Source organism: Streptomyces sp. NPDC021622 (assembly GCF_040640795.1).
Lineage (GTDB): Bacteria > Actinomycetota > Actinomycetes > Streptomycetales > Streptomycetaceae > Streptomyces.
Window position 1 is genome coordinate 56,366 of record NZ_JBFACK010000004.1, and the last position, 53,123, is coordinate 109,488.

Genomic DNA, 53,123 nt, shown 5'->3' on the forward strand with positions numbered 1-53,123 from the left:
CCGATGGAGATGACATCGGGCCTGCCGACCCGCATCACGTCCTCCAGTATCGGCTGCGCGATCTGCCTGACGCCCCTGTCGGACAGGACCGTGCGGGACGCCTCCAGGATGTTGTTCTCCACGCTGGCGATCGTGTTCGCACCGGTCCAGCGGTCCACGTACGCGAGCAGCCCGATCAGGCTGAGCAGCAGCGGCGGCACGGAGAGGAGGGTGAAGAACGCCGCCTCGGCCGCCAGGCCCAGGATCCGGTATTCCACGCACGAGTTGACCGTGTCTTTGAGCAGCAGCCAGGCGGTCCTGCGCTTGGAGACGTTGCTGTAGAGAGCGCGGGCCCGGGTCCAGCGGCCCGACGACCGCCCGGGTGTTTCTTTTGCCTGGTGCACCTCCTTACCGTAGCGGCATGGCAGCCACCACCCACACCGTGACCAACCAGGCTCCGCCCCTGGTGGGATATGACGTCTTTACGGCGGACCGGGCACTTGTAGAGGGAATCGAACGGCATCTCGACCCCGCGCTGCTCAGTACCGCGCAGGAGCAACTCTCCGAACTCGGGCGCACGGCGGGCTCCGCGCAGGCGCGGGAATGGGGGTTCCTCGCCAATGAGAATCCGCCCGTTCTGCACACCCATGACCGATACGGCCATCGCGTCGACGAAGTCTCATTCCATCCCTCGTGGCACCGGCTCCTCGGAAAGGCCGTCTCGTCCGGCCTCACCACCGCCTGGGTGCGACCCGGCGGGCATCTGCGCCGCGCGGCCGGATTCCTGGTGTGGTCGCAGGTGGAGGCGGGTCACGGCTGCCCCGTGTCGATGACGCACGCGGCGGTTCCCGCGCTGCGCACCGACCCGGCGCTCGCCGCCGAGTGGGAGCCGAAGCTGACTTCTCTGGTGTACGACAAAGGTCTTCGGCCCGCATCCCAGAAGGCCGGTGTGCTCTTCGGCATGGGGATGACGGAGAAACAGGGCGGCAGCGACGTACGGACGAATACGACGCGTGCGCGGGCCCTTGCCGAGGAAGGCACCTATGAGCTGACGGGGCACAAGTGGTTCTGTTCCGCCCCTATGTCCGACGGATTTCTCGTGCTGGCGCAGACCGACGCGGGACTCACGTGTTTTCTCGTACCGCGTGTGCTCGCGGACGGAACGCGTAACGCCTTTGCCATTCAGCGGCTCAAGGACAAGCTGGGGAATAGGTCGAACGCGTCGAGCGAGGTCGAGTTCGACGGGACCTGGGCGCGCCGGGTCGGTGAGGAGGGGCGCGGGGTGCGCACCATCATCGAGATGGTGGCGGCGACGCGGCTCGACTGTGTCGTCGGCTCGGCGGCGATCATGCGGCAGTCCGTCGCGCAGGCCGTGCACCACGCCACGTACCGCGAGGCGTTCGGCGGCAAGCTCGTCGACAAGCCGCTGATGCGCAACGTCCTCGCGGATCTGGCCCTGGAGTCGGAGGCGGCCACGACGCTCGCGCTGCGGCTCGCGGCCGCGTACGACGACGGGAGCGAGCAGGAGCGGGCGTTCCTGCGGATCGCGGTGCCGGCCGCGAAGTACTGGGTGACGAAGCGGTGCACGCCGCACGCGGTGGAGGCGCTCGAAGTCCTCGGCGGCAACGGCTACGTCGAGGAGTCGGGGATGCCGCGGCTCCTTCGCGAGTCGCCGCTCAACTCGATCTGGGAGGGCTCGGGGAACGTACAGGCACTGGATGTGCTGCGGGCGCTGCAACGGGAGCCGCTCGCACTGAACGCCTTTCTCCAGGAGGTCGGTTCGGCCCGCGGCGCCGACTACCGCCTGGACGGCGCGATCAAGGGCCTGCTGACCGAACTGGCCGATCTGGAGGGCGTCGAGGCGCGGGCGCGGCGGCTCGTGGAGCGGATGGCGACGGTGCTGCAGGGCTCGCTGCTCGTGCGGTACGCGCCCCCGGAGGTGGCCGACGCGTTCTGCGCTTCGCGGCTCGGCGGGGACTGGGGCGCGGCGTTCGGGACGCTGCCGCACACGCTCGATCTGGCCGCCGTGGTGGAGCGTGCCGCCCCGCGCGAGGACTGACCGAGGGCACGGGGGTGGTGCTGCGCCGACACGGCACCACCCCCGCTTTCAGGCCCCGTTGAGGAGCGTGAACGCCGCGCGAACGGCGTTGGGCCAAGCTTCGACTCCCGCACGGCCGTTCGCGAGGGTTGCATGAGGTTGCAACTCAATTGTTTATTACCGAACTAATACCCTTGCGGGCGTCGAAGGGGCACGATTGAGTACGGCCCCGACGCACTGGTCTGTTCGGGAAGGACTCAGTGATGACCGCGACGTCGACGATCAATCTCGCGAGGATCTCCACCATGGACTGCACGCAGGCCGCGCGGCTGCTCGCGAATGTCCGCCACGCGGCGCTCTCCGGGCAGCGGCCGCGCGTGATGCCACGTCCGGTGATCGGTGAGTCCTGGGGCCGCATGCTGAACGACGGGGTCGATCCGGACCGGGACTTCAGGTCCCGGCTGCTCAGCGTCGAGGAGCTGGAGGAGCGACGCCGCACATCGCCCCTGGTGGAGGTCCTTCCGCTGCTGCGGAACGCGCTCGTCTCGGTGGCGGACGCGGCGCACCACATCATGGTGGTCTGTGACGCCGACGGCCGGGTCCTGTGGCGCGAGGGAAACTCCACGGTGCTGCGCCAGGCCGACTCGCTCGGCTTCGAACCGGGCGCCGACTGGGGCGAGAGCATCGTCGGCACGAACGGCATAGGCACACCGCTCGTGGTGCGCAGGCCCGTGCAGGTGTTCTCCGCCGAGCACTTCGTGGAGACCCACCACGCGTGGACGTGCACGGGCGCGCCCATCACCGATCCCCGCTCCGGCCGGCTCATCGGCGTCGTGGATGTCAGCGGCCCGCTCAACACGATGCATCCGGCGACGCTCGCCCTGGTCGACTCGGTGGCCAAGCTCGCCGAGGCACGGCTGCGGGAGAACCATCTGACGACGCTCGACCGGCTGCGGACGGTGGCCGCGCCGGTCCTCGCCCGGCTCGACGGGCGTGCCGTCGCGGTGGACGGCGACGGCTGGACGGCCGCGGTCACGGGGATGCCGCCGATGGACCGGATCTCCCTGCCCAAGTCCCTTGCCGCGGGCCACACTTGGCTGCCCTCGCTCGGCACCTGCGCGGTGGAGCCGCTGCCCGGCGGCTGGCTGCTGCGCGTCGAGGAGGAACCACGGCCGCTCGCCGCGACCCGCGTGGTCCTCGACGTGACCGGTCCGCGCCGCTGGTCGGTCACCGTCGAGGGCGGCGGCGTCGGCAGTTGGACCCACGAACTGAGCCCGCGCCACGCCGAGTTGCTCTACCTCCTCAGCACCCACCCGAAGGGGCGCAGCGCGTCGGACCTGGCCGAGGACATGTTCGGCGACCCGGCACGCACGGTGACGGTCCGCGCCGAACTGTCCCGCGTACGCCGCTACTTGGGCGGCCTGCTCGCCCACCGCCCGTACCGCTTCCCGGAGGACGTGGATGTCGAGGTGCTGCTGCCCGACCGCCCGGCGAACCTGCTCCCGCACTCGACGGCCCCCGCGGTGCGCAGGGCGCGCCGGAAGCCTTGAAGGCGGCGCCCCGAGGCGCCGGCCACGGTCCGCCACCGGGCAGAAGCCCGGCAACGAACCGCCCCGACGCACTCACTCACTCACACGCCGGGTATCTCCCGAGCCTGGAACGCCTTGCGCACCGCGTCCGCCGCGCCGTTGCCGTACATCTTCTGTGCGGTCGCGATCGTCGTCACGGCCGCGTCCTCGAAGCTGGTGTCGGGCGCGAAGCCGAACTGGGCGTTGACGATGATCCGGTCCGCGGTGCGGGCACCGAGCTCGCCGCGGATGTCGAAGAGCGCGCGGGACCAGATCTCACCGTCCGCGTGCACCTCGCCCTCGCGGTCGGCGTACGTCTTGTCGCTGTCGATGCGACGCAGGCAGTGCGGGGCGTCCGAGTACGAGACAGCGTCCCAGTCGGCGACACAGGCGAGGTCCGCCTTCGCGGGCCAGCCGTACTTGGCGTCCGCGTACGCGCCGACCGACACCGCCAGATAGTCGCCCCAGGCCTCGCCGATCGACCCCGCCTCCACGGAGGTGCCGAAGCCGGGCACCTGGGCGTGATGCACGGCGTGCCCGTACTCGTGGATGACGACCTCCGCGTCCTCGGCGTCGTCGACACCGCCCTTGCCGAAGCGGATCTCGGCCTTCTTGTCGGTGAAGTAGGAGTTGTCCGCACCCCACTGATTGATACGGACGGGCTGGGCGCGGTCGTTGGCACCCGGCAGCTCGGTCCCGAAGCCGAGACTCTGCAGATACTCCTGTGACTCATTGACCCAGAAGTAGGCCATGACCTGCTCGAACTGGTCGTCGTGGCGGCCGTACGTCCCGGCGTCGGCGACCTTGGCGGAGGCGCCGGTGTCGGATCTGACGTACGCCCACTTCCCGTTGAGCCCGCCGCTCGCGTCGAGATGGCGCAGGGCGGCGGTGGCGTAGGCGCTCTCGGGAACGGCGCTCGCGGAGTCCTTGGCGTCGGCGAGGGTCTGGTCCCCGGACGACTGGACGGGGTTGACCATGAAAACGCGGGCCTGCGGGTCGGCCGAGGCCGAAGCGGGTGCGGCGAGCGTCGCGAGGGCCACGGTGACGGTGGCCGCGGCGAGCAGGCCGCGGGGTGTGCGGCGGACCATGGAACATCCTCCAGGTAGAAGAATGCGGGGGGTGGCAGAGCGCTGCGGGATCTTCCCGCATCCCGGACCCCTTTGGCCAGGGTGCGCGGCTCATGATTCGCTGACCCGCATGAGCATCACTGTCACCACGTGGTCCCTGGAGCAGACCGCTCCCACCGATCTGCTGCCCGCAGCGGCGCCCGAGGGCGACGACGTACGGATCGTCCGGGCCGAGATCCCCTCCCCCGAGTTCAGCCGCTTCCTCTACGCCTCGGTCGGCGGCGACATCCGCTGGACGGACCGGCTCTCCCTCTCCTACGCCCAGTGGCAGGAGCACCTCGCGAAGCCGGGCGTCGAGACCTGGGTCGCGTACGAGAAGGGGACACCCGCGGGGTACGTGGAGCTGGAGGCGCAGGAGGACGGGGCCGTCGAGATCGTGTACTTCGGCCTGATCCCCGCCTTCCGGGGCCGCCGGATCGGCGGGTACCTCCTCTCGCAGGGCGTCCGCCGCGCCTGGGACCTGGCCGAGCGCTGGCCGGAGCTCACGCCGACGAAGCGGGTGTGGCTGCACACGTGCTCCAAGGACGGGGAGCACGCGATGGACAACTATCTGCGGCGCGGGTTCAAGCTTTTCGACACGAAGGTGGAGCAGGAGCCGGATGTGGCTGCGCCGGGGCCTTGGCCGGGGGCCTGAATCCGGTGCCGGGGACGCGGGGCGTGTTCAGGCGGGCGAGGGTTCGCCGCTCCGCAGTCCGGTGACGATCAGGCGGGCCACCTGACCGGCCATGTCCTTGGCCCGCCTGGCCCTGGCGTCTTTGACCATGCCGTGCAGCCATGCCGCGGCTCCGGCCGTCACGATCGCCCCGCACACCGCGACCGCGGCGGGCGCCAGCACGAGACCGCTGACCAGCAGCACCAGTTCCTCGAAGTCCGTGGGTCTCCCCCAGTCGAAGCTGAGGGCGAAGGGGACCGTCGCATAAGCGAAGTTCTCCGGATCCAAGAGCCCGTCGTTGAACCACAGGACGAACCAGCCGAAGACGAGTGCGCCCAGAGCGGCCCAGCCCAGACACGGAGGCCCCCACGGATCCATGCCCAGGGCCGCGAGCACCGCGCAGACTCCCGCCACTGCCGAGACGGCGAAGAGCAGGCCGACGACGAACCGGTAGTGCCAGCTCACGTCGAAGTCGTAGTCGGCGCCCCGCGGCGGTTCGGCGGAGGTCTCCCACACCTTGGGGGGGCACCCACTTGTCCTGGCACCTCAGCCCGAGTGCCAGGAGGCTGTCCCTCACCGGGAGCCGATCGAGCAGGTTCATCAGGTCCGCCGACATCGCTCCCTCCACGACGAACGCCCGGCGGATCAGAGGGGCGGCGTCGACCGACCCCCTGGAAGAGGAATGCCGCGGACAAGCAGCAGAGCCGCCACAAGCCGCACGTCCAGCCGCACCCAGGCCGTCAGCTCACCCTCCACGGCGGCTCGGCCGATCAGCGCGGCGACCGGCCTCGTGATGCCGGAGGTGCAGCTCGGCGGAGTACCGCCGCAGGGAGCGCCGCTCGCCGCCGCAGGTGAAGAGGAGCCTGCCGGGCAGTGCCTTCAGGCCGCCCGAGAAGGCATCCTTGAGTACGCCCGTGATCGCGGCCCCGAGTACCGCGAGGACGGTCACCGCCCCGGCGGGCACCTTAGTGACCCACGTCACTGTGTCTCATCAGGCGGGACGAGAGTGTCCAGATTACGGACACTGGTGGACTGGGTCTAAAGTCCCGTGACACGCTTCCGCCATGGATCGCACTGGAATTGCCTTGGTGAGTCGACGTCACGTCGATCTCTGCCGCATGTCCAGCGCCATGTGTCCGGCGAGCTGACAGCACCAGCGCCGACGACTCCCCCTGCTTGACCGATTTCTTGCGCACCGCCGCGCCCCTAGCGCGAAGTGTGCAGGTCAGAGCCGCCCTCAGCCCGCCTTGAAGGACGTATAGCCATGGCTGCCACCCCTGAAAACCCCACGACTGCCGCGCCCAAGCGCAAGGTGAGCCGTCACCGTGGTGAGGGCCAGTGGGCCGTTGGCCACTTCACTCCGCTCAACGGCAACGAGCAGTTCAAGAAGGACGACGACGGTCTCAATGTGCGGACACGCATTGAGACGATCTACTCGAAGCGTGGGTTCGATTCGATCGACCCCAACGATCTTCGTGGCCGTATGCGCTGGTGGGGGCTCTACACCCAGCGCCGGCAGGGGATCGACGGCGGCAAGACCGCGATCCTGGAGCCGGAGGAGCTGGACGACGAGTACTTCATGCTGCGGGTGCGGATCGACGGCGGGCGGCTGACCACCGAGCAGCTGCGTGTCATCGGCGAGATCTCGCAGGAGTTCGCGCGCGGCACCGCCGACCTCACCGACCGGCAGAACGTCCAGTACCACTGGATCCGCATCGAGGACGTTCCCGAGATCTGGGAGCGGCTTGAGGCTGTGGGGCTCTCCACCACCGAGGCCTGCGGTGACACGCCCCGCGTCATCCTCGGCTCGCCCGTCGCCGGTATCGCCGAGAACGAGATCATCGACGGCTCCCCCGCCATTGATGAGATCCAGCGCCGCTTCATCGGGAATCCCGACTTCTCGAACCTGCCGCGCAAGTTCAAGTCCGCCGTGTCCGGATCGCCGCAGCTCGACGTCGCGCACGAGATCAACGACATTGCCTTTGTCGGTGTCGATCACCCCGAGCACGGGCCCGGCTTCGACCTCTGGGTCGGCGGTGGGCTGTCCACCAACCCCAAGCTGGGCGTGCGGCTCGGCGCCTGGGTGCCGCTCGACGAGGTGCCGGACGTGTACGGCGGTGTCATCGGCATCTTCCGTGACTACGGCTACCGGCGCCTGCGCAACCGCGCCCGGTTGAAGTTCCTGGTCGCCGACTGGGGCCCGGAGAAGTTCCGGCAGATCCTGGAGGACGAGTACCTCAAGCGGCAGCTCGTCGACGGGCCGGCGCCCGAGCAGCCGACCGGCACCTGGCGCGACCACCTCGGCGTGCACAAGCAGAAGGACGGCCGCTTCTACGTCGGGTTCGCACCGCGCGTCGGGCGCGTGGACGGCACCACCCTCACGAAGATCGCCGAGGTCGCCGAAGCCCACGGCTCGGGACGGCTCCGCACCACCGCCGAGCAGAAGATGATCGTGCTCGACGTGGAAGAGGCTCAGGTCGAGTCGCTCGTCGCCGGGCTCGAAGCCCTCGATCTGCGGGTCACTCCCTCCCCCTTCCGGCGCGGCACCATGGCCTGCACCGGCATCGAGTTCTGCAAGCTGGCGATCGTCGAGACCAAGGCGCGCGGCGCCTCGCTCATCGATGAACTGGAGCGCCGCATCCCGGAGTTCGACCACCCGATCACCATCAACATCAACGGCTGCCCGAACGCCTGCGCCCGTATCCAGGTCGCCGACATCGGTCTCAAGGGCCAGCTGGTCCTGGACGCCGACGGCAACCAGGTCGAGGGCTTCCAGGTGCACCTGGGCGGAGCGCTCGGGCTCGAAGCCGGGTTCGGCCGCAAGGTCCGTGGCCTGAAGGTCACTTCGGCCGAGCTGCCCGACTACGTGGAGCGGGTCCTCAAGCGCTTCGAGAAGGAGCGCGCGGACGACGAGCGGTTCGCCACCTGGGTGGCGCGTGCTTCCGAGGAGGCCCTCTCATGAGCGAGCGTGCCGCCCCCTTCCACTGCCCCTACTGCGGCGACGAGGACCTGCGTCCGAACGAGACCGGTCACGGCGCCTGGGAATGCGCCGCGTGCAACCGGGCCTTCCAGTTGAAGTTCCTCGGGCTGCTCGCCCGCGGAGTTCAGCGCAACAGCGGTGGAGGGGAAGAGATATGACGACCGTTCAGAGCCAGAGCGATCAAGTCCGGCGTACGAACGACGAGTTGAAGGCTCTCGCCGAGCAGGCGGGGCGCGATCTGGAAGACGCCTCCGCGCTCGAGATCCTCCAGTGGGCCGTCGACACCTTCGGCACCCGCTTCTGCGTGACCTCCTCCATGGAGGACGCCGTCGTCGCCCACCTCGCCTCGCGCGCCCGCCCCGGCGTGGACGTGGTGTTCCTCGACACCGGCTACCACTTCCCCGAGACCATCGGCACCCGCGACGCCGTCGCCGCCGTGATGGACGTCAACGTCATCACGCTGACGCCGCGGCAGAGCGTCGCCGAGCAGGACGCCGAGTTCGGCGCGAAGCTGCACGACCGGAACCCCGACCTGTGCTGCGCCATGCGGAAGGTCAAGCCCCTTGAGGAGGGCCTGACTTCGTACGCCGCTTGGGCGACGGGTCTGCGCCGCGACGAGTCCCCGACCCGGGCCAACACCCCGGTCGTCGGCTGGGACGAGAAGCGGCAGAAGGTCAAGGTCTCGCCGATCGCCCGCTGGACGCAGGACGACGTCGACGCCTACGTCACCGAGCACGGCGTCCTCACCAACCCCCTCCTCATGGACGGCTACGGCTCCGTGGGCTGCGCGCCCTGCACCCGCCGCCTCCTGGAGGGCGAGGACGCGCGCGCCGGACGCTGGGCCGGGAACGCCAAGACCGAGTGCGGGATCCACTGATGACGGCCACTCGGACAAGCGCTCAGGACCAGGCACACGCCCAGGACCAGACACACGCCCAGGATCAGACACACCCTCAGGAGAAGCACGTGACCACCGGAGCCACCATCTGGCTCACCGGTCTGCCCAGCGCGGGCAAGACCACCATCGCGTACGAGCTCGCCGGCAAGCTGGGCGAGGACGGCCACCGGGTCGAGGTGCTCGACGGCGACGAGATCCGCGAGTTCCTCTCGGCGGGCCTCGGCTTCAGCCGCGAGGACCGGCACACCAACGTGCAGCGCATCGGCTTCGTCGCCGAACTGCTCGCCCGTAACGGCGTGAAGGTCCTGGTGCCGGTGATCGCGCCGTTCGCCGACAGCCGCGAGGCGGTGCGAAAGCGCCACCAGACGGGCGGCACGCCGTACATCGAGGTCCATGTGGCCACGCCCGTCGAGGTCTGCTCCGTACGCGATGTGAAGGGTCTGTACGCCAAGCAGGCGGCGGGCGAGATCTCCGGGCTCACCGGGGTCGACGACCCGTACGAGGCGCCCGAGTCGCCCGATCTGCGCATCGAGTCCCAGGACCAGACCGTGCAGGAGTCCGCGGCGGCCTTGCGCGCGCTGCTCATCGAAAGGGGTCTGGCATGACCACCACCGTGGCCACCGTGACCGAGGGGACGGACAGCCCGTACGCGCTGTCTCACCTGGACGCCCTCGAATCCGAGGCGGTGCACATCTTCCGTGAGGTGGCGGGCGAGTTCGAGCGGCCGGTGATTCTGTTCTCCGGCGGCAAGGACTCGATCGTCATGCTGCACCTGGCGCTGAAGGCGTTCGCCCCCGCGGCGGTGCCCTTCTCGCTCCTGCACGTCGACACCGGGCACAACTTCCCCGAGGTCATCGAGTACCGCGACCGCGTGGTCGCCGAGCACGGGCTTCGCCTGCACGTCGCCTCCGTGCAGGAGTACATCGACGCCGGGAAGCTGCGGGAGCGCCCGGACGGGACCCGCAACCCGCTGCAGACCGTGCCGCTCACGGAGAAGATCCAGAGCGAGAAGTTCGACGCGGTCTTCGGCGGCGGGCGCCGCGACGAGGAGAAGGCGCGCGCCAAGGAGCGGGTGTTCAGCCTCCGGGACGAGTTCTCGCAGTGGGACCCGCGCCGTCAGCGCCCCGAGCTGTGGCAGCTCTACAACGGCCGGCACGCCCCTGGTGAGCACGTCCGCGTGTTCCCGCTGTCCAACTGGACCGAGCTGGACGTCTGGCAGTACATCGCCCGTGAGGGGATCGAGCTGCCCGAGATCTACTTCGCGCACGAGCGTGACGTGTTCAAGCGCTCGGGCATGTGGCTGACCGCCGGCGAGTGGGGCGGTCCCAAGGACGACGAGACGGTCGAGAAGCGGCTCATCCGCTACCGCACCGTCGGCGACATGTCCTGCACCGGAGCCGTCGACTCGGACGCGACGACGCTGGACGCCGTCATCGCCGAGATCGCCGCGTCCCGCCTCACCGAGCGCGGCGCGACGAGGGCCGACGACAAGCTCTCCGAGGCCGCGATGGAAGACCGCAAGCGCGAGGGGTACTTCTAAACATGACCAGCACCACCGAACCCGACAAGGCGCAGCCGCTCTCCACGGAGCAGCTGTCGGCCACCACCCTGCTGCGCTTCGCCACCGCCGGGTCCGTCGACGACGGCAAGTCCACCCTGGTGGGCCGGCTCCTGCACGACTCCAAGTCGGTCCTCACCGACCAGCTCGAGGCCGTCGAGCGGGTCTCGCTCGGCCGCGGCCAGGAGGCGCCCGACCTCGCGCTGCTCACCGACGGTCTGCGGGCCGAGCGCGAGCAGGGCATCACCATCGACGTCGCGTACCGCTACTTCGCCACCGCGCAGCGCCGGTTCATCCTGGCCGACACGCCGGGCCATGTGCAGTACACCCGCAACATGGTCACCGGTGCGTCGACGGCCGACCTGGCCGTGGTCCTCGTCGACGCCCGCAACGGCGTCATCGAGCAGACCCGCAGGCACGCCGCCGTCGCCGCGCTGCTTCGCGTCCCGCACGTCGTGCTCGCCGTGAACAAGATGGACCTCGTCGCGTACGAGGAGACGGTCTTCGCGAAGATCGCCGAGGAATTCACCGCGTACGCCGTCGGGTTGGGCGTCCCGGAGATCACCGCGATCCCGATCTCGGCGCTCGCCGGCGACAACGTCGTGGAGCCGTCCTCCAACATGGACTGGTACGGCGGCCCGACCGTCCTCGAGCACCTGGAGACGGTCCCGGTCAGCCACGACCTGACCTCCTGCCACGCGCGCCTGCCCGTCCAGTACGTGATCCGCCCGCAGACCGCCGAGCACCCCGACTACCGGGGTTACGCGGGGCAGATCGCGGCCGGCACCTTCCGGGTCGGCGAGTCCGTGACGGTGCTGCCATCGGGGCGTACGTCGAAGATCGCGGGCATCGATCTGCTCGGTGAGCCGGTGGACGTGGCCTGGACGCCGCAGTCCGTGACGCTGCTCCTGGAGAGCGACATCGACATCTCGCGCGGCGACCTGATCGTGCCGAGCGGCGACCAGCCGCCGACCACGCAGGACATCGAGGCGACGGTCTGCCATGTGGCGGACCAGCCGCTCGCCGTCGGCCAGCGGGTGCTGCTCAAGCACACCACCCGTACGGTCAAGGCGATCGTCAAGGAGATCCCCTCGCGGCTCACCCTCGACGACCTCTCCCAGCACCCCGCCCCCGGACAGCTCGTCGCCAACGACATCGGCCGGGTCCTGGTGCGCACCGCCGAGCCGATCGCGCTCGACTCGTACGCCGCTTCGCGCCGCACCGGTTCCTTCCTGCTGATCGACCCGGCGGACGGGACCACGCTCGCGGCGGGCATGGCGGGCGACGCGTTCGCCACCGGAGACGAGACGGCCGACGAGGCCAAGTCGGCCGCCGACGACGAGGGTTGGGACTTCTGACCATGATCTCGATCGACTACTTCTCGACCTTCGCGAAGGAGGGCGGCCGCATCGGCAGCGGCGCCCTCGGCAGCGGTCAGGGCGGGGTCGGGCGATGTGCGGCATGACGTACGCGCACCGCTTGCGCGCCCTCACCCCCCGCGAGATCGATCTGCGAAGACGAAAACCTGCCGACCTTCCCGGCCACGACCTGAGGGCGTAGACACGACCCGACGGCGTGCGAGCCGGGCCGACGAGAGGATCCCCTCCCGTGCCTGCCAGCTTCCGCACACCACGCACCACCGGCGGCCGCCGTGCCCTGGCCGCCGCGGCCGCCCTGCCGCTGCTCGCCGTGGTGCTCACGTCCTGCGGTTACGGCTCCGAGTCCTCGGACAAGAGCGACAAGGCCAACATCGCCGCCGGGGCGAAGAAGATCGAGGGCCTCGACGAGGTGAAGATCGGGTACTTCCCGAACCTCACGCACGCCACCGCGCTCGTCGGCGACCAGGAGGGCCTGTTCCAGAAGGAACTGGGCGCCACCCAGGCCAAGTACACGCAGTTCAACGCCGGTCCCTCGGAGATCGAGGCGCTGAACTCGAAGTCCATCGACATCGGCTGGATCGGCCCGTCGCCCGCCATCAACGGCTACGCCAAGTCCGACGGCAAGAGCCTGCGCATCATCGGCGGCTCGGCGTCCGGCGGCGTGAAGCTCGTGGTGAACCCGAAGAAGATCAAGTCCCTCGACGACGTCAAGGGCAAGAAGATCGCGACGCCGCAGCTCGGCAACACCCAGGACGTGGCCTTCCTCAACTGGATCGCGGAGAAGGGCTGGAAGGTCGACGCGGAGAGCGGCAAGGGCGATGTGTCGGTGGTCCGCACCGACAACAAGATCACCCCGGACGCCTACAAGTCCGGTTCCGTCGACGGCGCCTGGGTCCCCGAGCCGACCGCGTCGAAGCTGGTCGCCGAGGGCGGCAAGGTGATCCTCGACGAGGCCGACCTGTGGCCGGACAAGAAGTTCGTGATCACGAACATCATCGTGTCGCAGGAGTTCCTCACCAAGCACCCGAAGGTCGTCGAGGCCGTCCTTCGCGGCTCGGTGAAGACCAACCAGTGGATCAAGGACAACCCGGAGAAGGCGAAGGCCTCCGCCAACGCCGCCCTCAAGGAGGCGTCCGGCAAGGCGCTGCCCGCCGAGATCCTCGACCCGGCGTGGAAGTCGATCCAGACCACCGACGACCCGCTGGCCGCGACGCTGGGCACCGAGGCCGAGCACGCCGTCAAGGCGGGCCTCCTGGAGAAGCCCGACCTCAAGGGCATCTACGACCTGAAGCCGCTGAACAAGGTCCTGAAGGCGGCGGGCAGGCCCGCAGTCGACGACGCCGGTCTCGGCGTCAAGTAAGCCCGGAATCCGACCAGTTCCCAGGAGGTGACGACCATGGCAACAGCAACCACCACCCTCGCCAAGGCGGCGGACAGCACGGAGACCGGCGGGTACGCGGCCCGGATCGAGCACGTCTCGAAGTCCTTCGCCACACCCGCAGGGCCCCAGCTCGTCCTGGACGACATCACGCTCGATGTCGCTCCCGGCGAGTTCGTCACCCTCCTGGGAGCCTCGGGCTGCGGCAAGTCGACGCTGCTCAACCTGGTGGCCGGGCTCGACAAGCCGTCGGCGGGCGCCATCGCGACGGACGGCCGCCCGGCCCTGATGTTCCAGGAGCACGCGCTCTTCCCGTGGCTGACCGCGGGCAAGAACATCGAGCTCGCCCTGAAGCTGCGCGGCGTCACGAAGGTGGAGCGGCGCGAGCGGGCCGAGGAGCTCCTCGAACTCGTACGGCTCAAGGACGCGCACGGCAAGCGGGTGCACGAGCTGTCCGGCGGCATGCGCCAGCGCGTTGCGCTTGCCCGCGCGCTCGCGCAGGACAGCAAGATCCTGCTGATGGACGAGCCGTTCGCGGCGCTCGACGCGATCACCCGTGACGTGCTGCACGACGAGCTGACCCGCATCTGGCGCGAGACGGACGTCTCCGTCCTCTTCGTCACGCACAACGTGCGCGAGGCGGTCCGCCTCGCCCAGCGCGTCGTGCTCCTCTCGTCGCGCCCGGGCCGGGTGGCGCACGAGTGGCGGGTGGACATCCCCCACCCGCGCCGCATCGAGGACACCGCCGTGGCGGAACTGTCCGTCGAGATCACCGAACAACTGCGTGGGGAGATCCGCCGTCATGGCCAGCACTGAGAGCACCACCTCAGTCGTCAAGGACAGCAGCCAGGACCTGGCAGGCCTTGAGGCGGGCCTCGACGCCCTGGAGACCGTCCAGACGAGCCGCACGCCCTTCCGCAAGACCCTCGTCCAGAAGGTCCTGCCGCCGCTGACCGCCGTCGTGCTTGTCCTGGTCGTGTGGCAGGTCCTGGTGTGGGCGAAGGTCACCGACACCTACAAGCTGCCGCCGCCGGCCGACGTGTGGCACGAGGTGGAGGACGCCTGGCTGCAGGGCACGCTCCTCGACTACATCTGGACGTCCGTCTCACGCGGTCTGCTCGGCTTCCTGATGGCCCTGGTGATCGGTACGCCGCTCGGCCTGATCGTCGCCCGGGTCCGCTTCGTGCGGGCGGCCATCGGCCCGATCCTGTCGGGCCTGCAGTCGCTGCCGTCGGTGGCCTGGGTGCCGCCGGCCGTGATCTGGCTGGGTCTCAACGACCAGATGATGTACGCGGTGATCCTGCTCGGCGCGGTCCCCTCGATCGCCAACGGCCTGGTCGCGGGAGTCGATCAGGTGCCGCCGCTGTTCCTGCGGGCGGGCCGCACCCTGGGCGCCACGGGCCTGCGGCACACCTGGCACATCGTGATGCCGGCCGCGCTGCCCGGGTATCTGGCGGGTCTGAAGCAGGGCTGGGCGTTCTCGTGGCGCTCGCTGATGGCCGCCGAGATCATCGCGCAGTCGCCGGATCTGGGCATGGGCCTCGGCCAGCTCCTGGAGGCGGGCCGCACCAACAGCAGCATGTCGCAGGTGTTCCTGGCGATCCTGCTGATCCTGGTCGTCGGCATCGCCATCGATCTGCTCATCTTCAGCCCGCTGGAGCGGCGCGTGCTGCGCAGCCGCGGTCTGCTCGTGAAGAGCTGATGGCCATGTCCGCACCGGTGCTTCTCGTCGTCGCCCACGGCAGCCGCGATCCGCGGCATGCCGCGACGGTGCGTGCCCTGGTGCGGCGGGTGCGGATGCAGCGTCCTGGTCTCCGGGTGGAGACGGGCTTCCTGGACTTCAACTCACCTTCGGTTCCCGAGGTGTTGGAGTCCCTGGACGCAGAGGGCGTACGCGACGTGATCGCACTGCCTCTGCTCCTCACGCGGGCGTTCCACGCCAAGTCGGACATCCCCGCGGTCCTTGCCCAGGCACCGCCCCGGCTGCACATCCGGCAGGCGGCGGTGCTCGGGCCTTCGCCGCTGCTCCGGGCCGCCCTGGAACGGCGGTTGTACGAGGCGGGCCTCACGCCCGCCGACAAGTCCTCGACCGGGGTCGTGCTGGCCTCGGCGGGGTCATCCGACCCGGAGGCGATCGCAGTGATCGCTGAAATCGCGCGGGAGTGGCGGCACACCGGTTGGTGCGCCGTGCGGCCTGCGTTCGCCTCCGCATCTCTGCCCCGCACGGAGGACGCCGTGCGGGAACTGCGCGAGCTCGGGGTGCGCCGCGTCGCGGTCGCGCCCTATGTGATCGCGCCAGGTTTTCTGCCGGACCGCATCGACCGCGGCGCCGCCGAAGCGGACGTACTGGCCCGAGTTCTGGGCCCCGCGCCGGAGGTGGCCCGGCTTCTGCTGCGGCGCTATGACGAGTCATGTGCGGTCGGGCGGGTGGCGCGGGTACTCGCGCTGGCCTAGCTTGTGGGTCCATGACCCTCACCAGATCCCGCACGCTCTGGCTGCGGACCGAGCCCCTGCACGCCGTGATCTACTTCGAGGACGGCTGCCGGGCCATGGGCCGGGCACTCGGCCTCAAGGGCTTCTGGATGGGCTACTTCGCGGCCCGCACCGCCCCGATGGGCCCCGTCGAACCGGGTGCCGCCACGGCCGCGCTCGGCGTCTTCGCCCCCGGCATGGTGGCGCGCGCCCTGCCCTCCGCCTGGCAGTACGCGCACCCCGGCCGGATCGTGGAGGAACGCGCGGCGTGCTCGGCGCGGGCCCTGCGCTCCCTCGTCCCGGACATCGAGAAACGGGCGGCCGAACTCGTGCCGCCCCTCGCGGCGATGGTCGAGGACGCCCCGTCGCCGGCCCGGCCGCTGTTCGCGGCGAACCGCGAGGTGAGCGAGCGCACCGACCCGGTGCAGCGCCTGTGGCAACTGGTCACCTGCGTACGGGAGTTCCGGGGCGACGCGCATGTCGCGGCGCTCGCCGACCACGGCATCGACTCCTGCGAGGCGCTGGTGCTCGCGGCGGCGACGGACCGGGTGGACCCGGGGACCATCCGCCAGGACAGGGGCTGGAGCGAGCAGGAGTGGGCGGAGGCGGTGGACCGGCTGCGCGGGCGCGGCCTGCTCGACGGCGAGGGGCACATCACCGAACACGGGCGCACCGAACGGGAGTTGATCGAGGACGCCACGGACCGCCTGTCGGCACGGCTGCTCCGCCCGCTCGGCGCACGCGACGCCGACACCCTGCTTGCCGCCCTCGAACAGCCCGTGCGGCAGATCATCGCCGCCGACGTGCTCCCGTTCCCCAACCCCATTGGGCTGCCAATGCCGACGGGGTGATCCCGAATCCCCTTGCCCCGGCACCACTCCTGCCCCTAGCGTCACGCCGATGACCCCCGTACTGCGTTCAGCACGCCTACGTCTTTCGCCCTATGTCGCCGCCGACGAAGGCCAGTTCGTGGCCCTTCTGCAGGACGAGGCCGTGGGCCGCTGGTTCGGGGACGGGATGCAGAGCGCGGATCAGACGCACGCTCTGTTCCGGCGGATCTTCTCTCTCGTGTACGCGGAGAACCACTTCCCGATCTGGGCGGTGCGGCACGAGGGGCGCTATGTCGGCCATGCGGAGATCAAGCCGTCGCCCGAGACCTGGCTGGACGGCCACGAGATCGTGTACGGCCTGTCGCGGGACAGCTGGGGGCTCGGCCTCGGCACGGAGCTTGCCGGTCTGCTCACTTCGTACGGCCATGAGACCTTGGCCCTTGCCGAGGTGCACGCGACCGTCGACGCGCAGAACACCGCGTCGCTCGCCGTCCTCAAGCGCCTGGGCTACGAGCAGGGCCGCGCGGTCCCCGAGGACAACGGCCGCACCACGCTCCTGATGACCTCCCGCGTCCCGGCCCCGCGGCCGAAGGACGTCAGCTGAAGTCGAGGCCTCCGGTACGGGTCCGCTTCAGCTCGAAGAGGTCCGGGTAACCCGCCAGGACGCGGAAGCTGTCGAAGAGCCGCACCGCGTCGTCGCCGCGCGGAATCGCCCGCAGGACCGGGCCGAACCAGACGGTGCCGTCGACGTGGAGGGTGGGCGTGCCGACGTAGGCGCCGGCCTCCGGGTCCCTGCCCTCGTCGTGGCTGCGCCGCAGCACGTCGTCGTACGCGGGGTCGTGCGCGGCGGCCGCGAGCCCGGCGGGCAGCCCCGTCTCGGCCAGGGACTCGGCGACGACCTGGTCGAAGTCCTCGTACTTCTCCTGGTGTATGCGGGTGCCGTAGGCCGTGTAGAGGTCCCGCAGAACACCCTCGCCGTGCTCCTTGGCCGCGGCGGCCGCGACACGGACGGGGCCGATCGACTTGTCGACCAACTCGCGGTACCAGTCCGGGAGTTCGTTGCCGACGTTGTGGAAGTAGAGGCTCATCACATGGAAGCGGAGGTCGAGCTCGCGGGCGCGCTCGACCTCCAGGATCCAGCGGGAGGTGATCCAGGCGAAGGGGCAGGCCGGGTCGAAGTAGAAGTCGATGCGGGTGTCGGTCGTCGTCATGGCCTCGACCCTAGTGACAAGTGGCGCACGCCCCTGGGCCATTCCCCCTCTGCCCATCTGGGCCAATTCCGCGCTGTCCGGTTCTGCGCTATTCGGCGGATGCCACCAGCGCCACGAGGTCGGCGACCGGCATCGAGCCCGCGGTACGCCGCTCGCGCGCGAAGGTGTTCGCGATGTTCTGCAGGGCGTCGTTCACCGGCGTCGGCACGCCGTGCAGCCGCCCCAGGAGGGCGATCTCGCCGTTGAGGTAGTCCGCCTCGATGGTGCCCGTGCCCCGGCTCAGGCTCTGCCAGGACGATCCGCCGCCGCGCTCCGAGCGGTCGAAGGGCTCGAAGCGGATGCGGTCGCCGCGGGCCTCCTTCTGCTCCTGCTCGCCGACCGCCTCGATTCCGGCCGCGGCGAGCACCGCCTCGCCCTCGGCACGGGCCCGCCGGAAGAGCTCGACGGCCTCGTCGCTGGTGATCAACCCTGTGACGGCTTCGATGGAGTTGGCCAGGTTCGAGAGGAGTTTCCCGTACTTCCAGCGCATCACGTCCGGCACGACGGGCGCGATGATCTTCGACTTCTCCAGATCGGCGGCGATCAGGCGGGCCGTCTCGTCCGTGCCCGTCGGGTAGCGGCCGATGTGCAGCATGCCGGTGTAAGGAACACCCGCCGCGGAGACCGCCCCCGGCTCGACATGGGTCGCGGGCAGCCAGACGCATACGCCGTAGACCCGCCGGAAGCGGCGCAGCGCGATGCGTTCGCTCTCCACGCCGTTCTGCGCGCAGACCAGCGGAAGGACCTCCGCCGCCGTCCCGCCGCCCGCCACCGGGCAGCCGCCCCAGGCGTCGACGGCGGCCTGGCAGTCCTGTGTCTTCACCGCGAGGCACAGGACGTCGTCCGCCCTCAACTCCCCGAGGTCGGCGGGCTGCCGGATGACGGGCAGCCGGTGCGTACGCGTCCCGTCCGGCGTGCTGACCCGCAGTCCGCTCGCCACGAGCGCGTCATGGTGCGCGCCCCGCGCGACGAGAACCACGTCGTGCCCTGCCTCGGCGAGCCGCCCGCCCACGGTGCCGCCGATCGCCCCTGCTCCGATGATGATGTAGCGCATGCTGTCGAGCCTCGCACACCGGATCCGGCGGCTCCATGGCCACGGTGGTAAAGATCAGACTTCCGCCCCGGCGTCCGCACTGAACGGGGTCCCCTGGTGGAACCAGAGCAGCCACTCGCCCTCGCATCGCCGCCACAGCGAACTGCGGTGCGCCAGACGGCCGTTGCTGTCCGTGTCGAAGGTCAGGTGCACCACGTCGTCCGCCAGCTGAACGCCCCGCATGCGGGATGCGATGAGCGGGCGGGTTCCCGCCTCGGTGCTCTCGGTCAGGGACTTGATGATCGACGCCCGGTCCCAGCGGGCCCCGGAGACGCCGAACTCGGTGAACTCGGGGTGCAGCAGCTGCCCGAGGAGCTCGGGCGACGAGCGGACCTCGGGGGCGAGCAGGCGCAGTTCGGCCTCGATGGCCGCGTCCACGGCGGCCGTGCGGTCAGCGGTCATGGTGCGGCTCCCCGGCGCTCCCGGTCATCTCCGTCATCTCCGTCATCTCGACCAGCTTGGCGACGGTGTTCCAGTTGCGGCTCGTGGCGATGACGCCCTTGAACAGGGCCGGGCGCGAAAGGACCTCGCCCAGCTTGGAGCGGCCGAGGCCGTCGGGAGCGTAGAGATAGAGCGCGCGGTCGCCGAGCCGGAACTCCTCCGGCAGGAAGGCCGCCGGGTCGATCCCGTCGAGGCGTGCGGCGTCGACCGGCTCGGAGAAGTACGTGACGTGCAGCTGTCTGCCTTCGAGCGATTCCGCGGGAAAGGGGCAGGCGTCCGCGACCGCCTTCAGATACGGGCCGCCGCGCACCAGGACGTCCACGGGGAAGCCGAAGTGCTGCTCGATGGCCTCACCGACCCGCGCCGCCAGAGCGTCCTCGTCGCCGGTGTCACTCGTGAAGACCGCGTTGCCGCTCTGCAGATAGGTGCGTACGTCGCCGAGACCGAGCCCGGCGAGCAGCGTACGCAACTCCCCCATCGGCACCTTCTTCTTGCCGCCCACGTTGATGCCGCGGAGGAGCGCCGCGTACGCCTTGACCGTCATCCGCACACCATAGGACGGCCGCCGCGCCCCGTGGGGGTGGGCACGACGGCCGCCGGTTCACTGGGTGTTACTCAAGGGAGCAACACAAGGGCGTGCGCCCTGTGCCCTACTCGACCACCTTGAGCAGCTTGTTGGGCGTGCCCTCGCTCGGGTTCGAGATCTTGTCCGGGGTCGCACCGTCGGTCAGCGCCTTGGCGACGGCGTCCGGCTTGGCGTCCGGGTGGGCGGCCACGTAGACGGCGGCGGCGCCGACGACGTGCGGGGTGGCCATCGACGTACCGGAGATGGTGTTGGTGGCGTCGTCACCGGTGTTCCAGGCGGACGTGATGTCCGAACCCGGGGCGTAGATGTCCACGACCTCGCCGTAGTTGGAGAAGTCGGACTGCTCGTCGTCCTTGGTGGAGGAGGCAACCGTGATGGCCTCCTTCACGCGGGCCGGCGAGCCCTGCGAGGCGTCGGTCGACTCGTTGCCGGCCGCGACACCGAAGGTCACACCGGCCGCGATGGCCTTCTGGACCGCGGCGTCGAGGGCCTCGTCGGCGCCGCCGCCGAGGCTCATGTTGGCGACCGACGGGCCCTCGTGGTTCTTGGTGACCCAGTCGATGCCCGCGACGACCTGCTCGGTGGTGCCGGAGCCCTGGTCGTCCAGGACGCGGACCGCGACGATCTTCGCCTTCTTGGCGACACCGTGCGCCTCACCGGCGATGGTGCCGGCGACGTGGGTGCCGTGGCCGTTGCCGTCGTCGGCGTTGTCGTCGTTGTCCACGGCGTCGAAGCCGGAGACGGCGCGGCCGCCGAAGTCCTTGTGCGAGACGCGGACACCGGTGTCGATGACGTACGCCGTGGCGCCCTCACCGGCCGCGTCGGGGTACGTGTACTTCTTGTCGCCCTCGGTGTCCGCCTGGTCGACGCGGTCCAGGCCCCACGACGGCGGGTTGTCCTGGGTGGCGTCGATGGTGAACTTCTTCGACTGGACGACCTTGCCGACGGCCGGGTCGGCGGCCAGCTGCTTGGCCTCGGTCTCGCTCAGGCCCTTGGCCGAGAAGCCGTTGATCGCGGAGGAGTAGTTCCGCTTGAGCTCGCCGCCGTACTCCTCGGCGAGGTCGGACTTGGCACCCTTGTCGGCCTTCTCGTCGAGCATGACGATGTAGCTGCCTGCGACGGCGCCCTTGGCGTCCGCGCCGTAGACCTTGCCCTCGGCGGGGGTGGCCGCACCGGCGAAGGAGGTGGCGAAGACGGTCACACCGATCGCGGTTGCGGTCGTGGCTATCGCAGCGGTGAGCTTCATCGTGCGAGCGCGCTTGTGAGTTGCCATGAAGAGGGGTCTCCTCGTGGTGAGTGTGGGGGGATGTGGGGGTTTTCAAAACTTCACTGCAACACCTGCTGAGATCCGGAAGATCTCCGGGTGTTGGGACGAAACCCTGTCTGATTGACGCGCGCAGATCAATACCTACATACACCTGTGACTTGTTCAACAAGGTTCTGTAATAACAAAACGGGCCCCTGTCCGCAGATCGGACATGGCGCTGCCGAAGCGCCCCAAGTGCCCTTAGATGTAAGGGGCTTGTTACAGCCACCTCACACTCGACGTGGTCGGTCGGTAACAGAGATGAACTCAAACGCCGGACGGGCTGGATTTCCAGCCCGTCCGGCGACATTCCCGCAAGGTCCCCTATGCCGCGGCCATGACCTTCCGCTCCTCGAAGGAGTCGATCGTCCGCGTGAAGTCACGCGTGGACAGCAGCAGCTTGTAAATGATGGCCAGCTCGAAGACCAGCAGCAACGCCCCGGAGACAATCGTCGCCGGCAGCACCACGTCGAAGAGCGGCCCGATCATGAAGACGCCCATCTGGAACTCGATCCCGCTCACCAGATGCGTACGGATCCGGTGCCGCAGCAGGAAGGACCGCGCCCGCAGATACGCGGGGAACTTGTGCCGGAACTCCTGATGCAGGTCGATAACCTGAGGCTTGACCACGGGGGCGACCTCCGGCGCCTCCGGAATCCCCGCCTCGGACCGCGCCTTCTGTAGATCCTGCTCCACGTCGGCCTCGGGATTGTCCCGCAGCAGATCCTCCATGAAGGCGAGCTCGGCCTGGTTCTCCGCGCGCCGCGCGGCCTTCAGGCGCACCTTGATCTGCTTGCGCATGGAATGGCGGATCTTGAAGATCTCGAGGGAGTTGATGTAGCGCAACGTGTCGAGTCCGACCACGGCGACCGCGGCCCAGATGTACAAGGACTCGCCGGTGCGGTCGTACTGGCCCCACATCAGCGCCACCGCGCACGCCATCACGCGGATCCGGTCGAAGACGAAGTCGAGCCAGGCGCCGAACACCGAACCGGTGCCGGTGAGTCTGGCGACCTTGCCGTCCATGCAGTCGAGGATGAAGCTGAGGTGGTAGATGACGGCGCCGGCGATGAGCCACCGCCAGTCACCGAGTGCGAAACACGCCGCGGAGCCGAGTCCGAGAAGGAACGCGCCCCAGGTGATCTGGTTCGGTGTGATCCGCGTACGCATGGCCGTCAGTCGCACGAGAGGCGTGGCGACCGGGTCGACAAGCAGCACGGTCCACCACGCGTCGCGCTTCTTCTGAGTGATGCGGCGCACCTCGTCGAGGGGCGGTATGTCTCGTCGCATGGGGTCAACTTCCTGGCGTTCGTGGAAAGTTCACCTCACGCTAAGAAGCTCTTGGTTCAAGGAACAAGATCCTGCCCGTGCAACCTTTCACCGGGGGTAACGGTCAACCTTTCAGGGCGAGTCAATGGCCCCACCAGAACAACCCTGCGTTACCTGAGCGTTATCGAATGACCTGGGCGTTACCGAAACGCTTCACAGAGCGTTACGCTCCAGCGCCTTCGTCAGCTCCTCCTCGATGAGGTCGGCCGCCATCTCCGTGCCTCCCTCCCCGGCCATCCCGGCCTGCACCTCGCCGAGCCTGCGCGCCACTTCGGGGTCCCCGACAAGGGTGAGCACGGCCTCGCGCAGGGCGGCCGCGGTGGCCTCCTCCATCGGCAGATGCCTGGCCACGCCGAGCGCCTGCAACATGTCGGCGTTGCCGAACTGGTCGGCGGCCTGCGGCACCGCGACCATCGGCGTCGCCGTGGCGAGGCCCTCCTGGCTGCCGCCCGCGCCGGCGTGGGTGATGAAGGCGTCGGCCTGCTTGAGGACCGCGAGCTGCGGAACCCAGGAGCGCACCTCCACGTTCGCGGGTACGTCGCCCAGCTCGGCCGGGTCGACATGCGCGCCGATCTGCAGGACCACATGCCAGCCCGGCAGGTCCCCGAACGCCTCGATGCACGCGCGGTAGAAGTCCGGCTGCTTGGTAAAGGACGAGCCGAGCGAGACCAGGAGCACCTTCTCCGCGCCGGAGGGCCGCTGCCAGTCGCCCTGCGCCGCGCGGTCGCCCTGGCAGGCGCCGACGAAGGTGTGCACGCTCTCGTCGACCCGGTCGGCGTTCGGCTGGAGCGCCTTGGGGATGAGCACGAGCGAGCGGGGCGGGCGGCCGACGAAGGGGTCGGGGTGCTGGGTGATCCCGTTCGCCTCCAGCCAGGCGTGGAAGCGCTCGTAGTAGGCCTGGCCCCGCTCGGACGCCTTCAGCTCGGCGTACATGGGCTCGGCGACCTCCTCCTCGTAGCCGTCCCAGGCCACCAGGTTCGGTGAGAGCGAGATCTCGGGCACACCCCAGCGGCGGGCCAGGACACGCGCCGGGTAGGAGGTGATGTCGTGCAGGACGAGGTCGGGCTCGTCGCCTTCGTACGCCGCCGCCAGCTGGGGCAGCGTCTCGACCGCCTCGGTGAGGAACGGCTCGATGTTGTCGATGAGTTCGGTCCCCCAGGCCTCGGGATCGGCGTCCGGGCCCGGCAGCGTCGTCGTATACAGGACGGGCTCGGCGCCGGTCTCGGCGACCTTCTCGGCGAAGAGGTGCGGGATCGCGTAGGTGACGCGGTGACCGCGGGCGACGAGCTCTCGGATCACTTCCAGGCTCGGGTTGACGTGCCCGTGGGCGGCGATGGAGAACATGGCGATGTGGGCACGCTGGCGTGAGGTCATGCGCTGACCTTAAACGAGACGAGACGTCTCGTGCAATACCGCGCCCCGTAAGGGGCGCGGGGCTGTGTCAATATGCGGCTCCGCCGCGTGGGCGCGACCAGCCACGACGAACCCGCAGCCGAAGCCGGTTCCGCGAGGTGCTTACCTCTGATACCGCGCAAGGACCAAGTTGCCGTCCTTCACCAGGCGTTTGCGCAGCTCGTCCAGGCCGATCGCCCCGCTGTAGTACTCCTGGAGCGCCGGGGTGGCCACCTTGTCCTTCCACTCCGGATAGCCCCGCACGGACTGCGCCGGCGCCGGACGCAGATGCTCGGCGAGGGCCGTCCCCGCGGCCCAGTCGTCCTTCTCCGTCCGCAGGGCGGGATCCCTCAGGGCCTCCGCGCCAGTAGGCAGCATCCAGTCACCGCGCGCGAGTTTCACCATGTTGTCCGGCTGGAGGAAGAAGTCGATGAACTCGGCCGCCTCCTTCTTGTGCGGGCTGTCCTCGGAGACGGACAGGGTCTGCGGGCTGACGCCCTGCGCGAGCCCCTCCGCACCGGCCGGGGCGGGAAGCACCTGCCAGTCGAAGCCCTTGGGTGCCTGCTGGACGATCTGCTGACGGTAGGAGAAGCCGAGCGGGACCATCGCGTACTTGCCGCCGAAGAAGCCGGGCAGGGTGTCGGAGCCGCCCATGCCGAGGGTCGTGCCCGACGCGCTCTTGTCGTTGTTGACCTGGTCGTGGACCGTGCGCGGCATGATCTCGTCGGCGGCGTCGAAGTGGATGTCGACCTTGCCGTCCGCGCCCCGGTGGAACATCTTCCCGCCGGTCGAGAGCGAGAGGTTGAGCGTCGCGGAGACCGGCTCCTTGAGCGGCCAGGCGACGCCGTACTTCCCGTCCGTGCCGTCGCCGAGCTCCTTGGTGACCACCCGGAACTCCTCCCAGCTCCACGGCTTCTCGGGCGTGGGGATCCGTACGCCCGACTTCTTGAGCCACTGCGCGTTGGCGATCAGGACGCGCGGCTCCTGTAGGAACGGCACTCCGTAGACCTTGCCGCCGAAGGTCGTCGTCTCCCAACTGCGCTTCGGGATGTCGGACTTGAGGCGCGCCGGAAGGAGATCGCCGATGTCGGCGAGATATCCGCCGTACGCGAAGTCGGCGAGGTCGTCCGACGCGTCATGGATGATGTCCGGCGCCTCGCCACCCTCGAAGGAGGTGAGCAGCTGGTCGTGGACGCTGTCCCAACTGCCCTGGACGTACTCGACCTTGACGTCCGGGTGGGTGGCGTTCCACTCCTTGACCAGCGCCTTGTTGGCGTCGACGGACTCCTTCTGCCAGGCCAGGGACTGGAACTGCAGGGTGATCTTCCCGTCGTCGTCCCCGGAGTCACCGCTGCAGCCGGTGAGCAGCAGCGCGAGGGCGGTGGCGGCCGCGGTCACCAGGCGTGGGCCGAGGCGTGCTGCTGTGCGCATCAAGCCTTCACCGCCCCTGCCAGCATGCCGCCCGTGATCCGCTTCTGGATGATCGCGAAGATGACGAGGGAGGGGATGGTCGCGAGGAACGCCGCCGCGGCGAGCGGCCCGAGGTCGGCGACGCCCTCCGTGCCGATGAAGCGGTTGAGGATGACCGGCAAGGTCTGCTTCTCCGGGGTCTTGAGCAGGACGAGCGCGAAGAAGAACTCGTTCCATGCGGTGATGAAGGCGAACATCGCCGTGGCCACGATGCCGGGCGCGAGCAGCGGCGCGACGACCGAGACGAACGTACGCACCTTGCTCGCGCCGTCGACGGCGGCCGCCTCCTCCAACTCGGCGGGTACGGCGCGGACATACCCGACGAGCATCCACAGCGCGAAGGGCAGCGACCACACCACGTACACCATGATCAGGCCGACCAGCGAGTTGATGAGGTGCAGGTTCTTCAGGATCAGGAACAGCGGAATGATGATGAGGACGAACGGGAACGCCTGGCTGATCACCACCCAGCCCGTCGCCGCCTTGGAGACGCGATTGCGGTGCCGCGCCATGACGTATGCCATGGGGGTCGCGATGACGACCGCGATCAGGGACGCGCTGAGCGCTGCGATCAGGGAGTTGCCCGCGGCCTGGAGGAGCGGCTGCTCGTCGAAGGCCTGCCGGAAGTTCTCCAGGGTCGGGTCCTTCGGGATCCAGGTGGGGTGCAGACTGCCCAGTTCCCGCGCGGGCTTGAAGGCCGTGGAGATCAGCCAGAGGAACGGGAAGGCGAGGAAGACCAGATAGGCGGCAAGCGCCGCGTACTGTGCGGCGCGCGTCGTCTTCTTCGTACGCATCATGCCTCGTCGCCTCCCTTCAGACGGCCCACGAGGTAGAAGGCGAGGATCACGGAGATCACGGCGACCATCACACAGCCCATGGCCGCGGCATAGCCGAACTGGCCGTAGCGGAAGGCCTCTTCGTAGGCGAAGAGCATGGGCAGGCGGGTGCGGCCGCCGGGGCCGCCCTGGGTCAGGACATAGACCAGGGCGAAGGAGTTGAAGTTCCAGATGAAGTTGAGCGCCGTGATGGCGAGGGCGATCGGCTTGATCGCCGGCCAGGTGACGGTGCGGAAGCGCCGCCAGGCTCCGGCGCCGTCCATCGCGGCGGCCTCGTGCAGTTCGCGCGGGGTGTTCTGGAGTCCGGCGAGGAGCGCGACGGTGGTCTGCGGCATGCCCGCCCAGACCCCGACGACGATCACGGCGAAGAGCGCGGTGGCCGTTCCCGTCAGCCAGTCCTTCCCCTCCCCCAGGCCGAAGTTGGAGAGCGTCTCGTTGAGCACGCCCGCGTCCGGGTGGTAGACGAGCCGCCACATGATGCCGACGACCACCTCGGGCATCGCCCACGGGATGATCGCGAGCGCCCGCGCGAGCCAGCGCATCCGCAGTGGCTGGTTGAGCAGGAGCGCAAGGCCGAGCGCGAGGAAGAACTGCGGCACGGTGACGCCGAACGCCCAGAGCAGGCCGATCCGGAACGAGTCCCAGAACAGCGTGTCGTGCAGCAGGTCCTGGAAGTTGAGGGCGCCGACCCACTGGGTGGGTTCGGTGCGGCCCGACTGGGAGTCGGTGAAGGCGAGCGCGATGCCGTAGAGCAGCGGGCCCACGCTCAGGATCAGGATCGGGATCAGCGCGGGCAGCACCAGGAACCAGGCGCCGTGGTCCGTCCGTCCGGGGCCGGGCGCGCGCTTCTTCGCTGACCGCTTCCTTGCGGTCGCCAATGTCACGGAATCGGCTCCTTTGGGCGGCTCATCGGGGTATGGCCGCCCAGGCGGCCCCCGTCATCGTGCTGAGGGGATCTTGATACGTCAAGCAGGTACGCAGGGCTCACGGGCCGCCCTCGCACGGCACTTGGCCAGTGCGAATGCGAGACTGTCGGCGAACGAGGCATGTGGTGCGGGAGGCAGTGGATGGACGAGGCGCGGGCACGGGACGTACTGGGCGCGGCGGGTCTGGAACGGGACGCCGAGCTGCTCGCCCTCGGCGAGAACGCGGTGTTCGGCAGCGGCGAGCTGGTCGTCAAGGTCGGCCGCGACGCCCCCGGGCTGCTCGACCGCGCGCGGCGTGAACTGCGCGTCGCCCAGTGGCTGGAGGAGTCCGGTGTGCCGGCGGTGCGGGCGGCGGAGGGCCAACCCCGCCTGGTGGACGGTCATCCGGTGACGCTCTGGCACCGGCTTCCGCAGGCCGCCCGGCCCGCCGAGCCGCGCGACCTCGCCGCACTGCTGCGCCTTGTGCACGCACTGCCCTCCCCCTCCTTCGAACTGCCGCGCCGCGAGCTGCTCGGCGGTGTCGAGCGCTGGCTGCGGCTCGCCGGCTCCGCGATCGACCGCGAGGACGCGGACTATCTGCGGGAGCGGCGGGACGGCTTCGCCGCGGCCGCCGCCGCGCTCACCCCGCAGCTGCCGCCCGGACCCATCCACGGGGACGCGCTGCCCCGCAACGTCCTCGTGGGCCCCGAAGGGCCGGTCCTCGCGGACCTGGAGACCTTCTCCTCCGATCTGCGCGAGCACGACCTGGTGGTGATGGCGCTCTCCCGCGACCGGTACGGACTGCCCGCCGATGCCTACGACGGGTTCGTCGCCGAGTACGGGTGGGACGTACGGGAGTGGGAAGGGTGCGCGGTGCTCCGGGGAGCCCGGGAGACCGCGAGCTGTGCGTGGGTCGCCCAGCACGCGCCGGCCAATCCGAAGGCCCTGGCCGAGTTCCGCCGCCGTGTCGCCTCGCTGCGTGACGGGGACTCAGCCGTGCGGTGGTATCCCTTCTGAGCTTCCGCTCGCCCCCGGACGCCGCTCTCACACGCCGGAGGTGCTGAACTCCTCGCGCAGCGGCCAGGTGCCGTCCACCACCGCGTCCGCATTGCCCTTGCGGCGCAGGAAGTTCTGGAAGTCCGCCGCCCACTCCGCGTACCACTCGATCTGGCGGCGGTGCAGCTCCGCCGGGCCGAAGGCCGCCAGCTTGGGGTGGCGGTCGGCTATCGCGATGGCGAGCCGCGCGGCGGCCAGGGCGTCCGATGTGGCGTCGTGCGCCGACTCCAGGAGCACGCCGTACTCCGTACAGACCGCTTCGAGGTTGCGCTTGCCCTTGCGGTAGCGCTCGACCGAGCGGTCGATCGTGTACGGGTCGATGACCGGCGCGGGCTCCGGTCCGCCGAGCCGCTCACGCAGCGAGGGCAGACCGTGCCGCCGCAGCTCCGCGGAGAGCAGGCTCAGATCGAACGTCGCGTTGTAGGCGACCACCGGCACGCCCGTCTGCCAGTACGACGTGAGGACGCCCGCGATCGCGTCGGCGACCTCCGCGGCCGGTCTGCCGTCCGCCGCCGCCCGTTCGTTCGAGATGCCGTGGACCGCCACCGCGTCCTCGGGGATCTCCACCCCCGGATCCGCGAGCCACTCCCTGCGTCCGAGCACCTCGCCGGCCCTGACCTCGATCACCGCCCCCGTGACGATGCGTGCCTCGCTCGGATCCGTCCCTGTCGTCTCCAGGTCGAAACCGATCAGCAGCTCCCGGTGCCAGCCCATGGCCGCCCCCTTCTCTGTGGTGCGTTCCCCCAATGACCACCACGATCCCACGCGCCACTGACAATCAGAGGGGCGCGTTCCGCTTGACCGTACGGGGCGGCCCGGCAGCGGCTCAGGAGACCGGCCGCGAGTCCGCCCACGCCAGTTCGAACTCCTCCCGGTACGTCTCGAAGAGTCCGCTTTCACCCGGCTCGCCCGCTTTCACCACCCGGCGCCCGCCGCGCAGCACGAGCACCGGCGCCTCCATCCCCCGCGTCCTGCGCAGATACGACTGGACGACCGCGACACCGTCCGCGCCGTCCCCGTCGACCAGATACGCGGTGAAGCGCGGCGTCTCGTCGAAGACCTGGATCTCGAAGGCGCCCGGGTCGCGAAGGCGGGCCCGCACCCGGCGCATGTGCAGGATGTTCATCTCGACGGAGCGGCTCAGCTCGCCCTTCTTCAAACCGAGCTCGCGCTCCCTGCGCCGGACCGCGCTGCTCGCCGGGTTGAGGAAGAGCAGCCGCACCCGGCAGCCGGACTCCGCGAGCCGCACCAGACGGCGGCCCGAGAAGTTCTGCACCAGGAGGTTCAGACCTATCCCGATCGCGTCGAGGCGCCTGGCCCCGCCGAAGATGTCCTCGGCCGGGAACTGCGTGAGGAGCCGCACCCGGTCCGAGTGCACGCCCACCACATCGGCGTACCGGTCGCCGACCAGGGACTCCACGGCGTCCACGGGCAGTCGGCGCGCGGACGGCGCGTCGGTGCCCGCGCCGAGTATGTCCAGGAGCCTGGACGACGCACGCTCCGCCTGGGCGAGCACCGTCTCGGAGAGGGCGCGGTTGCGGGAGACGACGTTCCGGGTGACTTCCAGTTCGTCCAGGGCCAGTTCGACGTCGCGGCGGTCGTCGAAGTAGGGCTCGAAGCACGGCCAGTGCTGCACCATCAGCTCGCGCAGCTGGGGCAACGTGAGGAAACTGAGCACGTTGTCGTCGGCCGGGTCGAGCAAGTAGCCCTTGCGGCGGCTCACTTCGCGTACGGCGACGGCCCGCTGCACCCACTCCTGCCCGGCGGGACCGGCCGCCGCGACCACCCAGTCGTCGGCGTGGACGGGTTCGTAGATGGGACGGAGCACAGCGGCCACGACGGCGCGCAGCCGCTGCTCCACGAGGTTCAGCCAGATGTAGGCCCGCCCGGCGCGCTGGGCGCGCGTACGCACCTCGCGCCAGGCGTCGGCGCCCCAGTCCAGTTCGGGTCCGATCTGAGATCCCATCTCCATCGGCCGCGCCAAGGACACCGCTCCGGGCGGGCCGTCCGCGGAACCCCCCTCGTGACCCTCGTCACCAGGGGGCAGTTCCCGCCCTCCCGAGCTCACCCAGCGCACCCCTTCCGCTCCCCCGAGCACTCCCCCGTTCAACGATCAAGGAAGGGTACTCCGGGAGCGGTGACCGGTGCAGCAGGATGGGGAGGGTGCTTTCTCAACTACCGCCTTCTGTATTGCCGTTCTGGTCGGCGAGGTCGGCGGGAGTGAGCGGATTCATAGCGGTCACGTCGCGCGGGGCCAGCGAGAAGCCCTGCCAGTGGACCGGCATGGGCTGCTGGTCCTCGTCCCGTGCGATGTGGTGGAAGCCGATGTTGACCCAGGTGACGGGGTGCTTCAGGGTCTCGCCGTTCACCCACTTGTCGACGCTCTTGGGGCCGCAGTTCTCGGACAGATTGTCGCTGGTGTACTTCTCGCACTTCTTGTACTCGGTGAAGTACACGTCGTGGTTGCTGTAGTTGCGGCCGGGGTGCTTCACGCTGTGGCCGGGCACGATCTCGTACGAACGGGGATGTCCGTCCTCGTTCTTGCCCGCCGTGCTCACCATGCGCCACCAGCGCATGCCCTTGACGTCGCCGATGAGTTCCTTGGTGACCGGGGTGCGGGTCGTCTTCGTCTTCGGCTTCCCGTTACCGGTGGGCGGCGTCACCTTGGAGTCGTACTGCTCGACCTTGGACTTGGGCGAGCCGTCCAGGCCGAAGTTGAGGCGCCAGGAGACGTTGTGGCTGTGGCTCTCGGCGTAGTCGCGTGCGCCCTTGCCGATGGGCCAGCCCTTGCCGTCCGTGCCGTCGAAGTCGCTGGGCGAGAGGCTGCCGGTGGCGCCGACGTTGGAGGTGATGGTGCCGTCCGACGAGAAGCGCCACTCGGTGATGTACTCGTACCAGGACGCCTGGTTGACGGTGTAGATCAGCAGGTCCTTGCCCTGCGCCTGGTAGACCTTCTCCGGGTTCTGATAGATGTCCGGCGTCATGCGGTACGCGTGGCCCCGCGCGCGCGTGGTGGTGCACAGGCCCTTCACCTTGCCGCCGGGTATGGGCGAACCCGCCACCTTGACGGTCTTGATGGTGCCGCCGGGACACTCGGCGGGCTTGAGGGGCAGCAGGTCCGTGCCGAAGGAGGCGCCGGTGATGTCCTGGTACTCGTCCTCGCCGTCGTCGTAAGGGACATGGACCTGCGCGAGCCGGGCGCTGGTGAGGACGGGGATCGGCTTGGGCTCGTTCTTCGGCTGGTACGAGATGTTGTCGAGGACGAGACCGGCGTTGGTGTTGTAGTGCCAGCACATCCGCCAGGTGGTGCCGCCGTCGACGGTCTGCTCGATGCGGTAGTCGGCGCTACAGGCCGGCGCGGGGGCCGCGGGGGCGTCCTTGGCGGACTTCTGGGCGGCACCGGCCGGTCCTGCCGCGGCCATGACGGTGCCCAGGAGCGCGGTGACCGCAAGCCCGATGGCGGCGCGCTTGCGGGCGCGCGTGAGTCTGTTCACGTGCATACGAATTGAACTCCCTCGTGCGGGAAGTGAGATGGGGCCGCAGCGGGTCGCTGCGGGCCGCTCAGCGAAGGCGGGTGACGGTCCGGGCGCTCAGGTCGACGATCAGGTCACGGGTGTCGATCCAGGGGCCGTTGACGACCTTGCTGACGATGCTGAGGCAGCGGTGTTCGCCGCACTTGGCGAGTCCGGCGGGCAGTTGCTCGACGGTCTCCTTGTGGAAGACGAAGGCACTGAGCCGCAGCTGGTCGGGCGAGGTGAGCTCCTTGCCCATGGCGTTCTTGTAGTCGCTCTTGAGGTCCTTGCCGAGCGGGTCGGCGATCAACAGCTGGGCGGCCTCGTTCAGTTCGTCCCTGGCCGCGGGCGGCTGGACGCCGTGCGAGGTGTCGGTCTCCTCCACCTTGCCGGTGTCGAGGTTGACCGTCCTGGTGACGAGAGCGTCGTCCTTGTAGTCGTAGTAGACGATCTCCGCGCGGCGCGGCCGCTCGGCGTCGGCGGCCTCGGTCGGGTCCGCCTCGCTCAGATTGTTGCTCAGGAGCTGCGGGCCGCGATCGCCCTCCACGTCCCTGGCCGACCTCCGCAGATCGCCGCCGCCCATGGCGATCTTCTCGGCCCGTTTCATCTCGTCGTCGGTCAACGGATCGCTGCCGATGCCTTTTTCGCCCTCTTCGGGAGCGGCCTCGACGACGCCGTCCTTGGGCACGGCGTTCTGCTGTGCCGCACCTGCGGCCGCACTGCGGTCCTGGTCCCGGGACTCCCCCGCCCCGGCCGATCCCGGCAGTGTGACTCCCACCATCACGGCGGTGGCCGCCACGGCGACCGCGGCACCCGCCATCATCTTCCCCAGATGGCGTCTGACTATTTCGCGCACATCCTCCCCCTACTTCCCCTGGTGTCCCCACGAATGGGCATAACGAATATGTGGTCGGCCCGTTAGACGGCCTCAACTCCTGGGTGGTTGCCCCACTTTCGGGGAGACTCTGGCCAAAGTGACCCCGGGCCGATGGGGCCGTAGTGGAAGAGTCATATGCATGCAGGTGTGGCCAGGGCAGGCGTATCCACTGGGTGCCACGTACGACGGCGCCGGGACGAATTTCGCGGTCTTCTCCGAGGCCGCCGACCGCGTAGAGCTCTGCTTGTTGCACGACGACGGCTCGGAGACCGCCGTCGAGCTGCGCGAGTCCGACGCGTTCGTGCTCCACGCGTACGTGCCGGGCGTGATGCCGGGGCAGCGCTACGGCTTTAGGGTGCACGGCCCGTACGCGCCCGCGCGCGGACACCGCTGCAACTCCGCGAAGCTGCTGCTCGACCCGTACGCGCGGGCGGTCAGCGGGCGCATCGACTGGGGCGAGGAGGTGTACGGCTACCGCTTCGGAGCCCCGGACAGCCGCAACGACATGGACTCGGCGCCGCACATGATGACCTCCGTGGTGGTCAATCCGTACTTCGACTGGGGCGACGACCGGCCGCCGCGCACCCCGTACAACGAAACGGTGATCTACGAGGCCCATGTGAAGGGCCTGACCATGCTCCACCCGGAGCTGCCGGACGACCTGCGCGGCACATACGCGGCGCTCGCGCATCCGGCGGTCATCGACCACCTCACCCGACTGGGCGTCACGGCGATCGAGTTGATGCCGGTCCATCAGTTCGTGAACGACCACCGCCTGGTCGACATGGGCCTGAACAACTACTGGGGCTACAACACCATCGGCTTCTTCGCGCCCCACAACACGTACGCCTCCTGGGGCGACCGTGGCGAGCAGGTCCTGGAGTTCAAGCAGGCCGTGAAGGCGCTGCACGAGGCGGACATCGAGGTGATCCTCGACGTCGTCTACAACCACACGGCGGAGGGCAACCACCTGGGGCCGACGCTCTCCTTCAGGGGCCTGGACAACGCCTCGTACTACCGCCTCTCGGACGATCAGCGCCACTACACGGACACCACGGGGACGGGCAATTCGCTCCTGATGCGCTCCCCGCACGTGCTTCAGCTGATCATGGACTCGCTGCGGTACTGGGTCACGGAGATGCACGTGGACGGCTTCCGCTTCGATCTCGCGGCGACGCTCGCACGGCAGTTCCACGAGGTGGACCGGCTTTCGTCGTTCTTCGATCTGGTGCAGCAGGACCCGGTGGTGAGCCAGGTGAAGCTGATCGCCGAGCCGTGGGACGTCGGCGAGGGCGGCTATCAGGTGGGCAATTTCCCGCCGATGTGGACGGAGTGGAACGGCAAGTACCGCGACACGGTGCGCGACATGTGGCGCGGCGAACCGCGCACGCTCGCGGAGTTCGCGTCGCGTCTCACGGGCTCCTCGGACCTCTACCAGGACGACGGGCGGCGCCCGCTGGCGTCGATCAACTTCGCCACCTGCCACGACGGTTTCACGCTGCACGACCTGGTCGCGTACAACGACAAGCACAACGACGCCAATGGGGAGGGCAACCGGGACGGCGAGAGCCACAACCGGTCGTGGAACTGCGGCGCCGAGGGCGAGACGGAGGATCCGGACGTCCTTGAGCTGCGCGAGCGGCAGATGCGCAACTTCATCGCGACGCTGATGCTCTCCCAGGGCGTGCCCATGCTCAGTCACGGCGACGAGTTCGCGCGGACCCAGGGCGGCAACAACAACGCGTACTGCCAGGACAACGAAGTCGCCTGGGTGCGCTGGCCGCAGGACGGCTGCACACAGCTGGCGTTCACGCGCGCGATGGCTTGGCTGCGCCGCGATCACCCCGTCTTCCGGCGCAGGCGGTTCTTCCACGGCCGTCCCGTCGAGGGCACGCACGACGAGCTCTCCGACATCGCCTGGTTCACCCCGGAGGGCGAGGAGATGACGCAGCGGGACTGGGACGCGTCGCAGGCGCGGGCGCTGACGGTGTTCCTGAACGGCAACGCGATCTCGGAGCCCGGCACGCGCGGCGAGCGGATCGCCGACGACTCGTTCCTGCTGATGTTCAACGCGTCGGCACAGCCCCTGGAGTTCGTGGTGCCGGTCAATCACGGCCGCCAGTGGCAGGTCGTGGTGGACACCGCGCGCTCGGACGGTGTGCCTCCGGACACCGGCCCGAAGGCGGGGGCCGGCGAGCGCCTCACCCTCGCCGACCGGAGCCTCACGGTCCTGCAGCGCCCGGCGTGACCTCGGCGGTGTCGCCGGCGCGGGTCCCCGGGCGGGCGATCAGCGCGACGAGGAAGGCGACGGCGGCGGCCGCGCTGCCGAGGGCGAACGCCGCGCCGGGGCCGTGCGACTCGGCCAGGCGTCCCGCCACGGCGAGCGTGACCGCCTGGCCGCCGACGAAGGCGCTCGCCGCGAACGTCATCCCCTCGGCGAGCCGTCCCGGCGGGCAGGCGCGCTCGGTCAGGCCGAAGCCGGTGATGAGGTTCGGGGCGTAGACGGCGCCGAACACGGTCACCACGAGGTACAGGCCCGTCATGCTGTCCGTCCACACCAGCGGCAGCGAGAGGAGCGCCGCGGCGGCCGTGGCGAGGCGCCAGCGCGCGTACAGGCCGAACCGCTCGGGCAGCGCGGCCATGGAGAGCCCCACGACGGCGCTCATGACGCCCATGGCGGCGTAGACGAGCCCTGCCTGGCCCGGCTGCCCCAACTCCTCGGTGAGGGCCGTGATGCCCGCTCCACAGGCGCCGAGCAGGACGCCCAGGAAGACGAGCCCGACGCGTACGACGTAGACCTCGCGCGGCAGGCGTTGCCGCTCCCCACGCGCGCGTGCCGTCTTCCGCTCGGTGGCCCGCACCGTCCGTCCCGTGGGGTGCAGCGCGAAGCCCGTGCCGCAGACGGCGACCAGGAGCGCGGCCGCCGCGAAGGCGTACGCCGGGTGGGCGGCGACGGCCGCGAGACCCACCAGGGCGGGGCCGAGCACGAAGGACAGCTCGTCCATGGTGCTCTCCAGGGACAGCACCGTGTTGACCAGGCGGTCGTCACCGCCCGCTCGGCGGACCAGCGGAACGGCGCGCGCACGGGCCAGCGGGCCGATCCCCGGGATGCTCGCACCGGCAAGGACCGCGAGGGCGACGAGCGCGGGCGTGGACAGCTCCAGGAGGGCGCCCAGCGTGTACGCGGCGATCGCCACGGCGTTGAGCAGCGAGAAGGCGAGCACGACGGCCCGCTGGCCGCGCCGGTCCGCGAGGCGGCCGACGAACGGGCCCATGGTCACCTGGCCAAGGGCGAGCGCACACGCCACGACGCCTCCGGTGGCGAGCGATCCGCTGGTCTCCGTCACAAGCAGGACGCTGCCGAACTGGATCATGGCCACGGGGAGCCTGCCGAGGAACGAGATCACCGGAAGGACCGCTCCGGTGTGCCCGATCACTTCCCGGTAGGTGTCCAGGAGCCCTCGTGCGCCCGGCGTGTCCCGTTCACTCTGTGCGTCCCGTGCGACCCGTGCCTTCGTAGCCATCGTCCGAAGCTAGCGACGACCTGGCGGCCGAACGCATGAGTCGATGGCACGAAAGCCCGCCAGGCGGGTACGTACGTTCGCATGACGCCAGAGCGCTCAGTGCCCGTGGTTCCGCCACCGCCCACCGCCACCTACCGGCTGCAGCTCCAGCCGGAGTTCCCGTTCGCGGCCGCCGAGGCGGCCGTGCCGTATCTGGCCGCGCTCGGCGTCTCGCATCTGCATCTGTCGCCGGTGCTCGAAGCCGTGCCGGGGTCCACGCACGGCTACGACGTCGTGGACCACGCGCGCGTGCGGGGCGAGCTGGGCGGCGAGGAGGGGCTGCGGGCGCTCTCGCGCACCGCGCGGGCGCACGGCATCGGTCTGGTCGTGGACATCGTGCCCAACCACATGGCGGCCGTGCCGCGGCACAACCACGCCCTGTGGGAGACGCTCCGGGAAGGCCCTTCGTCGCCCTGGGCGCGGTGGTTCGACATCGACTGGGAGGCGGGCGAAGGCCGGGTGCTCCTGCCGGTCCTCGCGCGGGGCATCGGGGACGAGCTGGAGCGGCTGCGGGTCGACGGGGACGTCCTGCGCTACCAGGAGCACGCGTTTCCGCTCCGGGAAGGCACCGAGGAGCTGCCGTTGCCGAAGCTGCTGGACGCGCAGTGGTACCGGCTCGGATGGTGGCGCCTCGCCCGTACGGAGCTCAACTACCGCCGCTTCTTCACCATTTCGGACCTCATCGGGGTGCGGGTCGAGGACCCGGAGGTGTTCGACGCGACGCACGGGAAGGTGCTCGGACTGCTGCGGGAAGGGGTCGTGGAGGGGCTGCGGATCGACCACCCCGACGGCCTCGCGGACCCGGGGGCGTACCTCCAGAGGCTGCACGAGGCCACCGGCGGGCGCTGGACGGTCGTCGAGAAGATCCTCGCCGACGGGGAACGCCTGCCCGCCGCGTGGCCCGTCGCCGGCACGACCGGGTACGACGCCCTGCGCCACCTGGACGGCCTGTTCACGGACCCCGCGGGCGCCGGTGAACTCCTCGGCCAGTACCGGCGGTTCACGGCGCCGCCCGCCGACCGGGGCGGCGACTGGGGGGCCACGGTGCGGCGGGCCGCGTACAAGGTCATCACCCATGAGCTGGCGGCCGAGACCGACCGTCTCACCCGTGAGGCGGCCGCGCTGTGCGCCCCGCACCCCGCGCTGCGCGACCACGCGCCGTGGGCGCTGCGCACCGCGCTCCAGGAGCTGCTCGTCCGGCTTCCGGTCTACCGTCCGTACGTCTCCGGGGGCGCCGAACCGGCCTCCGTCCTGACGGTGGCGGCCGCCGACGACGCCAAGGCCGCGTTCACCGTGCGCGAGGAGGCCGAAGCGGTCGATGTCGTACGGGACCTGGCGCTCGGCAGGATCGGGTCGGGTCCGGGAGTCGCCGCCTTCCGGGCACGGTTCGCGCAGACGTCGTCGGCGCTGCGGGCCAAGGCGGTCGAGGACACCGCGTTCTACCGGCACGCGCCGCTCCTGTCCTCCGCGGAGGTGGGCGGCTCTCCCGAGCGTCCCGCGGTGGCTCCAGAGGCCTTCCACGCGTACTGCGCGCGCGTGCAGCGCGACTGGCCGTACACGGGGACGGTGCTCAGCACGCACGACACCAAGCGCAGCGCCGATGTGCGGGCGGGGATCGCCGTGCTCACGCAGTGCCCGCAGCGGTGGGCCGACCTGCTGGTCGAGGTCACCGAGCAGACCTCGCGCGTTGGCGGCACCTGCGCGCCCGATCCCCAACTGGCGTGGGCCGCCTGGCAGACGGCCGTCGGGTTCGGCTTCCCCTACGACGAGCGGCTGCAGCAGGCGCTGCTCAAGCATGTGCGCGAGGCGGGCCTGCACACGAACTGGACCGAGCCGAACGAGGCGTACGAGAAGGCCGTGACCGCCTTCGCGGAGGCGGGGCCGTGCGGGCCGCCGCTCTACACGGTCGCGGAGTTCGCCGCCGGGCTGCGGCCGCACGTGCGGGCGAACATCCTCGGGGCGACGCTGCTCCAGCTGACGATGCCGGGGGTGCCCGACCTGTACCAGGGCACGGAGGGCGAGTGCCGCACCCTGGTGGACCCGGACAACCGGCGGCCCGTGCGGTTCCAGCCGCACGTCCTCGAGCACCTGGAGGAGCACCGTGACCGCTGGGACCTCTCGGAGGAGAAGCTGGCCGTGACGGCGGCCGCGCTGCGGCTGCGCGGTCGGCGCCCGGAAGTGTTCGGCGGTGCGGCGACGTACGAGCCGCTGTCGGTGCGCGGCCCCGGCGCGACGCACTGTGTCGCCTTCGCCCGCTCCGGAGAGGTGGTGACGGCGGTGACGCGCCTCTCCCTGCGCCTCACGGACGCGGGCGGCTGGCGCTCGACGGAACTGGTGCTTCCGGAGGGTCGGTGGACGGATCTGCTCACTCCGGGGCGGGAGTTCACCGGGCACGCGCGCGTGGCAGAGCTTTTCGGGGAGCTGCCGGTGGTGCTCCTGGAACGGGTCAACCCGGTCAGTCCCGACGTACGAGAAGCATCCGAGGAGCCCGGGTCGTCAGACCCTGGGGAACCGGCCTGAAGCCCGGCGCCCAGCGCAGGCCCGGCATGACGTCGAGCAGGGCCTGCAGGCCCCGTCGGGCGGTGAGGGCGGCCAGGGTGGTGCCGAGACAGGGGTACGGGACCCCGCCGAGCGCGAGGCTCTCCGGGTCCGCGCGGAAGATGTCGTAGCGGTCGGGGTCGGCGAAGCGGTACGGGTCGCGGCCCGCGGCGCCGACGAGGCAGGCCACGACGGCGCCCTCGGGGAGCGTGGTGCCGCCGACGGCGGCCGGCGCGGTCGCCCGCCGCAGCACCACGGGCGTGGGCGGATCGCGGCGCAGGGACTCCGTCCAGGCGCCCGGTATCAGCTCGGGCCGGGCTCCGACGAGCGCGAACTGTGCGGGGTGGTCGAGGAGGTTGGCGAGGAACGAGGCGAGCGCGAGGGCGGTGGCCTCGCCGCCGCCACCGATGAGGTTTCCGGCGAGGCGCGTGACGGTCTCGTCGGACAGCGGCCGCCCGTCCACCCGGGCGCCGCACAGCACGGACAGCAGGTCCGCCCCGGGGTGGCCGCGACGCCGCGCGATGAGCGGGCGCAGCAGGCCCGCGAGCTCCGGATGCCCCTCCGTGTCGCCGACCCCCGTGAGGCCCGCGCGGCACCACTCCTGGACGCGCGCGGCGTCTTCATAGGGCAGCCCCAGCGCGGCGACGGCGGCCGCGGCGGGCAGCCACCCGCAGAACTCGGCGACGAGGTCGACCTCCCTGCGCCCCGCGATGCGCCGCGCAAGGACATAGGCGGTCCGCTCGACGGCGGCGTCGACCGCCGCGACGGCCCGCCGACTCACGCCGGGCCCGAGCCCTCTCGCCGGAGGCGGCGCACCGAACCGCACATCCCCGAGCACGCCCCGCACATCCACGTACCGACTGACGAGCCAGGCCCCGAAAAGCTCGTCCCGAACGAGCGGGAAGTCCTCCCGGAGCACGCGATAGAGCGGGTACGGATCGAGCTCGACACCGGGAGACAGCAGACTGGGCAGGTCGATCGACGGGGCAAATTCAGCCCGTCCGGCGTTTGAGGACGAACTCGGCGAAGCCGGTGACAGACGGCGCCCAAGAGGGGCCGAGCCGCCAGAGCCGGACGGGGACAAAGCCGCCGGGCGTATCCCGCTCCGGCCTGGAAGGCTGCGCACCGCCGGCTACCGCCTCTGGGGGTTTCAGGGGGCTTCCTGGGGTATCAGGGGACCACCACGGGACGCCGCACGCAGCTCCCGTACGACCGTTCGGGTGAGGCGAGCACGCAGGCCAGGCGTGGCGCGGTGACACCGCTGCGCCGGACGCTTGACACCCGCCCGACCCCGTGGCGTACTGCCCAATGCGTCAGCGGACAAGACGGGGGTGAGTCAACTGGCGGAGCAGCGCTATCCCAATGTGGCCGAACTGGTGCTGTCCGCAAGGGAGTTGGCGGCACACCGCCCCGACTTGAGCACACTGCGTCAGGTCGGCGCATCGCGCGCGGGCCGGCCCCTGCACCTGCTGTCCGTCGGACGCTCCCCGCACGCCGTCCTGGTCGTCGCGGGCGCGCACTCCAACGAACCGGCGGGCGGTTCGACGCTGCTGCACCTCGCCGAGTGGACGCTGCGGGACGCGGACCTGCGCGCCGACACCTCCTGGCACTTCCTCCTGTGCGCCGATCCGGACGGCGCGGCCCTGCACCGCACGCCCGCCCCGCGCACCCTCCTCGACTACCACCGGCACTTCTTCCGGCCCGCGGGCCCGGAACAGCCGGAGTGGTCGCCCTCCGTGCTTCCGCCCGACCGGCTGCCGCCCGAGACCCGCGCCCTGACCGGCGTCATCGACGAACTGCGGCCCTACTTGCAGGTGTCCCTGCACGGCACCGACCTGGGCGGCAGCTGGGTGCAGCTGACCAGGGACATCCCGGGGCTCGCCGAACCCTTCGCCAAGTCGGCGGCCGAGCTGCACATCCCGGTCGAGACGGGGGCGTCGGACGCCGCGGGCTGGCCGGTGTCGGGGCCGGGGGTCCATGTGCTGCCGGGTCCCGGTTCGGCGGCCGCCTATCCGAGCCTCCCCGAGGACGCCCGGCACACCACGTGGCATCACGCGCACCGCTACGGCGGCCTGACCGCCATCGTGGAGGTCCCGATGTGGGCGAGCGACCTCGTGGACGACCTCGCCGTCCATCCCGCCCCCGTCCTCGCGCTGCGCGGCGTGGCACAGCGGCTGCGCCACGACGCACGGCTCGTCGAGGAGATTCTCGGGGACGCGCTGCCGCGGCTGCCCCGGGCGCACGGTCCGCTGATGCGCGCGGCGCGCTGGGCGCTCGACCTGGTGCCCGGCCTCGCCGACGACTGGGACACGCTGCCGCCCGCGGGGAACTCCATGGCGTACGTCGGCAGCGTCGACGCCTTCGGGCGGCGGCTGCCGCTGCGGGCGGCCGCGATGGCGCTGCGGGTCCTGGACGCGGCGGGCGACCGGGCCGCTCCACGGCTCGAACGGCTGGTCGTGCACTGGAGCGACGCGTTCGCCGAGCGGTTCAAGGCCCGTTGGGTGCCGGTCGAGCATCAGGTCGAGCACCAGTCACGGACGGTGGTCGCGGCGGCGCGGCACGCGCGCGCGGGGGGCGACTGACTCAGACGATTGCCTCTGACTCAGACCGTTGCCTCGACTCAGCCCCCCTGCTTCAGGAAACAGCCGGCGCTTCAGGAAACAGCCAGCCGGAACGACATCGTCCCGAAGCTCACCTGATCGCCGTCCTGCACCACGGCGGCGCCGATCACCCTGCGGCCGTTCACGGACGTGCCGTTGGTCGAGCCGAGGTCGCGCAGCACCCACATGCCGCCCTGCCGGCTCAGCTCGGCGTGCACCCGTGACACCGTCTCGTGGCTCAGCCGCAGGCCGTTCTCCGGGTCACGGCCGATCCGCAGCGGATGCGGATTGCCGGGCACCGGAAGCAGCAGCTTCGGCAGACGCTCGGCCTGCCAGGCCCTGCGCAGCCGGACGGTGAAGCCGGATACGGCGCCGACGGTGCCGAACACGAGGCGCGAGAAGCGGCCCTCGGAGCGAAGATCGGCGGTGAGCGCCGCGAGTTCGTCGGGCTGCCGGGCGGCCAGCGCGAGCTCCATGCGCCGCACGAACGTCTCGTGCGACAGCTTGCCGAGGGCAGCGCCTTCTCTGAGCACCTCAAGCGCCCTGTCGCGCTCGGCGTCGGTCAGCCGCGCGGGGTACGTGTGGATCTCAAAGGACGACGTCACCCTGGTGATTCTCGGGCAGGTCGGCCTGGGTGTCCAGAAAACGCGGAACGACCGCGGGACGATCACTTCTGAAGCACGATGGTCGGGCGTACTGACGGACGGGACAGTATGACGGGCAGGACGACGAACGAGGGGGAAATGTCAGTGGAGTTCGAGGTGTGGGCACCGGAGGCCGAGCGGGTCACGCTGCAGTGCGACGACGCCACGCACGCGCTGGAGCGCGCCGACGGCCGCCCCGGATGGTGGACGGCACAGGTCGCGGCGCAGGACGGGGCGCGGTACGGCTTCTCGCTCGACGGGGGTCCCGTCCTGCCCGATCCCCGCTCGCGGCGCCAGCCGGAAGGACCCGACGGGCTCAGCGCGGTCGTCGACCACGAGCGGTACGCGTGGCGCGCGCCGTGGGCGGGCCGCGCGGTGCGGGACGCCGTCCTGTACGAGCTGCATGTGGGGACGTACACACCGGACGGCACGCTCGACTCGGCCGCGGGGCGGCTCGGCCATCTCGCGGAACTGGGCGTATCCCACGTGGAGTTGATGCCGCTCTGTCCGTTCCCCGGGCGGCACGGCTGGGGATACGAGGGCGTGTCGCCGTGGGCCGTGCACGAGCCGTACGGCGGCCCCGAGGCGCTGAAACGATTTGTCGACGCGGCGCACGCGCACGGCATCGGTGTCGTGCTCGACGTGGTGCACAACCACCTCGGCCCGTCGGGCAATCACCTGCCCGCGTTCGGGCCGTACTTCACCGAGACCCACCACACTCCGTGGGGCGCCGCCGTCAACCTCGACGCACCCGGCTCGGACGAGGTCCGCGCGTATCTCATCGGCAGCGCGCTCGCCTGGCTGCGCGACTACCGTCTGGACGGTCTGCGCCTGGACGCGGTGCACGCGCTGCGGGACACGCGCGCGTGCCACTTCCTGGAGGAGCTGTCCGCCGCCGTGGACGAACTCTCCGAAGAGCTCGGCCGACCCCTCGCGCTGATCGCCGAGTCGGACCAGGGCGACCCGCGGACCGTCACCCCGCGCGCGGATGGCGGCCTCGGCCTGGACGCGCAGTGGAACGACGACTACCACCACGCGCTGCACGCGGCGCTCACCGGTGAAGCGCACGGCTACTACGCGGACTTCGCCGAGGCCCCCTTCGCCGCGCTCGCCAAGACGCTGACCGGTGGCTTCTTCCACGACGGCACGTACTCGACGTTCCGGGGGCGCCGGCACGGCCGCCCCGTGGACCGCGCCCGGACGCCCGGATACCGATTCCTCGGCTATGCGCAGACCCACGACCAGGTGGGCAACCGCGCCCAAGGAGACCGGCTCTCCGCGACGCTCTCCCCCGGTCTGCTCGCCTGCGCGGCCGCGCTGACCCTCACCGGGCCGTTCACGCCGATGCTGTTCATGGGCGAGGAGTGGGGCGCGGCCACACCCTGGCAGTTCTTCACCGACCACACCGACGCCGAGCTCGCGGACGCCGTGCGCCGGGGCAGACGGCGGGAGTTCGCGGAACACGGCTGGGCGGAGGCGGACATCCCCGACCCGCAGGACCCGGCCACCCGGAACCGCTCCTGTCTCGACTGGGCGGAGCCGCTGACCGACCCCCACGCGCGCGTGCTCGCCTGGCACCGCGAACTGATCGCCCTGCGGCGCTCCCGCGCCGACCTGATCGACCCCGACCTGGCGGCGGTCCGGGTCGCGTACGACGAAGGGGCGCGATGGTTCGCGGTCCGGCGCGGCGATCTGCGGATCGCCGTGAACCTCGGCAAGGAGGCGGCCGACGTCCCCGTCGGCGGCCGGGGCGCGCGGGTGCTCGCCGCGTGGGAGCCGGTCACGGCGCCGGGCGCGGACGGGCTGCTGCGGCTGCCCGCCGAGTCGTGCGCGGTCGTCGCGACGCCATGAGGCCGAAGGCTCGGGTCAGTCGGGTCAGTGGCGTCAGTGGCGTCAGTGGCGTCAGTGGCGTCAGTGGCGTCAGTGGCGTCAGTCGACGATCGCCAGCTCGCGAGCGGTGGCGTTGAGCCGCCGACCCCCGTCATCCGTGACCGTCACGATGTCCTCGATGCGCACTCCGAAGCGGCCCGGCAGATAGATGCCGGGCTCCACGGAGAAGCACATGCCCGGTACGAGCGGCAGTTCCTCGCCCTCGATCATGTAGGGCGGCTCATGCGTGGTGACGCCGATGCCGTGCCCGGTGCGGTGGATGAAGCGCTCGCCGTAGCCGAACTCGGTGATCACCGCGCGGGCCGCCCGGTCGACGTCCTGGCAGGCCGCCCCGGGCCGCACCGCCGCGCAGCCCGCCGCCTGCGCCTCGCGCACCACGTCGTGCACCCGCTGCTCCTCGGCATCGGGCTCGCCGACGTGCACCGTGCGCGAGGTGTCCGAGCCGTATCCGTGCATCAGGCCGCCGAAGTCGAGTACGACCATGTCGCCGCGCTCGATGACACGATCGCCCGCCTCGTGGTGCGGATCGGCGCCGTTCGGTCCCGAGCCGACGACGGTGAAGTCGACCTGGGAGTGCCCGAACTGCCGCAGCAGATCGGCGAGATCGGCCGCGACGTCGGTCTCCTTGCGGCCCGCGAAGCGCACTTTCTGGATCTCTTCGTACGTCGCGTCGGCGGCGGCACCGGCCGCCGCCATGCGCTCCAGTTCCGCGGCGTCCTTGACCGCGCGGAGCATGGGCAGTGCTTCGGTGAGGGACGCGTAGGAGGTGCCCGGCAGCTCCTTCTGGAAGCCGATGAGGTGCATCGCCCAGGCGTTGTCGCTGATCCCGAAGCGGCCGTCGACGTCGAGCAGTGGCGCGGTCACGGCGTAGGGGTCCTTGCCGTCGGTCCAGTCGCGCAGGGAGAGCGCGCTCGCGCCCGCAGCCCGTTCGGCGTCCGGGGCTTCGAGCGTCGGCACCACGAGCACCGGGTCCTGGCCCGCGGCGAGCACGAGGACGGTGAGCCGCTCGGTGGCCGCGGTCGGCTGATAGCCGGTGAGCCAGACGAGGTCGGGGCCCGGCGCGACGAGCAGTCCGGCGAGCCCCGCGTCCGCCGCGGAGGCCGCTGCGCGCTCCATGCGGGCCCGGTAGTCGTCGGCGGTGAAGGGCGCGGGGGCGCCGGTGGTGCCGGTCATCGGGTTCCTCCAGGGCGGCTCGCTGCGGGCGTACGGCGTGGTCCTGCTGCCGATCCTGCCCGCACCGCCGCGCGTCCGCGAGGCGATTACCCGCTCCCCCGGCCGTGCTCAGGTCACGAAACCGGGCGTGACGGACAAGGACTGCCGGTCGCCCCTCTCGTGGCGGACGGTCAGCGTGACCCTCCTGCCCGGATCCGCGGCGGCCACGGCGGCCACGAGACCCCTGGCCGAGCCGATGCGGGTCTCGCCGAAGGCGAGGAGTACGTCGCCGCGCACCAGGCCCGCGGTGTGGCCGGGTCCGGGGCTGTGCACGCCGACAAGCAGCGCTCCCGGGCCGCCGGGCGCGTCCACGGCCTCCACCCCGATGGCGGTCCGCGCCACGGCCGGCCCCGGCTCCTGCCCCTTGCCTGACTCCTTGCCGGACTCATTGCCGGACTCCTCGCCAGGCCCGCTGCCCGGGTCCTTCTCCGGCGGCTTCGCGGGAACGCCGGGCTTGGACGGCCCCGGCGCCGGTGGCCCACCCGGAGCTCCCGGCCCGCCGCCGGGCGCACCTGCCGCCTCCTGCATCTCGGCGAGCTTGCTCATGCCGATGACCGTGGCGCTGACCGTGCCGAGGCCCACGCCCGACAGCACGAGGACGGCCGAACAGAGCACCCCGAAGAACAGGGTCCGCAGCCGCCGGCCACGCCTGCGGGCGGCATGCGGCCGCCGCCCGGCACCGGGCCCGCCGCCGCCCGCGCCGGGTGTCCGGGCGGCACCGCCGAGCCGCCGCCTGATTCCGATGCCCAACCTGCGGCCGCTCCCGGAGTCCTGCCCGGGCATCGGCTTGGGACGCAACGCAGTCTGTTCCATGGCTCGCCTCCGGCCACAGCTCTACCCGGCGTGACCCCACGCGACGATTCCCGAAAGGGTGACTCCGGCCCGCTCGTTCGAGGTCGCGTGCGGCGATGAGTGAGAACTCCTGTTGTGGGTGCGCTGATGGAGGTCTGCTGTTGCGGGTCTGCTGATGGGGGTCTGCTGTCAGTTGCCGCTGTTACTTTCGAAGCATGACCGAACGTGCACTCCGTCTGCTGCGACAGGACCCGCGTCTGGCCGAGCTGGCCGCGTTCCCTTTCGCATTCGACCTGTCCCGTACGGACCACGTCGAAGAGGTGCGCCTCGCCTCCGGCGGTCCGCTGGAGGCGATCGCGGGGGACGACTCCGGGGGCACGTACTTTGTGTGCGCGGACGGATCCGTCCTGTACGCCGACTCCGAAGGGGCGGCCGGGGTCATCGGGGACAGCGTGAACGAGGCCCTGGAGATCCTGGTCGGCCTGCCCGGCTGGCACGACTATGTGCGGCTCTCGCCTGACGACGGCGAGGCGCGCATCCTGGCCGAAGTCGCCGACACGGAGGGCGACTTCCGCGAGGACTGCGTGCCCGAACTCGACGCGCACCGCGCCGAGCTGCGGGCCGCGCTCGGGTTCCCGGAGCGCTCGCCGGTGCAGCTCGTCGCGCGCCTGCACGCCGCGCTGCTGCGCACCGAGCCGGACCACCTCCTGCTCAACGCGGTCGAGCACCTCGCGTACCGGCGCCTCGACCCCCATCCGCGCCCGCCCCTGTGGGAGCAGGTGCTCACCAGGGGGCGCACGGACCTGGCCCTGCTGCGGACCGGCGACCGCGCGACGTGGGACGCGGTGGCCGGGAGCCGCGCGCGCCGGGTGGCGGCGCTGCGAGCCGCCCAGTACGACCGGCGGAACACGGACCGCGCCCTCCTGCGCCATCTCCTGAAGCACGAGGCGAGCGCGTCGATGTCCGACGAACTGCGGCTCGCGGTCGTCCTGGTGGGTCTCTACGGCCTCGCGGAGGACCTGCCCCTGCTGCGGGAGGTCCACGAGACGACGTACGACACGTGGTGCGGTCTCGCCGGGCTCCCCGAGGAGGCGGACCAGGTCCGGGCATGGGCGCGCTCGTTCGACGATTCCAACTTCGGGGTGGATCCCGACGACGAACCGGAATCCACCTGGCTGGAGCTCGCGCGCGACCTCGGACTGATCGAGACGGCCCGCACCTACCTGATCCGAGAGCTGGACGACACGGGCCCTGACGCGGCCCAACTCACCTTTCTCAGCGTCCAGTTGGCACTGATCGGCGACTACACCCAGGCGATACGGGCCCAGCGGCTGCATGTGTCGCTGCAGGACACCGAGCACGGCCGGGCGGCGGCACGATCGCGCCTCGCCGAGCTGGAGCGGAAGGCGGTCGACGGGGCGGCGGCGGAATCGTAGGTTTCCCCGCACGAGCCCGTCCGGCGCCTCTAGGCTGCGGGACTGAACTCGGCTCCGGAAGGGGCCTTGACCGGCTCCGGGGAAGGAATCGCCTACATGACCGAAGCGCCGCTGCCCGCGGAGCTGCTCCTGGACCGGGACGCCTCCGACGATCTGCGGCACGAGCTCGTCTCGGCGCTCGAGGGCCTCGGCGTCCGCACGGCACGGGTGCGCCGCGCGGTCGACCACCGGGGCGCGGCGGACATCCCCTGGATCATGCTGGCCTCGCTGCCCCTACAGGCGTTCCTCAGCGGGCTCGGTGCGGAAGCGGTCAAGGACTCGTACACGGCGTTCAAGAATGTCGTACGCCGGTCGTCGGGCGAGGCCGATCCCGCTCCTCCCCGGCCGCTGGTCCTCCAGGACCGGGGCACCGGCCTGTGGGTGGTCCTGGAGCCGGGGCTGCCGGGTGAGGCGTACGACCAGCTCCTCCGCCTCGATCTGACGGGGTTCAGCGAGGGGCCGCTGCACTACGACCGCGAACAGGGCCGCTGGCGCTCCGAGCTGGACGAGGCGGCCGGCTGAGCCGCCGCCGGGAACGGGGAAGATACGCCGTGGGCCAGCCGCACGTCGACGTGAGCCGCGCTGAACAGGCGTGCGCCGCCGGGGAGTCCGCCCTGGAGTGCGGCGACCGGGCGGGGGCCGAGCGGGAGTTCCGGGCGGCGCTGGCCCTGGCAGGGGACGAAGCTGACACCGGCATCCAGGCGCGGGCCCACATCGGTGCCGGCCGCCTCCGCCTGGCCGCGAAAGAACCCGGAGAGGCCGCCGCGGAGTTCCGGCGGGCTCAGGAGCTGCGCCCGGACGAGGCGGGGCCCCTGCACTGGCTGGGCTGCGCGGAAGCGCACCGATCCGCGTACGAGTCCGCGGATGCGCACTTCACCTCGGCACTGGGTTGCGTGCCGCCGCATCACCGCTCGCTCATCCAACGTGCGTACGTACGCGTGCGGTTGGGCCGTCACGGCGAAGCGCTCGATGACCTGCGAACCGCAGACTCACAGGACGGCTCACTCGACGCCGGGGCACGCCGGGTGATGGCCGAGCTTGCGGACGCGACCACTCAGGAGGTGGCGCCGACGCCGTGCGAGAGCGAGTCCGTGCCACGGTACGCCGTCGCGCTGGTGCTCGGCGGACGGCGCGATGCGGCCGTCGAACTGCTCGACGAGGCGACCCGGCGGAACCCCGCCGACCACCGCATCACCCACACGCTCGCCATCGCGCTCCTCAACTCGCCCACCGGGCAGGGCGAGGCGGCCGCGCGGCGCTGGGAGCGTGCCGTGGCCGCCTGGGGCGCGCTCCTGTACGACGACGCCTTCTGGGCGCACCGGCGCGCGTGCGCCGCGGCGAGGTACGGCGTACCGGTCGATGCGTCGCTCGACGCGGAGCTGCGGGCCGACTTGCGGGAGCTCCTTGAGGGACGCATGCCCGACGACGCGGAGGGCCGGGTCTCGCCGGGGTCCCTGTTGCGACGGGAGGCGGACGCCGCGAGGGTCCTCGCGGGGGTGGGCGGCTTTCCTACCGGGCACGGCGACCCGCTGGCGTGCGGGCCGTTACGCATCGCGGAACTGGACATGGTCGCGGAGTTCGGGGCGTTCGCGGCAGGGGGCGAGCCCGCGAGGCCGGACTTGGCCGCCGCCGCAGGAAGCGAGACCGGCGGGACGGACACGACCGCCGCAGGAAGCAAGACCGGCGGGACGGATACGACCGCCGCAGGAAGCAAGACCCGCGGGACGGACACGACCGCCGCAGGGGGTGAGACCCGTGGCGCAGGCGCGAACACCGCAGAGACCGAGCCCGCCGGGGCAGACACGACCGCCGCAGCGAGCGAGCACGGCGGCACACGCGCGACTGCCGCGGGCAGCCCCGCTCACCCGTCACGCGCGCACGCCGCAGGCGGCGAGACCTCCGGGACAGACACAGGCGCCCAGGACGGCAGCCGCATCGCACCGCCCCCGCACACCGGGGCCTCCCCCCTCACCCACGCCTTCTCCGAACTCGGGCTCGCCCAGCTGCTGTTGAAGCAGGAGCAGCCCGCCGAAGCCCTGGGCGCGCTCGCCGAGCTGCGATGTCCCGGTTGCCGGGAGCGGCAGCGGCAGCGGCAGCGGGGCAGTGGTGCGGGTGCCGCCGTGTGTGATCCGGGGTGTGGCCGGTTCGACGAGCTGAACCCCGCCTATGCCGGGTACCCCGACAAGCACCGCCGTCTCGCGCTCGACGCCCGCGGGCTCGCGCTGCGGGCGCGGATCGATCTGGGGCGGGGTGAACTCACCGCGGGGCGGCCGGACTTCGGTGCCGCAACGGCATCCTGGCGGCGCGCCCTCGTGCACAGCAGGGAACTCGACCGCTACCAGGAGATCCACCGGACCGTCGTCGACCTCGCGCTGAGCGCCGCGCGGGCGGCCCATCGAGCGGGCGATCTGACGCGCGCCGTGACCACGCTCGAAGCGGTGCGCGAGATCACCGGAGCCAATGAACGCGGTCGAATTGAAGGGCAGTTGGCGCGGCTGCTTGCCGACCGTGGCATCGCCGCGGCCAATCTGGACGGCACGCTGCTCGACGGGCCCGCCGCCGATCTGCGGCGTTCCGTGGCGTTCAATCCGCATCTGCTGCGGGCCCAGGTCAGTCTCGGCGTCGTCCTGCGCGGCCTCGCCGCACGCCGCTGGCACTCGGGGAGCGCATCCGGGGCCCGCGCGGCCCTGCGGGAGGCGATGGACCAACTCGCCGCCGCGCTCGACCACTTCCCCGGTGATCCCGAGCTGACCGAGCAGCACGCGGCGGCGGTGGCCGACCTCGGCCACGTCACGGCGGCCCGGCACGAGCACGAGAGCGGGAGGTGACGGCGCCGCCGATGCTCGCCTACGAGGAACTCCGCATCCGGGTCCGCCCCATCGGCACGTCCCGCTACCTCGTCACCGCCAACGGCCCGGCGTGCGCGACCGAGGTGATCGCGGTGAACGGCGAACCCGCGGCCTTCCGCGACCAGTGGGACGAGCTGATCGAGACCGAGCTCGGTCTCGCGCCCCTGAGCGACCAGCACACCGTGAACCAACTGCGTGACCTGGGACGCGGGGTGTTCCGGCTGCTGTTCGGGGAGGGCGATCAGACTGCCCCGTCGGGATGCGCGCCCTCCGACGCGACCGACGCGCGCAGTGGCGACCGCCCGCAGGGTGTCGGCGCCTGCGTCGGCCTCGCCCTGGAGCATGCGCAGCGGATGCGGCCGGCCCGCGGCCTCCGGATCCGCTTCGACCTGCCTCAGGAGCTGCGCGATCTGCCCCTTGAGTCGCTGTGCGCGCCGCCGGGCATGCCGCAGCAGTCGCTCGCCCTCAACCACAGCTATTCACTGGTGCGTTCACTGCCCGGAGGACCGCTGGGCCGGCGCCTGCCCGACGCGGCGGACGAGCCGAGCCTGATCCGCCTCCTGGTGGCCTGCGCCTCGCCCGTCGACCCCGGACTCGCGCCGCTTCGTGCCGACGCGGAGGTGGCAGCGCTCCGCCAGGAGCTGCCGGAAGTGGCCGTGCAGACCACGGTGTTGGAGCGGACGACCCGCGAGAGCCTGGAGGCCGCGCTCGGCGCCGCATCCGATCTGCCGACCGCGGTCCTCCTGATCGCACACGGGACGTACGACCAGGAACTCGGCAAGGGCGTGGTGACCCTGGAGACCGAGGGCGGCGGCGTCGACCGGGTGCCGGCGGATCTGCTCAGCGGCATCCTCCTGAAGGCACCGGGGCTGCGCCTGGTCGCCCTCAACCTCTGTTCCGGCGCGGACAGTTCGCTCACCGAGCCGTTCTCCGGTCTCGCCCAGGCGCTGATCGGCGGGGGTGTGCCCGCCGTGGTCGCGATGCGGGGCCGGGTCAGTGATCTGTCGGCGGGGCAGTTCGGCCCGGAGCTGTTCAAGGGGCTCGCGGCGAACCGGACCATCGACGAGGCCATGAGTGCCGCGCGCCGCCGCATCTCGCATCTGCCGGGCCACACGGCGGTGGAGTGGGCGACGCCCGCGCTGTTCCTGCACGAGTCGTGCAGGCAGGGCTGGCTGTTCAAGGCGCGGGAGGTGCGGGACGACGGTGGCGCCGTCGCCGATCCGCTGCGGGAGGGCGCCGACGCGCTGCGCGCCTTCCAGAGGCCGTTCGGGCACGTCGACTCGACGGTGCTCATCGGGGCCGCGCGGTTCCAGCGCGACCTGGGGCAGTGGGCGCAGGTGCAGCGGATACTGCGCGCCGAGACCCGCCAGTTCGAGGACGAGCAGCGGCGGCTGCGCGCCGAGGCCGCGTTCGAACTGGCCTGGGATGACCTGGAGAAGCTGTGCGGGCTGCTCGCCGCGGAGCTGGACCCCGACGCGGCCGCCGAGCGTTTCGCCGCCCTGCGCGACGCGCTCCCCGCCGCGCCGGCCGCGTGCATCGCCGCCGAGGTCGAGCGGCTGCGGCAGCTGACCGCCCTGGCCGAGCGGGCCCGCGCGGCGGAGGCCGCCGGTGACTGGGCGGAGGCGATCGCCCGTTACGAGGAGCTGCTCACCGCCCGCCCGTCGGGCATCCGGGACACGGCGGACCGCCTGGCCGCGGCACGCGACGAACTCCACGTGGCCCGCACGGCGGAGACCGCCGAACAGGCCGCTTGCCAAGGAGATTGGGCGAACGCCGCCACCGCGTACGCCGATGTGCTCGCCCGGCGTCCCGGCCACCAGGGCGCCGCGGAGCGCGCGGCGTATGTGAACGGCAGGGCGGCGCAGGACGCCGAGGACTGGGGCGCGGCCTGGTCGGCGTACACGGCGTGCGCGGGGCTCGACGACGCGGCGGCGCGGGCGGCGTACGTCCAAGGCCGGGCGGCGGCGGACGCGGAGGAATGGGACGCGGCAGGGAAGTTGTTCGGCAAGGCTGCGATGACCGGGCCCCCGACGGACCCCACGGGCGCCGACCTCCGCTCCTGGCTCGCCTACGCGGCGGCACGGGCCGCCGAGGACGCGGGCGACTGGGGAGCCGCCGTCGAGGAGTTCACCGCATCCGACGGGTTCCGGGACAGCGGCGTACGCCTGTCGTACGCGCGAGGCAGGCGGTCGGCGGACGCCGGCGCCTGGTCGGACGCCCTGGCCGACCTGGAAACCGCGGCAGCTCAAGGCCACGACGCGGAGCCGTGGCTGAGCGAGCTGCGGGATCGGATGTACCAGAGCGCACTGGACGCGGCGGCCGCCGGACACTGGCCCGACGCCCTCACGGCCCTCGACCTGCTGCCGCCCGCCTTCCGCGACGTACGCTCACGCAAGCGCTACGTCCAGGGCCGGGTGGCGGCCGCCGACGGTGACTGGGCACTGGCGGCGGAGGAGTTCGCGGGGTGCGCTACGGAGGCGGGACCGGGCGCGGGACGCGGCGTTCGACCGGGCGCGGGACGCGGGGTAGGGCCGGGCGCGGGACCGGACGCAGGGCCGGGTGCCGGACCGGACGCAGGACCGGGTGCCGGACCGGACGCAGGGCCGGGTGCCGGACCGGACGCAGGGCCGGGTGCCGGACCGGACGCA

At 71.0% G+C, this 53,123-nt stretch carries 48 protein-coding genes (1 of these 48 cut by a window edge); 25 read left to right on the forward strand and 23 right to left on the reverse strand.

Annotated elements, in window-relative coordinates; genetic code table 11:
- Nucleotides 1-383, reverse strand: partial view of a YihY/virulence factor BrkB family protein gene (locus AB0G47_RS10680; RefSeq protein ID WP_360766759.1) — the beginning only. It extends 760 nt beyond the left edge of the window; only the first 383 of its 1,143 coding nucleotides appear in the window; it begins with the start codon at nt 381-383; its stop codon lies off the left edge, out of view.
- 17 nt (nt 384-400) lie between these two features.
- Between AB0G47_RS10680 and AB0G47_RS10685 the strand changes: the two genes are divergently transcribed.
- Together AB0G47_RS10685 and AB0G47_RS10690 are read left to right on the forward strand one after the other, a co-directional pair.
- Nucleotides 401-2,038, forward strand: a complete 1,638-nt coding sequence (locus AB0G47_RS10685) for an acyl-CoA dehydrogenase family protein (protein ID WP_360766762.1) — start codon at nt 401-403, stop codon at nt 2,036-2,038.
- Between the two features lie 242 nt (nt 2,039-2,280).
- The gene (locus tag AB0G47_RS10690; protein WP_360766765.1) at nt 2,281-3,567 is read left to right on the forward strand and encodes a GAF domain-containing protein; all 1,287 of its coding nucleotides are present in this window, start codon (nt 2,281-2,283) and stop codon (nt 3,565-3,567) included.
- 80 nt (nt 3,568-3,647) lie between these two features.
- Here the strand turns inward: AB0G47_RS10690 and AB0G47_RS10695 are convergent, their stop codons facing one another.
- Nucleotides 3,648-4,673, reverse strand: coding sequence for a M36 family metallopeptidase (locus AB0G47_RS10695; protein ID WP_360766768.1), 1,026 nt, complete (start codon nt 4,671-4,673; stop codon nt 3,648-3,650).
- 109 nt (nt 4,674-4,782) lie between these two features.
- Between AB0G47_RS10695 and AB0G47_RS10700 the strand changes: the two genes are divergently transcribed.
- On the forward strand, nt 4,783-5,346 hold the full coding sequence (locus AB0G47_RS10700; RefSeq protein ID WP_360766771.1) for a GNAT family N-acetyltransferase: 564 nt from the start codon (nt 4,783-4,785) through the stop codon (nt 5,344-5,346).
- Nucleotides 5,347-5,373: 27 nt separating this feature from the next.
- Here AB0G47_RS10700 and AB0G47_RS10705 read toward each other — a convergent pair whose 3' ends face one another.
- The gene (locus tag AB0G47_RS10705) at nt 5,374-5,880 is read right to left on the reverse strand and encodes a hypothetical protein (RefSeq protein WP_360766773.1); all 507 of its coding nucleotides are present in this window, start codon (nt 5,878-5,880) and stop codon (nt 5,374-5,376) included.
- Between the two features lie 229 nt (nt 5,881-6,109).
- The gene (locus AB0G47_RS10710; protein ID WP_360766775.1) at nt 6,110-6,346 is read right to left on the reverse strand and encodes a hypothetical protein; all 237 of its coding nucleotides are present in this window, start codon (nt 6,344-6,346) and stop codon (nt 6,110-6,112) included.
- 82 nt (nt 6,347-6,428) lie between these two features.
- Here AB0G47_RS10710 and AB0G47_RS10715 point away from each other — a divergent pair, with 82 nt between their 5' ends.
- The 13 genes from AB0G47_RS10715 to AB0G47_RS10775 all read left to right on the forward strand — a co-directional run bounded on the left by AB0G47_RS10715 (nt 6,429) and on the right by AB0G47_RS10775 (nt 17,463).
- Complete coding sequence (locus AB0G47_RS10715; protein ID WP_323178717.1) at nt 6,429-6,512, forward strand: putative leader peptide; 84 nt, start codon at nt 6,429-6,431, stop codon at nt 6,510-6,512.
- Between the two features lie 116 nt (nt 6,513-6,628).
- The gene (locus AB0G47_RS10720) at nt 6,629-8,326 is read left to right on the forward strand and encodes a nitrite/sulfite reductase (RefSeq protein ID WP_360766778.1); all 1,698 of its coding nucleotides are present in this window, start codon (nt 6,629-6,631) and stop codon (nt 8,324-8,326) included.
- Nucleotides 8,323-8,502 (forward strand): hypothetical protein, encoded by a 180-nt coding sequence (locus AB0G47_RS10725; RefSeq protein WP_135335604.1) that lies wholly within the window; start codon nt 8,323-8,325, stop codon nt 8,500-8,502. The genes AB0G47_RS10720 and AB0G47_RS10725 overlap by 4 nt, the downstream gene beginning before the upstream one ends.
- Nucleotides 8,499-9,221 (forward strand): phosphoadenylyl-sulfate reductase, encoded by a 723-nt coding sequence (locus AB0G47_RS10730; protein WP_360766781.1) that lies wholly within the window; start codon nt 8,499-8,501, stop codon nt 9,219-9,221. The genes AB0G47_RS10725 and AB0G47_RS10730 overlap by 4 nt, the downstream gene beginning before the upstream one ends.
- On the forward strand, nt 9,221-9,847 hold the full coding sequence (cysC, locus tag AB0G47_RS10735; protein WP_360766784.1) for an adenylyl-sulfate kinase: 627 nt from the start codon (nt 9,221-9,223) through the stop codon (nt 9,845-9,847). The genes AB0G47_RS10730 and cysC overlap by 1 nt, the downstream gene beginning before the upstream one ends.
- A complete protein-coding gene (cysD, locus tag AB0G47_RS10740) occupies nt 9,844-10,782 on the forward strand; it encodes a sulfate adenylyltransferase subunit CysD (protein WP_360766786.1) in 939 nt (312 codons plus the stop codon). The genes cysC and cysD overlap by 4 nt, the downstream gene beginning before the upstream one ends.
- Nucleotides 10,783-10,784: 2 nt before the next feature.
- On the forward strand, nt 10,785-12,158 hold the full coding sequence (locus tag AB0G47_RS10745; protein ID WP_360766789.1) for a GTP-binding protein: 1,374 nt from the start codon (nt 10,785-10,787) through the stop codon (nt 12,156-12,158).
- A gap of 250 nt (nt 12,159-12,408) precedes the next feature.
- Entirely contained in the window at nt 12,409-13,539 is a 1,131-nt protein-coding gene (locus AB0G47_RS10750) for an aliphatic sulfonate ABC transporter substrate-binding protein (protein ID WP_360766791.1), read from the forward strand.
- 36 nt (nt 13,540-13,575) lie between these two features.
- Nucleotides 13,576-14,373, forward strand: coding sequence for an ABC transporter ATP-binding protein (locus tag AB0G47_RS10755; RefSeq protein WP_360766794.1), 798 nt, complete (start codon nt 13,576-13,578; stop codon nt 14,371-14,373).
- Nucleotides 14,360-15,259 (forward strand): ABC transporter permease, encoded by a 900-nt coding sequence (locus AB0G47_RS10760; RefSeq protein ID WP_360766796.1) that lies wholly within the window; start codon nt 14,360-14,362, stop codon nt 15,257-15,259. The genes AB0G47_RS10755 and AB0G47_RS10760 overlap by 14 nt, the downstream gene beginning before the upstream one ends.
- Nucleotides 15,260-15,264: 5 nt before the next feature.
- Nucleotides 15,265-16,011: a sirohydrochlorin chelatase gene (locus AB0G47_RS10765; protein WP_360766799.1), complete on the forward strand. Its 747-nt coding sequence runs from the start codon at nt 15,265-15,267 to the stop codon at nt 16,009-16,011.
- 11 nt (nt 16,012-16,022) lie between these two features.
- Complete coding sequence (locus AB0G47_RS10770) at nt 16,023-16,880, forward strand: hypothetical protein (RefSeq protein ID WP_360766802.1); 858 nt, start codon at nt 16,023-16,025, stop codon at nt 16,878-16,880.
- A 49-nt stretch (nt 16,881-16,929) separates the two neighbouring features.
- Nucleotides 16,930-17,463: a GNAT family N-acetyltransferase gene (locus tag AB0G47_RS10775; RefSeq protein WP_266871628.1), complete on the forward strand. Its 534-nt coding sequence runs from the start codon at nt 16,930-16,932 to the stop codon at nt 17,461-17,463.
- Here the strand turns inward: AB0G47_RS10775 and AB0G47_RS10780 are convergent.
- From AB0G47_RS10780 to AB0G47_RS10825, 10 genes are all read right to left on the reverse strand, one after another.
- Complete coding sequence (locus AB0G47_RS10780) at nt 17,456-18,070, reverse strand: DsbA family protein (RefSeq protein ID WP_360766805.1); 615 nt, start codon at nt 18,068-18,070, stop codon at nt 17,456-17,458. The genes AB0G47_RS10775 and AB0G47_RS10780 overlap by 8 nt on opposite strands.
- 88 nt (nt 18,071-18,158) lie before the next feature.
- On the reverse strand, nt 18,159-19,163 hold the full coding sequence (locus tag AB0G47_RS10785; protein ID WP_360766808.1) for a 2-dehydropantoate 2-reductase N-terminal domain-containing protein: 1,005 nt from the start codon (nt 19,161-19,163) through the stop codon (nt 18,159-18,161).
- A gap of 54 nt (nt 19,164-19,217) precedes the next feature.
- Entirely contained in the window at nt 19,218-19,604 is a 387-nt protein-coding gene (locus AB0G47_RS10790) for a DUF4440 domain-containing protein (protein WP_360766811.1), read from the reverse strand.
- The gene (locus AB0G47_RS10795) at nt 19,594-20,187 is read right to left on the reverse strand and encodes a DUF1697 domain-containing protein (RefSeq protein ID WP_360766813.1); all 594 of its coding nucleotides are present in this window, start codon (nt 20,185-20,187) and stop codon (nt 19,594-19,596) included. The genes AB0G47_RS10790 and AB0G47_RS10795 overlap by 11 nt, the downstream gene beginning before the upstream one ends.
- Nucleotides 20,188-20,293: 106 nt before the next feature.
- Nucleotides 20,294-21,502, reverse strand: coding sequence for a S8 family peptidase (locus AB0G47_RS10800; RefSeq protein WP_360766816.1), 1,209 nt, complete (start codon nt 21,500-21,502; stop codon nt 20,294-20,296).
- A gap of 357 nt (nt 21,503-21,859) precedes the next feature.
- Nucleotides 21,860-22,825, reverse strand: a complete 966-nt coding sequence (locus AB0G47_RS10805) for a CDP-alcohol phosphatidyltransferase family protein (protein ID WP_360766819.1) — start codon at nt 22,823-22,825, stop codon at nt 21,860-21,862.
- 192 nt (nt 22,826-23,017) lie between these two features.
- On the reverse strand, nt 23,018-24,238 hold the full coding sequence (mgt, locus tag AB0G47_RS10810; protein ID WP_360766822.1) for a macrolide-inactivating glycosyltransferase: 1,221 nt from the start codon (nt 24,236-24,238) through the stop codon (nt 23,018-23,020).
- Between the two features lie 141 nt (nt 24,239-24,379).
- Nucleotides 24,380-25,687 (reverse strand): sugar ABC transporter substrate-binding protein, encoded by a 1,308-nt coding sequence (locus tag AB0G47_RS10815; protein ID WP_360766824.1) that lies wholly within the window; start codon nt 25,685-25,687, stop codon nt 24,380-24,382.
- Nucleotides 25,687-26,520: a carbohydrate ABC transporter permease gene (locus tag AB0G47_RS10820; RefSeq protein WP_360766886.1), complete on the reverse strand. Its 834-nt coding sequence runs from the start codon at nt 26,518-26,520 to the stop codon at nt 25,687-25,689. Before AB0G47_RS10820 ends, AB0G47_RS10815 begins: the two co-directional genes overlap by 1 nt.
- A complete protein-coding gene (locus AB0G47_RS10825) occupies nt 26,520-27,446 on the reverse strand; it encodes a sugar ABC transporter permease (RefSeq protein WP_360766826.1) in 927 nt (308 codons plus the stop codon). Before AB0G47_RS10825 ends, AB0G47_RS10820 begins: the two co-directional genes overlap by 1 nt.
- Before the next feature lie 183 nt (nt 27,447-27,629).
- On the opposite strand from AB0G47_RS10825, the gene AB0G47_RS10830 reads away from it, so the two are divergent.
- The gene (locus AB0G47_RS10830) at nt 27,630-28,484 is read left to right on the forward strand and encodes an aminoglycoside phosphotransferase family protein (RefSeq protein WP_360766829.1); all 855 of its coding nucleotides are present in this window, start codon (nt 27,630-27,632) and stop codon (nt 28,482-28,484) included.
- Between the two features lie 27 nt (nt 28,485-28,511).
- On the opposite strand, the gene AB0G47_RS10835 is transcribed toward AB0G47_RS10830, so the two are convergent.
- The 4 genes from AB0G47_RS10835 to AB0G47_RS10850 all read right to left on the reverse strand — a co-directional run bounded on the left by AB0G47_RS10835 (nt 28,512) and on the right by AB0G47_RS10850 (nt 32,891).
- Nucleotides 28,512-29,237: a 3'-5' exonuclease gene (locus AB0G47_RS10835; protein WP_360766832.1), complete on the reverse strand. Its 726-nt coding sequence runs from the start codon at nt 29,235-29,237 to the stop codon at nt 28,512-28,514.
- Between the two features lie 112 nt (nt 29,238-29,349).
- Nucleotides 29,350-30,591, reverse strand: coding sequence for an SAV2148 family HEPN domain-containing protein (locus AB0G47_RS10840; RefSeq protein WP_360766835.1), 1,242 nt, complete (start codon nt 30,589-30,591; stop codon nt 29,350-29,352).
- A 103-nt stretch (nt 30,592-30,694) separates the two neighbouring features.
- Nucleotides 30,695-32,023 (reverse strand): copper amine oxidase, encoded by a 1,329-nt coding sequence (locus AB0G47_RS10845; RefSeq protein ID WP_360766838.1) that lies wholly within the window; start codon nt 32,021-32,023, stop codon nt 30,695-30,697.
- Nucleotides 32,024-32,084: 61 nt separating this feature from the next.
- Nucleotides 32,085-32,891, reverse strand: coding sequence for a Tat pathway signal sequence domain protein (locus tag AB0G47_RS10850; RefSeq protein WP_360766840.1), 807 nt, complete (start codon nt 32,889-32,891; stop codon nt 32,085-32,087).
- Between the two features lie 160 nt (nt 32,892-33,051).
- On the opposite strand from AB0G47_RS10850, the gene glgX reads away from it, so the two are divergent.
- Nucleotides 33,052-35,160, forward strand: coding sequence for a glycogen debranching protein GlgX (gene glgX / locus AB0G47_RS10855; protein ID WP_360766843.1), 2,109 nt, complete (start codon nt 33,052-33,054; stop codon nt 35,158-35,160).
- On the opposite strand, the gene AB0G47_RS10860 is transcribed toward glgX, so the two are convergent.
- Complete coding sequence (locus tag AB0G47_RS10860; protein WP_360766845.1) at nt 35,135-36,436, reverse strand: MFS transporter; 1,302 nt, start codon at nt 36,434-36,436, stop codon at nt 35,135-35,137. The genes glgX and AB0G47_RS10860 overlap by 26 nt on opposite strands.
- Before the next feature lie 81 nt (nt 36,437-36,517).
- Between AB0G47_RS10860 and treY the strand changes: the two genes are divergently transcribed.
- A complete protein-coding gene (gene treY, locus AB0G47_RS10865; protein ID WP_360766848.1) occupies nt 36,518-38,995 on the forward strand; it encodes a malto-oligosyltrehalose synthase in 2,478 nt (825 codons plus the stop codon).
- Here the strand turns inward: treY and AB0G47_RS10870 are convergent.
- The gene (locus tag AB0G47_RS10870) at nt 38,931-39,932 is read right to left on the reverse strand and encodes a cytochrome P450 (RefSeq protein ID WP_360766851.1); all 1,002 of its coding nucleotides are present in this window, start codon (nt 39,930-39,932) and stop codon (nt 38,931-38,933) included. The genes treY and AB0G47_RS10870 overlap by 65 nt on opposite strands.
- Before the next feature lie 412 nt (nt 39,933-40,344).
- On the opposite strand from AB0G47_RS10870, the gene AB0G47_RS10875 reads away from it, so the two are divergent.
- Nucleotides 40,345-41,595, forward strand: a complete 1,251-nt coding sequence (locus tag AB0G47_RS10875; protein WP_360766854.1) for a M14 family zinc carboxypeptidase — start codon at nt 40,345-40,347, stop codon at nt 41,593-41,595.
- 71 nt (nt 41,596-41,666) lie between these two features.
- Here AB0G47_RS10875 and AB0G47_RS10880 read toward each other — a convergent pair whose 3' ends face one another.
- On the reverse strand, nt 41,667-42,218 hold the full coding sequence (locus tag AB0G47_RS10880) for a DUF1707 and FHA domain-containing protein (RefSeq protein WP_360766857.1): 552 nt from the start codon (nt 42,216-42,218) through the stop codon (nt 41,667-41,669).
- Between the two features lie 144 nt (nt 42,219-42,362).
- Between AB0G47_RS10880 and treZ the strand changes: the two genes are divergently transcribed.
- A complete protein-coding gene (gene treZ, locus AB0G47_RS10885; RefSeq protein ID WP_360766889.1) occupies nt 42,363-44,108 on the forward strand; it encodes a malto-oligosyltrehalose trehalohydrolase in 1,746 nt (581 codons plus the stop codon).
- Nucleotides 44,109-44,186: 78 nt separating this feature from the next.
- Here the strand turns inward: treZ and AB0G47_RS10890 are convergent, their stop codons facing one another.
- A complete protein-coding gene (locus AB0G47_RS10890) occupies nt 44,187-45,320 on the reverse strand; it encodes an aminopeptidase P family protein (protein WP_360766860.1) in 1,134 nt (377 codons plus the stop codon).
- A 108-nt stretch (nt 45,321-45,428) separates the two neighbouring features.
- Nucleotides 45,429-46,172 (reverse strand): PDZ domain-containing protein, encoded by a 744-nt coding sequence (locus AB0G47_RS10895; protein WP_360766863.1) that lies wholly within the window; start codon nt 46,170-46,172, stop codon nt 45,429-45,431.
- A 194-nt stretch (nt 46,173-46,366) separates the two neighbouring features.
- Here AB0G47_RS10895 and AB0G47_RS10900 point away from each other — a divergent pair, with 194 nt between their 5' ends.
- The 4 genes from AB0G47_RS10900 to AB0G47_RS10915 all read left to right on the forward strand — a co-directional run.
- On the forward strand, nt 46,367-47,587 hold the full coding sequence (locus AB0G47_RS10900) for a hypothetical protein (protein WP_360766865.1): 1,221 nt from the start codon (nt 46,367-46,369) through the stop codon (nt 47,585-47,587).
- Nucleotides 47,588-47,683: 96 nt separating this feature from the next.
- Nucleotides 47,684-48,148 carry a hypothetical protein gene (locus tag AB0G47_RS10905; RefSeq protein WP_360766868.1) on the forward strand — a complete coding sequence of 155 codons (465 nt, stop codon included), beginning with the start codon at nt 47,684-47,686 and terminating at the stop codon, nt 48,146-48,148.
- A 29-nt stretch (nt 48,149-48,177) separates the two neighbouring features.
- The gene (locus AB0G47_RS10910) at nt 48,178-50,454 is read left to right on the forward strand and encodes a hypothetical protein (protein ID WP_360766871.1); all 2,277 of its coding nucleotides are present in this window, start codon (nt 48,178-48,180) and stop codon (nt 50,452-50,454) included.
- Nucleotides 50,451-53,123 (forward strand): CHAT domain-containing protein (locus AB0G47_RS10915; RefSeq protein ID WP_360766874.1); only part of this gene is annotated, 2,673 nt, incomplete at its 3' end. The genes AB0G47_RS10910 and AB0G47_RS10915, both read left to right, overlap by 4 nt.

What these genes read in the sequence shown, in the direction of transcription:
- AB0G47_RS10895 (WP_360766863.1), bottom strand. Translation starts at nt 46,172, where the DNA reads ATGGAACAGACTGCGTTGCGTCCCAAGCCGATGCCCGGGCAGGACTCC.
- AB0G47_RS10755 (WP_360766794.1), top strand. Translation starts at nt 13,576, where the DNA reads ATGGCAACAGCAACCACCACCCTCGCCAAGGCGGCGGACAGCACGGAG.
- AB0G47_RS10830 (WP_360766829.1), top strand. Translation starts at nt 27,630, where the DNA reads ATGGACGAGGCGCGGGCACGGGACGTACTGGGCGCGGCGGGTCTGGAA.
- AB0G47_RS10690 (WP_360766765.1), top strand. Translation starts at nt 2,281, where the DNA reads ATGACCGCGACGTCGACGATCAATCTCGCGAGGATCTCCACCATGGAC.
- AB0G47_RS10890 (WP_360766860.1), bottom strand. Translation starts at nt 45,320, where the DNA reads ATGACCGGCACCACCGGCGCCCCCGCGCCCTTCACCGCCGACGACTAC.
- AB0G47_RS10725 (WP_135335604.1), top strand. Translation starts at nt 8,323, where the DNA reads ATGAGCGAGCGTGCCGCCCCCTTCCACTGCCCCTACTGCGGCGACGAG.
- AB0G47_RS10685 (WP_360766762.1), top strand. Translation starts at nt 401, where the DNA reads ATGGCAGCCACCACCCACACCGTGACCAACCAGGCTCCGCCCCTGGTG.
- AB0G47_RS10695 (WP_360766768.1), bottom strand. Translation starts at nt 4,673, where the DNA reads ATGGTCCGCCGCACACCCCGCGGCCTGCTCGCCGCGGCCACCGTCACC.
- AB0G47_RS10820 (WP_360766886.1), bottom strand. Translation starts at nt 26,520, where the DNA reads ATGCGTACGAAGAAGACGACGCGCGCCGCACAGTACGCGGCGCTTGCC.
- cysC (WP_360766784.1), top strand. Translation starts at nt 9,221, where the DNA reads ATGACGGCCACTCGGACAAGCGCTCAGGACCAGGCACACGCCCAGGAC.
- AB0G47_RS10700 (WP_360766771.1), top strand. Translation starts at nt 4,783, where the DNA reads ATGAGCATCACTGTCACCACGTGGTCCCTGGAGCAGACCGCTCCCACC.
- AB0G47_RS10790 (WP_360766811.1), bottom strand. Translation starts at nt 19,604, where the DNA reads ATGACCGCTGACCGCACGGCCGCCGTGGACGCGGCCATCGAGGCCGAA.
- AB0G47_RS10760 (WP_360766796.1), top strand. Translation starts at nt 14,360, where the DNA reads ATGGCCAGCACTGAGAGCACCACCTCAGTCGTCAAGGACAGCAGCCAG.
- mgt (WP_360766822.1), bottom strand. Translation starts at nt 24,238, where the DNA reads ATGACCTCACGCCAGCGTGCCCACATCGCCATGTTCTCCATCGCCGCC.
- AB0G47_RS10785 (WP_360766808.1), bottom strand. Translation starts at nt 19,163, where the DNA reads ATGCGCTACATCATCATCGGAGCAGGGGCGATCGGCGGCACCGTGGGC.
- AB0G47_RS10845 (WP_360766838.1), bottom strand. Translation starts at nt 32,023, where the DNA reads ATGCACGTGAACAGACTCACGCGCGCCCGCAAGCGCGCCGCCATCGGG.
- AB0G47_RS10720 (WP_360766778.1), top strand. Translation starts at nt 6,629, where the DNA reads ATGGCTGCCACCCCTGAAAACCCCACGACTGCCGCGCCCAAGCGCAAG.
- AB0G47_RS10805 (WP_360766819.1), bottom strand. Translation starts at nt 22,825, where the DNA reads ATGCGACGAGACATACCGCCCCTCGACGAGGTGCGCCGCATCACTCAG.
- AB0G47_RS10815 (WP_360766824.1), bottom strand. Translation starts at nt 25,687, where the DNA reads ATGCGCACAGCAGCACGCCTCGGCCCACGCCTGGTGACCGCGGCCGCC.
- AB0G47_RS10730 (WP_360766781.1), top strand. Translation starts at nt 8,499, where the DNA reads ATGACGACCGTTCAGAGCCAGAGCGATCAAGTCCGGCGTACGAACGAC.
- AB0G47_RS10860 (WP_360766845.1), bottom strand. Translation starts at nt 36,436, where the DNA reads ATGGCTACGAAGGCACGGGTCGCACGGGACGCACAGAGTGAACGGGAC.
- AB0G47_RS10800 (WP_360766816.1), bottom strand. Translation starts at nt 21,502, where the DNA reads ATGGCAACTCACAAGCGCGCTCGCACGATGAAGCTCACCGCTGCGATA.
- AB0G47_RS10795 (WP_360766813.1), bottom strand. Translation starts at nt 20,187, where the DNA reads ATGACGGTCAAGGCGTACGCGGCGCTCCTCCGCGGCATCAACGTGGGC.
- AB0G47_RS10765 (WP_360766799.1), top strand. Translation starts at nt 15,265, where the DNA reads ATGTCCGCACCGGTGCTTCTCGTCGTCGCCCACGGCAGCCGCGATCCG.
- treY (WP_360766848.1), top strand. Translation starts at nt 36,518, where the DNA reads ATGACGCCAGAGCGCTCAGTGCCCGTGGTTCCGCCACCGCCCACCGCC.
- AB0G47_RS10905 (WP_360766868.1), top strand. Translation starts at nt 47,684, where the DNA reads ATGACCGAAGCGCCGCTGCCCGCGGAGCTGCTCCTGGACCGGGACGCC.
- AB0G47_RS10770 (WP_360766802.1), top strand. Translation starts at nt 16,023, where the DNA reads ATGACCCTCACCAGATCCCGCACGCTCTGGCTGCGGACCGAGCCCCTG.
- AB0G47_RS10715 (WP_323178717.1), top strand. Translation starts at nt 6,429, where the DNA reads ATGGATCGCACTGGAATTGCCTTGGTGAGTCGACGTCACGTCGATCTC.
- AB0G47_RS10835 (WP_360766832.1), bottom strand. Translation starts at nt 29,237, where the DNA reads ATGGGCTGGCACCGGGAGCTGCTGATCGGTTTCGACCTGGAGACGACA.
- AB0G47_RS10775 (WP_266871628.1), top strand. Translation starts at nt 16,930, where the DNA reads ATGACCCCCGTACTGCGTTCAGCACGCCTACGTCTTTCGCCCTATGTC.
- cysD (WP_360766786.1), top strand. Translation starts at nt 9,844, where the DNA reads ATGACCACCACCGTGGCCACCGTGACCGAGGGGACGGACAGCCCGTAC.
- glgX (WP_360766843.1), top strand. Translation starts at nt 33,052, where the DNA reads ATGCAGGTGTGGCCAGGGCAGGCGTATCCACTGGGTGCCACGTACGAC.
- AB0G47_RS10900 (WP_360766865.1), top strand. Translation starts at nt 46,367, where the DNA reads ATGACCGAACGTGCACTCCGTCTGCTGCGACAGGACCCGCGTCTGGCC.
- AB0G47_RS10780 (WP_360766805.1), bottom strand. Translation starts at nt 18,070, where the DNA reads ATGACGACGACCGACACCCGCATCGACTTCTACTTCGACCCGGCCTGC.
- AB0G47_RS10745 (WP_360766789.1), top strand. Translation starts at nt 10,785, where the DNA reads ATGACCAGCACCACCGAACCCGACAAGGCGCAGCCGCTCTCCACGGAG.